General features: G+C 72.3%; 47 protein-coding genes and 1 pseudogene (2 of these 48 running past the window's edge). 31 read left to right on the top strand and 17 right to left on the bottom strand.

Annotation, left to right across the window (positions count from 1 at the left end):
* The 5 genes from FE251_RS09425 to FE251_RS09405 all read left to right on the top strand — a co-directional run.
* Positions 1–831, top strand: the 3' portion of a protein-coding gene (locus FE251_RS09425) for a substrate-binding domain-containing protein (RefSeq protein WP_168202701.1). It extends 213 nt beyond the left edge of the window; 831 of the gene's 1,044 nt are visible here — the last part of the coding sequence; the start codon falls outside the window, past its left edge; it ends in the stop codon at positions 829–831.
* Positions 832–858: 27 nt separating this feature from the next.
* Positions 859–1,866: an ABC transporter permease gene (locus FE251_RS09420; RefSeq protein ID WP_139948591.1), complete on the top strand. Its 1,008-nt coding sequence runs from the start codon at positions 859–861 to the stop codon at positions 1,864–1,866.
* Positions 1,863–2,642: an ATP-binding cassette domain-containing protein gene (locus FE251_RS09415; RefSeq protein ID WP_139948590.1), complete on the top strand. Its 780-nt coding sequence runs from the start codon at positions 1,863–1,865 to the stop codon at positions 2,640–2,642. The genes FE251_RS09420 and FE251_RS09415 overlap by 4 nt, the downstream gene beginning before the upstream one ends.
* Positions 2,643–2,647: 5 nt before the next feature.
* Positions 2,648–3,274 carry a nucleoside/nucleotide kinase family protein gene (locus FE251_RS09410; RefSeq protein WP_456237488.1) on the top strand — a complete coding sequence of 209 codons (627 nt, stop codon included), beginning with the start codon at positions 2,648–2,650 and terminating at the stop codon, positions 3,272–3,274.
* Positions 3,275–3,632: 358 nt separating this feature from the next.
* Positions 3,633–4,790, top strand: coding sequence for an LPXTG cell wall anchor domain-containing protein (locus FE251_RS09405; protein ID WP_179954750.1), 1,158 nt, complete (start codon positions 3,633–3,635; stop codon positions 4,788–4,790).
* A gap of 95 nt (positions 4,791–4,885) precedes the next feature.
* Here the strand turns inward: FE251_RS09405 and FE251_RS09400 are convergent, their stop codons facing one another.
* Together FE251_RS09400 and FE251_RS09395 are read right to left on the bottom strand one after the other, a co-directional pair.
* Positions 4,886–7,651, bottom strand: coding sequence for a PHB depolymerase family esterase (locus tag FE251_RS09400; RefSeq protein WP_139948588.1), 2,766 nt, complete (start codon positions 7,649–7,651; stop codon positions 4,886–4,888).
* A 139-nt stretch (positions 7,652–7,790) separates the two neighbouring features.
* Positions 7,791–8,852 (bottom strand): LacI family DNA-binding transcriptional regulator, encoded by a 1,062-nt coding sequence (locus tag FE251_RS09395; protein WP_179954749.1) that lies wholly within the window; start codon positions 8,850–8,852, stop codon positions 7,791–7,793.
* Positions 8,853–8,996: 144 nt separating this feature from the next.
* Here FE251_RS09395 and FE251_RS09390 point away from each other — a divergent pair, with 144 nt between their 5' ends.
* Genes FE251_RS09390 through gtfA form a run of 5 tightly spaced genes read left to right on the top strand, consistent with a single transcriptional unit; the run spans position 8,997 to position 14,671 of the window.
* Positions 8,997–10,379: an ABC transporter substrate-binding protein gene (locus FE251_RS09390; protein ID WP_139948587.1), complete on the top strand. Its 1,383-nt coding sequence runs from the start codon at positions 8,997–8,999 to the stop codon at positions 10,377–10,379.
* Positions 10,379–11,341, top strand: a complete 963-nt coding sequence (locus tag FE251_RS09385) for a carbohydrate ABC transporter permease (RefSeq protein ID WP_139948586.1) — start codon at positions 10,379–10,381, stop codon at positions 11,339–11,341. The genes FE251_RS09390 and FE251_RS09385 overlap by 1 nt, the downstream gene beginning before the upstream one ends.
* A gap of 50 nt (positions 11,342–11,391) precedes the next feature.
* Positions 11,392–12,162, top strand: coding sequence for a carbohydrate ABC transporter permease (locus FE251_RS09380; RefSeq protein ID WP_139071167.1), 771 nt, complete (start codon positions 11,392–11,394; stop codon positions 12,160–12,162).
* On the top strand, positions 12,159–13,121 hold the full coding sequence (locus FE251_RS09375) for an alpha/beta hydrolase fold domain-containing protein (RefSeq protein ID WP_139948585.1): 963 nt from the start codon (positions 12,159–12,161) through the stop codon (positions 13,119–13,121). Before FE251_RS09380 ends, FE251_RS09375 begins: the two co-directional genes overlap by 4 nt.
* 29 nt (positions 13,122–13,150) lie before the next feature.
* Entirely contained in the window at positions 13,151–14,671 is a 1,521-nt protein-coding gene (gene gtfA / locus FE251_RS09370) for a sucrose phosphorylase (RefSeq protein WP_139948584.1), read from the top strand.
* A gap of 374 nt (positions 14,672–15,045) precedes the next feature.
* Here gtfA and FE251_RS09365 read toward each other — a convergent pair whose 3' ends face one another.
* Positions 15,046–16,839, bottom strand: coding sequence for a glycoside hydrolase family 2 TIM barrel-domain containing protein (locus FE251_RS09365; protein ID WP_139948583.1), 1,794 nt, complete (start codon positions 16,837–16,839; stop codon positions 15,046–15,048).
* Positions 16,836–17,987 (bottom strand): LacI family DNA-binding transcriptional regulator, encoded by a 1,152-nt coding sequence (locus tag FE251_RS09360; RefSeq protein ID WP_139948582.1) that lies wholly within the window; start codon positions 17,985–17,987, stop codon positions 16,836–16,838. The genes FE251_RS09365 and FE251_RS09360 overlap by 4 nt, the downstream gene beginning before the upstream one ends.
* Positions 17,988–18,168: 181 nt before the next feature.
* Between FE251_RS09360 and FE251_RS09355 the strand changes: the two genes are divergently transcribed.
* From FE251_RS09355 to FE251_RS09335, 5 genes are read left to right on the top strand one after another with little or no spacing between them, the layout of a single operon-like run.
* On the top strand, positions 18,169–19,512 hold the full coding sequence (locus FE251_RS09355; RefSeq protein WP_168202700.1) for an ABC transporter substrate-binding protein: 1,344 nt from the start codon (positions 18,169–18,171) through the stop codon (positions 19,510–19,512).
* A 1-nt stretch (position 19,513) separates the two neighbouring features.
* Entirely contained in the window at positions 19,514–20,461 is a 948-nt protein-coding gene (locus FE251_RS09350; protein ID WP_139948580.1) for a carbohydrate ABC transporter permease, read from the top strand.
* Complete coding sequence (locus tag FE251_RS09345) at positions 20,461–21,333, top strand: carbohydrate ABC transporter permease (RefSeq protein ID WP_139071154.1); 873 nt, start codon at positions 20,461–20,463, stop codon at positions 21,331–21,333. Before FE251_RS09350 ends, FE251_RS09345 begins: the two co-directional genes overlap by 1 nt.
* Entirely contained in the window at positions 21,330–22,325 is a 996-nt protein-coding gene (locus tag FE251_RS09340) for a glycoside hydrolase family 43 protein (RefSeq protein ID WP_230976381.1), read from the top strand. Before FE251_RS09345 ends, FE251_RS09340 begins: the two co-directional genes overlap by 4 nt.
* 23 nt (positions 22,326–22,348) lie before the next feature.
* Positions 22,349–24,625: a family 43 glycosylhydrolase gene (locus tag FE251_RS09335; RefSeq protein ID WP_139948579.1), complete on the top strand. Its 2,277-nt coding sequence runs from the start codon at positions 22,349–22,351 to the stop codon at positions 24,623–24,625.
* A gap of 162 nt (positions 24,626–24,787) precedes the next feature.
* On the opposite strand, the gene FE251_RS09330 is transcribed toward FE251_RS09335, so the two are convergent.
* The gene (locus FE251_RS09330; protein WP_139948578.1) at positions 24,788–25,225 is read right to left on the bottom strand and encodes an SRPBCC family protein; all 438 of its coding nucleotides are present in this window, start codon (positions 25,223–25,225) and stop codon (positions 24,788–24,790) included.
* A gap of 80 nt (positions 25,226–25,305) precedes the next feature.
* Between FE251_RS09330 and FE251_RS09325 the strand changes: the two genes are divergently transcribed.
* From FE251_RS09325 to FE251_RS09255, 15 genes are all read left to right on the top strand, one after another.
* Positions 25,306–25,905 carry a TetR/AcrR family transcriptional regulator gene (locus FE251_RS09325; protein ID WP_139948577.1) on the top strand — a complete coding sequence of 200 codons (600 nt, stop codon included), beginning with the start codon at positions 25,306–25,308 and terminating at the stop codon, positions 25,903–25,905.
* Positions 25,906–25,908: 3 nt separating this feature from the next.
* A complete protein-coding gene (locus FE251_RS09320; protein WP_139948576.1) occupies positions 25,909–26,814 on the top strand; it encodes an arginase family protein in 906 nt (301 codons plus the stop codon).
* Between the two features lie 52 nt (positions 26,815–26,866).
* Entirely contained in the window at positions 26,867–27,307 is a 441-nt protein-coding gene (locus FE251_RS09315) for a hypothetical protein (RefSeq protein WP_139948575.1), read from the top strand.
* Positions 27,304–28,116, top strand: a complete 813-nt coding sequence (locus FE251_RS09310) for a hypothetical protein (RefSeq protein WP_139948574.1) — start codon at positions 27,304–27,306, stop codon at positions 28,114–28,116. The genes FE251_RS09315 and FE251_RS09310 overlap by 4 nt, the downstream gene beginning before the upstream one ends.
* A complete protein-coding gene (locus FE251_RS09305) occupies positions 28,113–28,892 on the top strand; it encodes an SDR family oxidoreductase (protein ID WP_139948573.1) in 780 nt (259 codons plus the stop codon). The genes FE251_RS09310 and FE251_RS09305 overlap by 4 nt, the downstream gene beginning before the upstream one ends.
* Before the next feature lie 253 nt (positions 28,893–29,145).
* A complete protein-coding gene (locus tag FE251_RS09300; protein WP_230976380.1) occupies positions 29,146–30,246 on the top strand; it encodes a LacI family DNA-binding transcriptional regulator in 1,101 nt (366 codons plus the stop codon).
* Between the two features lie 131 nt (positions 30,247–30,377).
* On the top strand, positions 30,378–31,643 hold the full coding sequence (locus FE251_RS09295; protein ID WP_139948571.1) for a sugar ABC transporter substrate-binding protein: 1,266 nt from the start codon (positions 30,378–30,380) through the stop codon (positions 31,641–31,643).
* Positions 31,644–31,645: 2 nt separating this feature from the next.
* Positions 31,646–32,656: a carbohydrate ABC transporter permease gene (locus FE251_RS09290; RefSeq protein WP_139071144.1), complete on the top strand. Its 1,011-nt coding sequence runs from the start codon at positions 31,646–31,648 to the stop codon at positions 32,654–32,656.
* The gene (locus FE251_RS09285; protein WP_139071143.1) at positions 32,653–33,531 is read left to right on the top strand and encodes a carbohydrate ABC transporter permease; all 879 of its coding nucleotides are present in this window, start codon (positions 32,653–32,655) and stop codon (positions 33,529–33,531) included. The genes FE251_RS09290 and FE251_RS09285 overlap by 4 nt, the downstream gene beginning before the upstream one ends.
* A complete protein-coding gene (locus FE251_RS09280) occupies positions 33,528–36,869 on the top strand; it encodes a cellobiose phosphorylase (RefSeq protein WP_139948570.1) in 3,342 nt (1,113 codons plus the stop codon). Before FE251_RS09285 ends, FE251_RS09280 begins: the two co-directional genes overlap by 4 nt.
* Positions 36,866–39,055, top strand: coding sequence for a glycoside hydrolase family 3 N-terminal domain-containing protein (locus FE251_RS09275; protein WP_223147513.1), 2,190 nt, complete (start codon positions 36,866–36,868; stop codon positions 39,053–39,055). The genes FE251_RS09280 and FE251_RS09275 overlap by 4 nt, the downstream gene beginning before the upstream one ends.
* Before the next feature lie 28 nt (positions 39,056–39,083).
* Positions 39,084–40,640, top strand: coding sequence for a glucoamylase family protein (locus FE251_RS09270; protein ID WP_139948569.1), 1,557 nt, complete (start codon positions 39,084–39,086; stop codon positions 40,638–40,640).
* A 78-nt stretch (positions 40,641–40,718) separates the two neighbouring features.
* Entirely contained in the window at positions 40,719–41,030 is a 312-nt protein-coding gene (locus tag FE251_RS09265) for an MTH1187 family thiamine-binding protein (RefSeq protein WP_139071140.1), read from the top strand.
* A gap of 86 nt (positions 41,031–41,116) precedes the next feature.
* Positions 41,117–42,151, top strand: a complete 1,035-nt coding sequence (locus FE251_RS09260) for an NAD(P)-dependent alcohol dehydrogenase (RefSeq protein ID WP_139948568.1) — start codon at positions 41,117–41,119, stop codon at positions 42,149–42,151.
* 483 nt (positions 42,152–42,634) lie between these two features.
* On the top strand, positions 42,635–43,387 hold the full coding sequence (locus FE251_RS09255; protein ID WP_139071138.1) for a DinB family protein: 753 nt from the start codon (positions 42,635–42,637) through the stop codon (positions 43,385–43,387).
* A 191-nt stretch (positions 43,388–43,578) separates the two neighbouring features.
* Here the strand turns inward: FE251_RS09255 and FE251_RS09250 are convergent, their stop codons facing one another.
* Complete coding sequence (locus FE251_RS09250) at positions 43,579–44,574, bottom strand: GmrSD restriction endonuclease domain-containing protein (protein ID WP_139948567.1); 996 nt, start codon at positions 44,572–44,574, stop codon at positions 43,579–43,581.
* A gap of 91 nt (positions 44,575–44,665) precedes the next feature.
* On the bottom strand, positions 44,666–46,537 hold the full coding sequence (locus FE251_RS09245; RefSeq protein WP_139948566.1) for an NHL domain-containing thioredoxin family protein: 1,872 nt from the start codon (positions 46,535–46,537) through the stop codon (positions 44,666–44,668).
* A 703-nt stretch (positions 46,538–47,240) separates the two neighbouring features.
* Between FE251_RS09245 and FE251_RS09240 the strand changes: the two genes are divergently transcribed.
* On the top strand, positions 47,241–48,566 hold the full coding sequence (locus tag FE251_RS09240) for a hypothetical protein (RefSeq protein ID WP_139948565.1): 1,326 nt from the start codon (positions 47,241–47,243) through the stop codon (positions 48,564–48,566).
* Positions 48,567–48,760: 194 nt separating this feature from the next.
* Here FE251_RS09240 and FE251_RS09235 read toward each other — a convergent pair whose 3' ends face one another.
* The 10 genes and pseudogenes from FE251_RS09235 to FE251_RS16100 all read right to left on the bottom strand — a co-directional run.
* Positions 48,761–49,558, bottom strand: a complete 798-nt coding sequence (locus FE251_RS09235; protein ID WP_139948564.1) for a phage major capsid protein — start codon at positions 49,556–49,558, stop codon at positions 48,761–48,763.
* 180 nt (positions 49,559–49,738) lie between these two features.
* Positions 49,739–50,242, bottom strand: a complete 504-nt coding sequence (locus tag FE251_RS09230) for a hypothetical protein (RefSeq protein ID WP_139948563.1) — start codon at positions 50,240–50,242, stop codon at positions 49,739–49,741.
* Between the two features lie 44 nt (positions 50,243–50,286).
* Entirely contained in the window at positions 50,287–50,637 is a 351-nt protein-coding gene (locus FE251_RS09225; protein WP_139948562.1) for a hypothetical protein, read from the bottom strand.
* Between the two features lie 323 nt (positions 50,638–50,960).
* A complete protein-coding gene (locus tag FE251_RS09220; protein WP_139948561.1) occupies positions 50,961–52,580 on the bottom strand; it encodes a hypothetical protein in 1,620 nt (539 codons plus the stop codon).
* 389 nt (positions 52,581–52,969) lie between these two features.
* Positions 52,970–53,626: a hypothetical protein gene (locus FE251_RS09215; RefSeq protein WP_139948560.1), complete on the bottom strand. Its 657-nt coding sequence runs from the start codon at positions 53,624–53,626 to the stop codon at positions 52,970–52,972.
* Between the two features lie 219 nt (positions 53,627–53,845).
* Positions 53,846–55,411, bottom strand: coding sequence for a recombinase family protein (locus FE251_RS09210; protein ID WP_139948559.1), 1,566 nt, complete (start codon positions 55,409–55,411; stop codon positions 53,846–53,848).
* Positions 55,408–55,560 (bottom strand): hypothetical protein, encoded by a 153-nt coding sequence (locus tag FE251_RS15515; RefSeq protein WP_168202593.1) that lies wholly within the window; start codon positions 55,558–55,560, stop codon positions 55,408–55,410. Before FE251_RS15515 ends, FE251_RS09210 begins: the two co-directional genes overlap by 4 nt.
* A gap of 107 nt (positions 55,561–55,667) precedes the next feature.
* Entirely contained in the window at positions 55,668–56,684 is a 1,017-nt protein-coding gene (locus tag FE251_RS09205; RefSeq protein WP_139948558.1) for a zinc-dependent alcohol dehydrogenase, read from the bottom strand.
* A 130-nt stretch (positions 56,685–56,814) separates the two neighbouring features.
* Complete coding sequence (locus tag FE251_RS09200) at positions 56,815–57,360, bottom strand: D-alanyl-D-alanine carboxypeptidase family protein (RefSeq protein WP_139948557.1); 546 nt, start codon at positions 57,358–57,360, stop codon at positions 56,815–56,817.
* A gap of 117 nt (positions 57,361–57,477) precedes the next feature.
* Positions 57,478–57,671 (bottom strand): annotated as a pseudogene (locus FE251_RS16100) (ABC transporter ATP-binding protein); it runs 837 nt beyond the window's last position.

Genomic DNA, 57,671 nt, shown 5'->3' with positions numbered 1-57,671 from the left:
GCCGCCGACTACGCCGACGAGCAGGGTGTCGAGCTCACGGCGCTCGCCGGCGCGTTCGACGGGGACAACGAGGGCCAGGTGCAAGCGATGGAGGACCTCATCGCCCAGGGCGTCGACGGCATCATGATCACCCCGAACAACTCCACCGGCGTCCTCAGTGCGATCGAGCAGGCGCGGGCGCAGGGCATCGTCGTCATCGCGCTCGACACCGCCACCGAGCCAGCGGACGCGGTCGACGCGACCTTCGCGACCGACAACCTCGAGGCCGGGCGGCTGCAGGGCGCCTACGTCCGCGCCGCCCTCGGGGAGGAGGAGCCGGCGCTCATCATGCTCGACGGCACCGCCGGGGGCACGGTCGACACCTTCCGCCACGACGGGTTCCTCGAGGGGTTCGGGGTCGAGGAGGGGGACGCGGCGATCCTCGGCGTGGAGAACACCCAGGGCGACCAGAACAACGCCCAGACCGCGATGGAGAACCTGCTCCAGCGCAACCCCGGCGTCAACGCCGTCTACACGATCAACGAGCCCGCCGCCCGCGGCGCCTACGCCGCGCTCGAGGCGCAGGGCCTCACCGACCAGGTGGTCATCGGCTCGATCGACGGCGGCTGCCAGGGCGTGCAGGACGTCGCCGACGGCCGGTACGCGGCGACCGTCATGCAGTTCCCGGCCGAGATGGTCCGCCAGGGCATGGACGCGGTCATCGAGGCCGCGGGCGGTGGCGAGGCGCCGTCCGGGTTCGTCGACACCGGCTCCGTCGTCATCACCGACGACCCTGTCGAGGGCATCGAGTCGGAGACCACGGAGTGGGGCCTGGAGAACTGCTGGGGCTGAGCGGGCCGACCGGAGAGGGGAGGGGCCATGCCACCCAGCAGCGGGACGGTCGAGGAGGCGCCGGCCGCCGTCGTCAGACGTGAGAGGCTCGGGCGCGCGCTGCGCAACCCGGTCATCGGCCCGCTCGGCGCGCTGGTCATCGCGATCGTCGTCTTCACCCTGACGACCGACACCTTCGCCACCGTCGGCAACGCCTCCCTCATCCTCCAGCAGTCCATCGTCATCGGGACGCTGGCGCTGGGGCAGACGCTCATCATCCTCACCGCGGGCATCGACCTCGCCAACGGCGCGATCGCGGTGCTCGGCACGATCGTCATGGCCAAGCACGTCGTCAACGGCGGGGACCCGTGGCTCGCGCTCGTCCTCGGGCTCGCCGTCACCATCCTCCTCGGGGCGGTGAGCGGGGTGCTCGTCACGCGGCTCGGGCTGCCGCCGTTCATCGTCACCCTCGGGATCCTCACCGTCACCTACGCGCTCGCCCGGCTCTACGCCGAGTCGCGCAGCTACCCGGTCGCCGACCGTGTCCTGCGGTTCTGGGGTGAGGGGATGACGGTGGCAGGAGTGCGTGTCACGTGGGGGTCCTTCCTCCTCCTCGGGCTGTTCGCCCTCTTCTGGTTCATGCTCGGCCGAACGGCCTGGGGCCGGCACGTCTACGCCGTGGGGAACGCGCCCGAGGCGGCCCGGCTCACCGGGATCAAGACGCGGCGCACGGTCCTGTCGGTCTACGTCGCCGCCGGCGCGCTCTACGGCATCGCCGCCTGGCAGGCGCTCGGGCGCATCCCCAACGCGGACCCCAACGCCTACCAGACCGGCAACCTCGACAGCATCACCGCCGTCGTCATCGGGGGGACGAGCCTGTTCGGCGGGCGGGGCAGCGTCGTCGGCACGCTCATCGGGACCCTGGTGGTCGGGGTCCTGCGCTCCGGCCTCACCCAGGCGGGCATCGACAACCTCTACCAGGACGTCGCCACCGGCGTGCTCGTCATCGTCGCCGTCTCTCTCGACCAGGTCTCCCGGCGGAGGGCGGCGCGATGAGCGACGACGACGTCCCGGTCCTCGAGGCGCGCGGGCTGAGCAAGTCCTACGGACACGTCCGGGCGATGGTCGACGCCGACTTCGACCTCCGTGCGGGGGAGGTGCTCGCCGTCGTCGGCGACAACGGCGCCGGCAAGTCGACGCTCATCAAGGTGCTGTCCGGTGCCGTCGTGCCGGACGCGGGGGAGATCCGGATGAACGGTGAGCCGGTGGCCTTCCGCTCCCCGCTCGACGCGCGGGAGCGGGGGATCGAGACGGTGTACCAGGACCTCGCCGTCGCCCCCGCGCTCGACATCGCCGCCAACCTCTTCCTCGGCCGAGAGCTCCGCCGCCCGGGTGTGGTGGGCAGGCTGTTCCGCGTGCTCGACGGCGGCGCGATGCGGGCCGAGGCCCGGCGCCAGCTCGAGTCCCTCGGAGTCCGCATCCCCGACGTGCGTCAGCCGGTGGAGACGCTCTCCGGAGGTCAACGGCAGAGCGTCGCGGTGGCGCGGGCGGCCGCCTTCGGCACCCGCCTCGTCATCATGGACGAGCCGACCGCCGCGCTCGGGGTGCGCGAGTCCCGGATGGTCCTCGACCTCATCCGGCGCATCCGTGACCGCGGCCTGCCCGTCGTGCTCATCTCCCACAACATGCCGCAGGTCTTCGAGATCGCGGACCGGATCCACATCCACCGGCTGGGTCGGCGGGCCGCCGTCGTGACGCCGGGAGCGAGCTCGATGCGGGAGGTCGTGGAGATCATGACGGGCGCGGCAGCCCCGGCGGGGGAGAGCACGTGAGCCCACTGCACCCGGGCGCCCTCGCCCCGGCCCTCCTGGAGCGCGCGTGGACCCTCGCCATGCGCCCCGGACGGCGCATCCTCGGCATCACCGGGGCACCCGGTGCCGGGAAGTCCACCCTGGCCCAGGCCCTCATGGAGGCGCTCGGGGACCGGGCCCGCCTCGTCGGGATGGACGGCTTCCACCTCGCCGAGGCTGAGCTCCGGCGGCTCGGACGGCACGACCGGAAGGGGGCGCCGGACACCTTCGACGCGCTCGGCTACGTGGCCCTGCTGCGGCGCCTCCGGGTCGGCGACGAGCGCGTGGTCTACGCGCCGGTCTTCAACCGCGCCCTGGAGGAGCCGATCGCGTGCGCCGTGCCGGTGCCGCGCGAGGTGCAGCTCGTCGTCACCGAGGGAAACTACCTCCTGGTCGACGACGGCGACTGGGCCGGCGTACGTTCGCTGCTCGACGAGTGCTGGTACGTCGACCTGCCGGCGGACGTCCGCGTCGCCCGGCTCATCGCCCGGCACGAGCGCTACGGCCGCTCCCCGGCGGAGGCCCGCGACCGGTCACTCGGCTCCGACCAGCGCAACGCCGAGGTCATCGCCGCGACGCGCGGACGTGCGGACCTCCTCGTTTCGGGGGCGTGAGCCGGTGCCCCCCCAGGGCGGCTCGCCCGGCTGACGGCCGACCCGTCGGGGGTGCCTGACACGGCGGCCCGCAAGTCGTTGTGGTGATCGACGAGTGACGCTATGGTCGGGCTAAATCGGTTCAGCATTCGTCGTCGCATGCGGAACACACGGGGAAGCAGCGCAGGTGGGCTAACCCGCCGCGCCGTCGACAGCCGGCCGGTCAGCTGGCAGGGATCGCACACGGATGTGCTCTGCCCGGCGCCGCCGACGGTGGGGGCCATGCCCTCGCACCTGTGGCCCCGGGCGTCGTCCCGCCAGGAGCACTGTCACAACAACTGGAGGAACCATGTTCGGACGTACTCGCACGAGTCGACGGTTGGCAACCGTCGCCATCGCCGTAGCGGCCCTGGTCGGTACCGGCACCGTGGCTGCCGCCGACACCCACGACGCCCCCGCGATCGACAGCTTCCACCCGGTCGCACGTGAAGCGGCCGCGGGCCTGCCCGACCGTACGGTCTACCGGCCCACCGACCTCGCGCCGGGCGAGCCCGTGCCGGTCCTCATCTGGGGCAACGGCGGCTGCCGGCCCGCGAACCCCTTCTTCATGAGCAGCCTGATGCTCATCGCCGCCCGTGGGTTCGTCGTCGTCGCGGACGGCGCTCCGGAGGCTCCGAGCAACACCCTCACCGGGATGCCGCAGCCCGACCGGATGATCGAGATCATCGACTGGCTAGAGACCAGTCCCCAGGCGCACGAGCAGCTCGGGTCCGCCATCGCGGACTCGCCGGTCGCGGTGTCCGGGAGCTCCTGCGGCGGCATCGAGGCGCTGGTCGCCGGGGCCGACCCGCGCGTGGACACCGTGATCTCCGCGAACAGCGGTCTGTTCGAGACGCCGGAGGGCGGCGAGCCGCCGCTCGGCTACGGTCGCGACAGGCTCGAGGACCTGCACACTCCCACGATGTTCCTCGACGGGGGGCCGTTGGACGGTGCGATGGGGAACACGATCGCCAACTACGAGCTGGCCACCGTGCCGGCCGTCTACGTGACGAACCCGCAGAACGGCCACGGCCAGTTCTTCTACGGTGTCCGCCTCGACGAGTCGGGCGACGTCCTCCCGCTGGACGGCATGGTGGAGAGCCTGGAGGAGCAGGTCGCCGTCTTCGTCAACTGGCTGGACTTCGTGCTCAACGGCAACGCACAGGCCGAGGCGTACTTCCTCGAGCCGTGCGGTCTGTGCGAGGTGCCCGGCTGGAGCGTCGAGTCGAAGGGCTGGGACGCGCTCGAGGAGCCGGTCGAAGAGCCGGCAGAGGAGCCCTCGGCGGAGCCGGCGCCCCCGCCCTCCGACCAGCCGACGGAGGCGCCTGTCGTGGACAGCACCGACGCGGCGCCCGCCCCGACCGGCGCCGGCGCCGGCGCGCTGCCCAGCACCGGCGCGGACGGCGTGATCCTCGGCGCCGTCGCGGCGCTCGTCCTGCTGACGGCCGGTGGTGCACTGGCAGGGGTCGTGCGCAGGCGCCGCTCCACCCTCGGCTGACACGGCAGCCCGGCGCCGCGCCTCAGGTACCCGGCGCAACGCGAAGGCCCCGGCCCTGTGCGAGAACAGGACCGGGGCCTTCGTAGCGGAAGGGCTCAGCCCATACTGCGCCGGCGGACGGCGAGGGTGACCGCGCCGCCGGTGACGAGCAGCAGGAGTGCGGCCAGCATCGGTGCGACCGGCACGCCGGTGGTCGGCAGCGCGCCGCCGGAGCCGGCGGGCACCTCGTCCGTACCGGCGTCGTCCGGGACCGGAGTCTCGACCGGACCGTCGGAACCCTGCTCCTCACCGGGAGCCGCGCCGTCGTCCTCGACCGGGCGCACCTGGGCCAGCAGCCACTGGAGCGTGGCGCTGTCCTCGTAGGTCGGGGCCGAGGCGAGGTGGTAGTCCGGCAGCGAGAACGCCTCGTCGCCGTACTCCGTCCAGAGGGCGAGCTCGGAAATGCGCTCCTCGCTCAGGCCGCGGTCGCGGTAGGCCGCGACGAGCGCGTCGTACGCGCCCTCGGCGTTCTCGACCGGGAGCAGGTGGTCACTGGTGCCGTGCGTGATCCACATCGGTACCTCGCCTGCGGCGATGAGCGCGTACTCGTCCTCGTCGGCGGCGAAGCCGCCGGTGAGCAGGCCGCCGGCGAAGAGCTCGGGCCGGGTGGAGAACATCTCCCACATGAGCTGGGAGCCGTAGGAGACCGACGTGGCGTAGACACGGCGCTCGTCGACGGAGAACCGGCCGGTGAAGTCCTCGAGGAGCTGGAGCACCTGAGCCGCCTCGAGCTCCTTGCCCAGGCGCGCGTTCTGCGGCGCGAGGACGATGACGTCCTCGTCGGTGCCCGTCCACTCCTCCTGGAACCACGCCGTCGCCGGCATGTCCGCGACGAGCTGCACGCGCTCGTTCTGGCCGTCGAAACCCATGCCGTGCCCGGAGAGGGCGACGACGAGCGGGTACTGCCGCGCCGGGTCGTAGCCGTCGGGCAGGCGGTAGTCGTAGCGCACGGTGCGGTCCGGGCCGGTGACGCCCTCGACGTCGGACTCGAACGTCGCGTGGACGAACTGGTCGACCTCACGGTTGATCGCGGGCTCGGTCAGCGGCCACGCCCGGTCGGCGTCGCCCCGGGAGATGACGGCCCCGCTCGGCGCGCGCACGTCACCGACCTGCACGACCTCGGTCGGCTGGTCCGGGTTGATCATCACCGAGCACAGGAACGTCGGGCACAGCGAGACCATGACGGTCCACCCGCCCTCGGGGCTGTCTGCGAGGTCGACGACGACGAAGCGGCCCGGCGCCTCGGGTCGGTCCTGCTCGAGGAGCAGGGCGGGGTCGTCCGTCGTGTAGACGTCGGCGACCTCCCGCTCGACGAGGTTCTCCAGCTCCTCCAGGCCGGTGAACCGGAAGTTGTAGGCGGTGTCGCGCACGGTGAAGTCGGCCGGGCTGAGCGACGCGGGGTCGACGACGTCGGCGTACTCCAGGACGAGCCCGGTGACCTGCTGGCCGAAGGAGGAGACCTCGGTGACCGGGGTGACGCTCTCGATCCGGTTGGGGGAGCGGTCCTGCGCCAGCACCCACCGGAGGATCGAGCTGTCGCTGTAGGTGGGACCGGTGGCGGCGTGGTAGTCGGGGTAGGTGAAGGCGTCGTCCGCGTACTCGGTGAAGCGGACGAGGTCCTCGGCGTCCTCGGCGCCCGCGGCGGTGTAGGCCGTGCGCAGCACCTCGGCCGAGGTGCGCCCGAAGTCCGGTGGGAGCACCGGGTCGCTCGTGGCGTGGGTGATCCACACCGGCGTCCGCGCGGTGGCGATCGACGCGGCCTGCTCCTCGCTCACCGGGAAGCCGGAGACGATGAGCGCGGCGTCGAACAGGTCGGGCCGCTCGGCCACGAGGTTCCAGGCGATGGTGGATCCCCAGGAGAACGTCGTCACGTAGGTGCGGTCCGCGTCGACGGCGTACTCGCCCGTGAACTGCTCGAGGAGGGCGAGGACGGACGTCCACTCGACCTCGTCGTCGCCGCGGACGTTCTGCGGCGCCAGGACGATGACGTCCTCCTCGCTGCCGGTCCACTCGGGCCGCACCCATGAGGTGGCCATGACGTCGACGGCGACGTTGACGCCGTGGTTCACGCCGTCGAAGCCGGAGCCCCAGCCGTGGAGGACGACGACGAGCGGGTAGGAGCGCGAGGGGTCGTAGTCCGCCGGGAGGCGGTAGGAGTACGGCAGGTCGGCACCGGGGAAGGGCATGACGTCGGAGCGGAACTCGTCGACGACGGGGTCGACCGGCGGGGCGGTCATCGGGAGGGCGTCCTCCGACCCGGCGGCGAGGAGTGGCGCGGGCGCCTCGCCCGTGGGGTAGCCGTGCACGTCCCCGAGCTGGACGACCTGGGTCGCCAGCGGGTCGCGCAGCTTCTCCGAGCACAGGAAGCCGTCGCACATGGAGCGGACCACGGTGTTGCCGCCCCGGTCCGCGGGGTCGAGCTCGACGATGACGTAGGTGCCGCGCGTCGAGGTGCCGTCGGCCCGGAGGGCCGGCCGGTCGTTGGTGTAGACGGCGGTGACGGTGCGTGGCTCGAGCGTGTCGAGGTCGGTCTCGTCGTGGGCGCGGAAGTTGTACGGGCTGTCGAGGACGGAGAAGTCGTCGGTCGACAGCGCCGCCGGGTCGACGTCGGCGCCGTACTCGAGGGCGACGGCGACGACCTTCTGTCCGAACGTGAGGACCTCGGTGACGGGGGTGATGCTGAGGATGCCGTCCTCCGCGGGCGGGGTCGTGGCGGCTGCCGCCGGACCCGTCGCGGCCAGGCCACCGAGGAGGAGGACGAGCGTCGAGACGAGCGCGCGGCGCAGGCGCTGCCGTGGTGAACGGGTTGTCGTTGTCTGCATTGGTCTCCTTCGACCGGCTCGATGAGCGGTGCTAAAACGATGTAGCGGGAGGCTACGTGGCACCCGTGGAGAGGTCAAAGGCGACGTCGGGCGCGTGTCGTCTGCACGTGCTGCCTGGGCCGAGGTTGGGCGGGAGGTCTCAGGCGGGGGAGCGGACGGCGACCGAGCCGCGCTCCCGCAGCGGCATCCTCACCCGGTGGACCTGCGCGCCGAGCGGGTGGGCGCCCTCGGCGCGCAGGGCGCCGACGAGCATCTCCACCGCCATGGTCCCCATCGCGCGGTGGGGGATGGCGAAGGTCGTGAGTGTGGGGCGCAGCCAGCCGGCGAGCGGCGCGTCGTCGAAGGAGATGACCGAGGTGTCCTCGGGGATGCGCAGGCCAGCCTCCTGCAGGGCCTGGTAGGCGCCGAAGGCGAGGCGGTCGTTGAAGCACAGGAGCGCCTCGGGGACCTTGCCGCGCTCGAGGAGGTCGTGCACGGCCTCCCACCCGTGGGCCGGGTTCCAGGAGCGGTAGGGGTAGCCGGAGGCCGGCGGGACGCCCGCCTCGGTGAGCGCCTCGAGGATGCCGGCCAGACGCAGGCGACCGGCCTCGGAGGCGGCCGGGGCGTCCTCGAGCGTGGGGCCCGCGCCGATGAGGTGGATGTCGCGGTGGCCGGCGGCGAGCAGCTGCTCGGCAGCGGCCCGGCCCGCGGCCTGCTCGTCCGGGACGATGGCGGCCGGGCCTCCGCCGTCAGGGGGGAGTGAGTTGAGCAGGACGACGGGCAGCGTCTCCAGCTCCACCGCCAGCGCCCCGTGCTGCCGGGTGAACATCGAGGCGAGGATGAGGCCGTCGACCCGGTGGTCGAGCATCGCCTCGATCGCCCGGCGCTCCTGGACCGGGCCGCCGCCGGTCTCGCTCATGAAGAGCATGTAGCCGCTCTCGCGCGCCGCGTCGAGGGCGCCGCGGATCATGCCACCGGCGAGCTGGGAGGAGGCGACCGTGTCGGAGACGAAGCCGATCGTGTTCGTCAGGCCCTTGCGCAGGCCCACGGAGATCGTGTTGCGGCGGTAGCCGAGGGTCTCGGCGGCCTCCCGCACGCGGTCGTGGACGGCGGTGGAGATGCGCAGCTCACGGCCCCGACCGCTCAGCACGAGGGACGCGGTCGACGACGACACCCCCGCCTGGTGCGCGACGTCGGCGAGGGTCACCCGTCTGGTGGGCATGGTCCTCCTCTCGGCGCCGATGGTAACGGTTCGGTGACCCGCCACCCGCCACCTTGACACACCTTGGATGGCGGTGGTCACATGTGCCTGCTAACACGATTTAGCCGAGCGCGCTTCCCGCGCGTTCGCCCCCTCTGAAGGGAGATGAAGGTGTCTCGCACCCTCTCAACACACCGCCGGTCGCGCGTCGTCGCGCTCGGCCTCACCGGGCTGCTGGCGCTGTCCGCCTGCTCCGCCCCGGGGACCAGCTCCGACGACGAGACCGGCGCCGACGCCGGCGCCACTGACAGCGCGACCGCCTCGGGCGAGGCGCCCAGCTGCGGTTCCGGTGACGTCGTCATCGACGCCTACGTCGAGACCGGCTTCCCTCTGTTCCGTGAGCTCGCGGACGAGTTCACCGCGCAGTACCCGAACGTCACGTTCGACATCCGCGAGGACCAGTTCGCCGTCCTCACGCAGAACGCCCCCCGCGTCCTGGCCGACGACCCGCCGGACCTCATGCGCCTGCCGCAGATGAGCGAGCTCGCCTCCGACGGCCTGCTCCTCGACCTCGACCCCTACGCCGAGGCGTTCGGCTGGGACGAGTGGCCCTCCTCCCAACTCGAGCAGATGCGCGTGGACGACGAGGGCCGCCGCGGCTCCGGCCCGCTCTACGCGATGGGCCTCAACTTCTCGATGACCGGCGTCTTCTACAACAAGGCGCTCGCCGAGCAGATCGGCATGACCGAGGCGCCGGCGACGCTCGAGGAGCTGGACGGCTACATGCAGGCCGCCGTCGACGCCGGCATCACGCCGAGCGCCCAGTTCAACGGTGGCGCCACGGGTGGCCTGGCCTTCCCGCTGCAGATGCTCATGGCCTCCTACGGCGAGCCCTCCGAGGTCAACGCCTGGGTCTACCAGCAGGAGGGCGCGACGATCGACACGCCCACCAACCTCCAGGCCGTCGAGCACCTCGAGCGCTGGATCGAGGCGGGCTACTTCGCCGAGGACATCAACTCGCTGGACTACTCGCAGTCGATGGCGCGCTTCCTCGAGGGCGACAACCTCTTCTTCTTCAACGGTGACTGGGAGTCGGGCACCTTCGACTCGCAGGTCCCCGGCGAGGTCGGCTTCTTCCTCATGCCGCCCGTCGAGGAGGGTGGCGAGGTCGGTGCGATGTCCGCGCCGCTGACCTACGGCATCGGGAACGGCGCCGAGAACGCCGACTGCGCCGCCTACTTCCTCAACTGGATCGCGACGGACGAGGCGGCCCGCACCATCGCCGTCGAGGTCGGTGGCTCCCACCCGATGGGCCCCGTCGACGCGTTCATGCCCGAGATCGACGAGAACTCGGTGACCGCGCAGACCCTGGCCGCCGGCGTGACCATCGGTGAGGACAACGGCTCGATGGACTTCATCGCCAACGCCACCGGCGGCATCTACGCCAAGGGCTGGACGCCGAACCTCCAGAAGCTCGTCGCCGGGCAGATCGAGGCCGCCGAGCTGCTTCCCGTCGTCCAGACGGAGTACGAGAACGAGATCGGCTGATGTCCGACCTGACCATCTCCCGGCTCACGCCGGAGGCGGACGCGCGGGGGACGGTTCCCCCCGCGCGTCCGGGTCGGGGAGCAGCGTGGGCCCGCCGCCGCCGTGCGGCGGCGGCCCTCGCCCTCGTCCTCCCCGCCGCGTTCTTCTACGTCGCCTTCGTCCTGCGCCCCATCATCTTCACGTTCCAGTACTCGCTGTACGAGTGGAACGGGGTCACCGAGGCGACCTTCGTCGGGACGGAGAACTACTCCCGGCTGCTGTCGGACCCCGAGCTCTTCGGCCCGATCCTCAACGCCCTCCAGCTCATCGTCTACTTCAGCTTCGTGCCTGTGACTCTCGGGCTCGTCGCCGCCGCGATCATCCGCAAGTTCGCCACGAGCCGGCTCGCGATGGTCGGGCGCACCGTCCTGTTCCTACCCCAGGTCATCCCGCTCGTCGCGGCGGGCATCATGTGGACCTGGATCATGGCCACCGACGGTGTCGTCAACCAGTTCCTCCGGTTCATCGGCCTCGACGGGATCACCCGCGCGTGGCTCGGTGACTTCGACACCGCGCTGCCCGCCGTCGGCGTCATCGGCGCCTGGGTGTCCCTCGGTCTGTGCCTCGTGCTCCTGCTCGCGGGCATGTCGAAGATCGACCCCGCGCTCTACGAGGCCGCCCGCCTCGACGGCGCGGGCCCGATCCGCGAGTTCTGGTCCGTCACCCTGCCGAGCCTGCGTCAGGAGCTCGCCGTGTGCCTCACCGTCACGGTGATCTCGGCCCTCGCGAGCTTCGACATCATCTACATCTCCACCCAGGGCGGCCCGGGCAACAGCACCCTCGTGCCCGGCCTCGAGATCTATTACCTCGCGTTCTTCCAGCGTGAGGTCGGCCAGGCCTCCGCCCTCGCCGTCGCCCTCATGGTGCTCGTCCTCATCATCGTCATCCCGCTTCAGCGGCTCATCCGAGGCAGGGAGCAGTGAAGACCTCCGCAAGCGAGCTCTGGCTCGGCCGGCTCGTCCTGGTGATCCTCATGGTGATCACCCTCGTCCCGTTCGTCACGCTCTTCGTCACCGCGCTGCACCCCACCGGGACCTATCCGGCGGGGCTGTCGTGGCCCGAGGAGCCCCAGTGGGGGAACTTCCTCTCCGCGTTCCAGGCCGCGAACATGCAGAAGCTGCTCGTCTCGAGCGTGCTCATCGAGATCGGCGTCGTGCCGCTCGCGCTGCTCATGGCGACCCTCGCCGGCTTCGCGCTCGGCCACCTGCGTCCCCCGGGCAGCCGGTGGATCTTCGTGGTCTTCATCCTCGGCCTCACGCTGCCCTTCGAGGGCATCATCGTGCCGCTGTACTACCAGATGCGTGACATCGGGCTGCTCAACACCCGGTGGGCGATCATCCTCCCGCTGCTCGGCCTGTTCATGCCGTTCGCGGTCATGTGGATGCGCGCGCACTTCGTCAACATGCCCGAGGACATCTCCGAGGCCGCCCGGATCGACGGCGCGAACAACCTCCAGCTGTTCAGCCGCATCCACGTGCCGCTGTCCATGCCGGCGCTGTCCTCCCTCGCGATCCTCATGTTCCTGTGGACGTGGAACCAGTTCCTCCTCGCGGTCGTCCTCGTCGACGACCCGACGAAGCGGACCATGGCCGGTGCCCTCGGCGCCTTCCAGGGGCAGTGGGGCACTGACATCCCGCTGCTGTGCGCCGGGTCGCTGCTCATCCTCACGCCCACGCTCCTCGTGTTCCTCATCTTCCAGCGGCACTTCGTCGCCGCGCTCCTCCAGGGCGCGGTGAAGGGATGACCTGGACCCCGCCGCCGCTCGACCCGGCGATCGCGGCCGCGCTCGCCGCGGACCCGGACGCCGTCGTCGGGATGGAGCCCGAGGACATCGCGGTGATCCGCGGGCGGGCAGTGCCCGTCCCGCCGGAGCAGGTGACGAGGTACGGCACCTTCGAGCGCACCGACCTCACCTTCCCCTCGGCGGCCGACGGCGCCGACGTGCGGGTCGTGCTCGTGCGCCCGGTGCGCACGAGCGGGCCGCTGCCCGTCATCGTGCACATCCACGGCGGCGGGCTCGTGCTCGGCGGTCCGCTCGACGACCTCCCGGCGACGCTCGAGCTCGCCGCGCACACCGGGTGCGCCGTCGCGTCGGTCGACTACCGGCTCGCACCCGAGCACCCGTACCCCACCCCGGTGCTCGACTGCTACGGCGCGCTCACCGGGTTGCGGGAGGTCGCGCGCGAGTGGAACCTCGATCCCACACGCATGATCCTCAGCGGCGTGAGCGCCGGCGGCGGCCTGGCCGCCGCCGTCGCACTGTGGGGGCGCGACCACCACGGGCCGGACCTGCTCGGCCTGCTCCTCGCCTGCCCCATGCTCGACGACCGCAACGAGACCTTCTCGGCCCAGCAGATGCGGGGGGTGGGCACGTGGGACCTCACCGCCAACGCGACGGGCTGGCGTGCCTACCTCGGGGACGCCGCCGGCGGACCCGACGTGCCGATCTACGCCGCGCCGGGACGGGCGCAGGACCTCAGCGGCCTGCCGCCGACCTTCGTCGACGTCGCCACCGTGGAGACCTTTCGCGACGAGTGCGTCGCCTTCGCCTCCCGGATCTGGCAGGCCGGCGGCTCGGCCGAGCTCCACGTGTGGCCCGGCGGCAACCACGCCTTCGACTTCCTCGCCCCCTGGGCAACGCTCTCGCAGGACGCGCGCGCGGCCCGCCTCGCCTGGCTGCGCCGCCTCCTGCTCGACGCGTGACGCGCCCCCCGATAGATCAAGGACGACCTGTGAACCACCCTGACGGCCCGCAGCTCATCACCTACGCCGACCGGCTCGGCGGCGGGCTCACCGACCTGCGCCGCCTCCTCGACGGCCCGCTCGCCGGCGCCTTCGACGGCGTGCACGTGCTGCCCTACTACCGCCCCTTCGACGGCGCGGACGCCGGGTTCGACCCCGAGGATCACACGATCGTCGACCCGCGCCTGGGCACCTGGGAGGACATCCGCGCGCTGAGCGAGCGCGGCGTCGTCATGAGCGACGTCATCGTCAACCACGTCTCCATCCGGTCCGAGCAGTTCCGTGACGTCGTCGAGCACGGCGACGACTCCCCGTGGGCGCCGATGTTCCTCACCCTGTCCTCCGTCTTCCCCGACGGCGTGACCGAGGCCGACCTCGCGCGCATCTACCGGCCGCGGCCGGGTCTGCCGTTCACGACGATGACGCTCGGCGGGGTGCCGCGGCTCGTGTGGACGACCTTCACCCCCGAGCAGGTCGACATCGACCTGCGCAGCGACCAGGCCTGGGACTACCTCGTCTCCGTGCTCGACGCGCTCACCGGCGCCGGCGTGACGATGATCCGGCTCGACGCGGTCGGCTACGCAGGGAAGGAGGCCGGCACCGACTGCTTCATGACGGCGGCGACGCAGGCCTACGTCGACCGGATCACCGAGCTGGCCCACGAGCGGGGCGCGAGCGTGCTCCTGGAGATCCACGGGCACTACCTCCAGCAGGTGGAGATCGCCCGCACCGTCGACTACGTCTACGACTTCGCGCTTCCGCCGCTCGTCCTGCACGCGCTGCACGGGCGCGACCTCGCGCCGCTCGCGCGCTGGATGGAGGTGCGGCCGACGAACGCCGTCACCGTCCTCGACACCCACGACGGCATCGGCATCGTCGACGTCGGCCCGAACGACCTGCGGCCGGGGGAGCCGGGGCTGCTCGGCCCGGAGCAGATCGACGCGCTCGTCGAGTCGATCCACGACGCGAGCGGGGGCGCGAGCCGCCTGGCGACCGGCGCCGCGGCGTCGAACCTCGACCTCTACCAGGTCAACTGCACGTTCTACGACGCGCTCGGCCGCGACGACCGTCGCTACCTCCTCGCCCGGCTCGTCCAGCTCATGCTCCCCGGCATCCCGCAGGTCTACTACGTCGGCCTGCTCGCGGGGGAGAACGACATGGAGCTCTTCGGGCGGACCGGCGTCGGCCGCGACATCAACCGCGCCTACTTCACGCCGCAGGACGTCCAGGCGCACCTCGAGCGGCCGGTCGTTGCCTGTCAGCTCGAGGCGTTGCGGCTGCGGTCCTCCCACGAGGCCTTCCAGGGTGAGTTCTCCTCGGAGATCGACGGGACGCGCGCCGTCCTCACCTGGACCGCCCCCGAGTCCGCCGTCCAGCTCTGCTTCGACGTCGAGGACGCGTCCTTCGCGCTCGCCGAGCGCCGGGGCGCCGGCCCGTGGCGGGCCGTCGTGTCCGACGGCGACCTGTCGCCGATGGCCGAGGCAGCCCGCCTGGCCGCGACCCGACACTGAGGCAGGCACAGACCGCAACGGCCGGTCGCTCCCCGTGGGAGCGACCGGCCGTTCGCCGTCCCGGCGCCCTCCGCACAACCCCGCTCTCGCGCACAAACCCGCTCTCGCGCAGAACCCCGCTGTCGCGCAGAACCCCGCTGTCGCGCAGAACCCCGCTGTCGCGCAGAACCCGGCTGTCGAGCGAAACTCCGCTGTCGCGGGGGAGGGAGGTGTCCCCAACCTCCCCGCGAGAGCGGAGTTTCGCGTGAGAGCGGAGTTTCGTGCGAGAGCGGAGTTTCGCGTGAGGGCCGACTTGTGCGCGAGAGCGGAGTTTCGTGCGAGAGCCGACTTGTGTGCGAGAGCGGGGTTGTGCGCGAGAGCGGACTTCTGGCGGGTCACTCGCCGGTGATGATGCTCCGCAGGGTCTCGCGGGGGAGCTTGGGGCGGCGGTGCTCGTCGAGCAGGCCGTTGGTCTCCTGGCCGGTGTCGGTGAGCTGGGTGTAGCAGAACCCGGCCAGCGCACTGTCGCGCACGGCGTCGAGGAGGTCGCGCAGGCGGGCCTCGAAGTCAGCCGCGTCCGACGCCGTCGAGTAGCCCCAGTCCCCGTCGTGGCGCGCCGCGAAGCTCACCCCGCCGAACTCGGTGAGCACGACCGGCTTGTCGCCGTCGTCGGCCCGCAGCTGCAGGCGCCGCCCCGCCGCGCCGATCCCGGCGAGCTCGGCCCGGACCGCCTCGGCCGAACCGTAGCGCCGGCGCAGCTCGGCCCCGGTGGGGGAGTAGTCGTGGATCGTGAGGATGTCGGAGTCGGTGTGCTCCCAGCCGTCGTTGGAGACCACCGGTCGGGTGGGGTCCAGCGCACGGGTGAGGTTGGCCAGCCCGACGGCGTAGTGCTGCTGGGCGTCGTCGTGCGCGCCGTGCTGCACGCCCCAGCTCTCGTTGAGCGGGACCCACGTGACGATGCACGGGTGGGACAGGTCGCGGCGCACGAGTGCCACCCACTCGCTCGTCAGCTGCTCCACCGCGCGCGGGGAGAACGCGTAGGCGTTGGCGGTCTCGCCCCACACGGTGATCCCAAGACGGTCGGCCCAGAAGAGGAACCGCGGGTCCTCGGCCTTCTGGTGCACGCGCACGGAGTTGAAGCCGAGCGCCTTGATGAGCTCGACCTCCTCGCGCAGCGCGTCCGCGCTCGGTGCCGCGAGGTGCGTGCCGGGCCAGTAGCCCTGCTCGAGCACCGAGCGGAGGTGGAAGGGCCGGTCGTTGAGGAGCAGCCGGCCGTGCGCGACGCCGATGGACCGCAGCCCGACGTAGGAGGCGACGACGTCGGCCGCCCGGCCCGCGTCGTCGGCGACCGTGACGGTCGTGTCGAGGAGCGTCGGGTGCTCCGGTGACCACAGGAGGTCCTCGTAGGCCTGGCCGTTGGCCTGCCGGGGCAGATGGACGCTCACCCGCACGTCCTGGTCCAGCGCGGCGACCCGGTGCTCGGCGAGCAGCTCGCCGTCGTGCTCCACCCGCACGGTGACGGTGGTCCCCGGCGTCGGCCGCTCCGCGAGGCGAACCGTGGCGACGACCGCGGCGCCCGGCACGTCGGCCTCCCAGGCGAGCTCCGCGACGTGCTGGGCGGGCACCGCCTCGAGCCAGACCGGCTGCCAGATGCCGGTGGTCCGGTGGTACCAGATGACGTGCGGCTCGCGCTGCCAGTCCTGCTTGCCGCGCGGCTGGGCGACGTCGTGGGGGTCGTCGACCGCCCGGACGACGAGCTCCAGCGGTCCGGCCGCCTCCGCCACTGCCCCGGTGACGTCGAACCCGAACGGGGTCTGGCCACCGGTGTGCCGGCCGATGTAGGTGCCTGCGAGCCACACGTCGGCCTGGTAGTCCACGGCACCGAGGCGCAGGACGAGCCGCTCGCCCTGCGTGCCGAGCCCGGCGCGCTCGAGGTCCTCGGCGGTGAGCTCGCGCCGGTACCAGACCTCCCCGAGGTAGCCGGTCTCGCCCACCCCCGAGGCCGGTGACTCCGGCGGGAACGGCACGGTGATGCGCCGGTCGAAGTCGACATCACCGGGGCGCGACGCGCGGGCGACCGCGAAGTCCCACTCCCCGCACAGGTCGGCCCACTCCGTGCGCCGGAGCTGCGGGCGGGGGTAGGTGCCGTCCTGGTGGCTGACGGGCGACGGCGTCGGTGCGGTGGTCATGAGTGCTCCTCGGGGTCGGGGGCTCGTGTGCACGATCCAGCGCTCGGCGGAAGAGGGGGAGACGGGCGGGAAGGGGGAGAGGCGGGAGACGGGGGTGAGGCGGGAGACGGGAGAAGGGGTGGGGGCGTGAGGGGGGTGCGGCCGGCGGTGCTCTCGCGGACGACGAGGGTGTGCGCGACGGTCACCGTCCGGGGCGGGGTGCCGGTGGCGGCCCCGCCGCGCAGGACGAGGTCGATCGCGGCGGTGGCCAGTGCGCGCTTGTCGGGGGAGACGGTCGTGAGCGAGGGCGTGGCGTACCGGCCCTCCTCGACGTCGTCGACGCCGACGACGGCGACGTCCTGCGGCACCCGCACCCCGCGCTCGGCGAGGGTGCGCAGCGCGCCGAGGGCGAGGGCGTCGTTGAAGCAGAAGACGGCGTCGGGTGGCTCGGGCAGGTCGAGCAGCCGTGCCATCGCCGCCGCGCCGTCGGACCGGTGGAACTGGTCGACGGTCGCGACGAGCGCCTCGTCCGGCGCGGCCCCGGCCGCGGCGAGGGCGCGACGGTAGCCGGCGAGCCGGAGCACCGCGGTCTCGTTCGGCCCGGTGAGCTGCGCGCCGATCGCCCCCACCCGCCGTCGCCCGAGGTCCAGCAGGTGCGTCGTGGCCTCGGCGGCCGCGGCACAGTTGTCGATGGTCACGTGGTCGAAGACGCCGTCCCCCGCGTGCTCACCGAGGAGGACGAGCGGGGAGCTGTCGGTCCGGCGGCGCAGGGTCGGGCCGTCGAGGGCGAGGGGGGAGAGCACGAGTCCGTCGAGCACCGGCAGGTCCACCCCCTCGAGGATCGCGCGCTCGGACTCCTCGGCGCCCTCGGTCTGCACGAGGAGCACCATCCGCCCGCGGGCCTTGGCCGCCCGGACGAGCTCGGCGGCCAGCTCGGCGAAGTAGGGCTGGGTGAGCTCGGGCAGGGCGACGGCGATGAGCCCGCTCGACCCCTGGCGCAGGTGCCGGGCGGCGAGGTTGGGGCGGTAGCCGAGGGTGGTGAGGGACTCCTCGACGCGCTCGCGGGTGGCCTCGGTGACCGAGCCGGTGTTGTTGACGACGTTCGACACCGTCTTGATCGAGACGCCCGCGTGGGCCGCCACGTCACGTAGCCCGACACGAGACCTCATGGGTCGCCCCTCCCTCAGATGTGCCTGCAGGCCGCCCACCGCCACTGCGCGGGGCGCGGCCCGACCATCTGACCACAACGAGCACGTCCCGCGCTATACAACGTTTACCGCCTGTGTTACAAAGGCGTTCCGGGCACCTCCAAGGGCCGGAGGTGCGCCTCATCGACGAGGGGGCTTCACGATGACAAGCACACGGACACCGCGGGCTACGGCCCGTAGGGCCTCGGCACTGGTCGCGACGGCCACGACGGCCGTCCTCCTCGCCGCGTGCGGCGGCGGCCAGACGGCCGAGGACGCCGCGGGCGGCGGTGAGCAGAGCGAGGTCCCGGAGTTCACCGGCGAGTACACCGGTCCCGAGGTCGAGCTCGCCTACTGGAACGGCTTCACCGGCGGTGACGGGCCCTTCATGGCCGAGCTCGTCGACCGGTTCAACGCCGAGCACGAGAACATCACGATCGTCCCCAACACCATCGAGTGGGGCGACTTCTACCAGCGGCTGCCCGCCGCGGTCACCCAGGGCGAGGGGCCGGAGGTCGGGGTCATGCACCTGGACCAGCTGGCGACGATGGCCGCCCGCAACGTCATCGTCCCGCTCGACGACCTCGCCGAGTCGCTCGAGCTCACGGCCGACGACTTCACCCCGGAGGTCTGGGAGGCGGCCATCTACGACGGCGCCCGCTACGGCATCCCGCTCGACGTCCACTCCCTGGCGATGTACTACAACACCGAGCACTTCGAGCAGGCCGGCATCACCGAGCCGCCCACCGACGAGGCCTCCTTCATGGAGGCCCTCGACGCGCTCCAGGCGGCCGGCTTCGAGCAGCCGTTCTGGATGCCGCAGGTGTGGCCGAGCCACCTCATGTGGCTGTCCCTCGCCTGGCAGAACGGCGCGGAGATCTACGCCGAGGACGGCTCGGCCGCGATGTACGACTCCCCGGAGGCCGTCGAGGCGCTGGAGTGGCAGCGCGCGATCATCGACGAGGGGTACAGCCCCAACGACGTCGCCCCCGACTCCCAGTACATCGCCTTCAAGAACGGGGAGACCTCGATCACCTGGGACGGCATCTGGCAGATCAACGACCTCGAGGCCGAGGAGGTGCCCTACGGCATCGCCCCGATCCCGACGATCGGTGAGGAGGAGGGAGTCTGGGCCAACTCCCACCACTTCTTCATGACCCGTCAGGCGGCGCAGGACGAGAACAAGGCGGCCGCCGCCCAGGTGTTCATCGCGTGGATGTCGGAGCAGTCGGGGGAGTGGGCCGGGTCCGGTCTCATCCCGGCCCGCCTGTCCGTCCGCGAGAGCGGCGTCATGGACGACCGTCCGCAGCAGGTCATCGCCGAGGTCATCGAGACGATGCGCTTCCTGCCGCCTGTGCCGGGGGTCGGCGGCGTCCAGACCGAGGCGCTCGAGCCCGCGATCGCCGACGCCGTCCTCGGGAACACCGAGCCGGGGAGCGCGCTCGGCACGGCCGCCGAGCAGGCGACCAACCTCATGGAGGAGAACCTCGAGAGCTTCGGGGGCTGAGATGACCACCGCTGTGGCGCCGCCGCGCAGCGAGGAAGGGCTGCGGGAGGGGTCGCGGCGTGGCATCCCGTCCCACGGGAAGGCGACGCCGTGGCTCTTCCTGGCCCCCTACCTCGTCCTGTTCCTCGCCTTCGTCGCGGCACCGGTCGTCCTCGGCGCGTGGATCAGCCTCCACCGCTGGGACTACACGCTGCCCAACAAGCCGTTCGTCGGCCTGGACAACTACGTCCGGCTCTTCGACACCGGCTCGATCACCGCCGCCCAGTTCTGGGACGCGATGCAGGCGACGGGGATCTTCACCGTCTTCTCCGTCCCGTTCCTGCTCACCGTGCCGCTCGGCGTCGCGCTCGTGATGAACATGCGCTTCAAGGGCCGGAACTTCTTCCGGGCGGTGTACTTCGCGCCCTACGTCCTGGGCGTCGCCGTCGTCGCGGTGCTGTGGCGCTACCTGCTCGACAACAACATCGGGCTGGTCAACTACTACCTCGGCCTCCTCGGGCTGCCCGACTCCACCCCCTGGCTCACCTCGAGCCCGGCGGTGTGGGTCAGCCTCGTGGGGGTCACGGTGTGGTGGACGCTCGGGTTCAACGCCGTCATCTACCTCGCCGCGTTGCAGGACATCCCGGGCGAGCTGTACGAGGCCGCGCGGGTGGACGGCGCGAACGCGTGGCAGCAGTTCCGCAACGTCACGTTCCCGGGGCTGCGGCCCGTGCTCGGGTTCATCACGACGATCACGATCATCGCCTCGGCCAACATGTTCGGGCAGTCCTACCTCATGACCCAGGGCGGGCCCGGGCGCCAGACCCGCACGGCGATCTACCAGATCGCCGAGACCGGGCTGCGCAACTACCAGATGGGCACCGCCGCGGCGATGAGCTACATCCTCACCGCTGCGCTCATGGTGCTGAGCATCGTCGTCTTCTGGCTCTTCCGGGAGAGGAAGGGCTGATGGCCACCACGACCACCCGCACGCGGTCGAGCGTGCCGACGCGCCGCAAGCCGGTCGGGCGCACGGTGCTGCGCTACGTCCTGCTCATCGCCCTCGCCGCGCTGTTCATCAGCCCTCTCGTCTACATGGTCCTCACCTCGTTCAAGACCCGCGGCGAGGCGGCCGGTCTGCCACCGACCTGGGTACCCACCCCGCCGACGACGGCGGCCTACGAGTCGATCCTCAACGCGCCGGGGACCCCGGTGCTGCGCTGGTTCGCCAACAGCCTCGTCGCGGCGACGGCGAACGCGGCGCTCGTCGTGGCGACGTCGACCCTCGCCGGGTTCGCGCTGGCCCGGATGCGGTTCCGGGGGCGCGGCGTCGTCTTCGGGATCGTCGTCGCGACGCTCTTCGTCCCGCCGGTCATCCTCATCATCCCCAACTACCTCATCGTCGGGCAGCTGGCGTGGCTCAACACCCTGCTCGCCATCATCGTGCCGACGGCGGCCTCGGCGTTCGGCGTCTTCTTCATGCGGCAGTTCTTCGTCGGCCTGCCGGGGGAGCTGGAGGAGGCGGCCCGGCTGGACGGCGCGAACCAGTGGCAGACCTTCTACAAGGTGGCCCTGCCGCTGGCCCGGCCCGCGCTGGCCACGCTCGCGCTGCTGTCGTTCCTCACCAACTGGAACGACTTCCTGTGGCCGGTGTACGTCCTGTTCAGCCCGGAGATCCAGACGCTGCCGGCCGGCCTGTCGACCCTGCAGACGGCCAACGCCGTGCGTTACGACCTCCTCATGGCGGGGGCGGTCATCGCGAGCATCCCGGTGCTGGCGATGTACGTCTTCCTCCAGCGGTACATCATCGAGGGCGTCTCCCGCTCGGGGCTCAAGGGGTGAGCGGGCGGCGGCTCACGGCGGCGCTGGCCGGCGCCGGCGTGCTCGCCGCGTGCGGGGGCGGGACGGGCGAGGGCGGGGCGGACCCGCCGTCCCCATCCGCCGCGACGTCCGCGGCCGAGGACGTGAACCCGGTGATCGCCGACGACTTCCCCGACCCCGACGTCCTCGAGGTCGACGGCGTCTACTACGCCTACGCGACGAACGGGAACCTGCGCAACGTGCGGGTGGCCCGCTCGACGGACCTCGAGACGTGGGAGCTGCTCGACGACGCCCTGCCGGAGCTGCCGTCGTCGTGGACCATCCCGGGCAAGACGTGGGCGCCGGAGGTCACCGAGCTCGACGACGGCACCTTCGCCCTGTACTTCACCGCGACGAACGCCGACCCCTACCTGCAGTGCGTCGGGGTCGCGACGTCCGCTCGCCCCGAGGGCCCGTTCACCGTCGCGGGGGAGGAGATGGTCGTGTGCCCGGAGGAGGAGGGCGGGGCCATCGACGCCTCGACGTTCCGCGACGAGGACGGCACCCGCTACCTGCTGTGGAAGAACGACGGCAACTGCTGCGGGCTGGACACCTGGCTCCAGCTCGCCCCGCTCACGGCCGACGGCCTCGCCCTCGCGGGGGAGCCGGTGCGGCTGCTCGTCCAGGACCAGCCGTGGGAGGGCAACCTCGTCGAGGCGCCCACCCTCGTCCGGCGGGACGGCACCTACGTCCTGCTCTACTCCGCCAACGACTACGGCGGCGCGGAGTACGCCATCGGGTACGCGACGGCGCCCGCCGTCGAGGGCCCGTACGAGAAGGCCGACGGGCCGCTGCTCACCACCGACGCCACCGGCGGGCGCTTCATCGGGCCCGGCGGGCAGGACGTCGTCACCGGCCCGGACGGCGAGGACCACCTGGTCTTCCACTCCTGGTACGCCGACACCTCCTACCGCGGCCTCAACGTGCTGCCCCTGGAGTGGGACGGCGCGCGGCCGTCCGTCGTCGTGCCCTGACACCGACTCACCGAGGAGACGTGATGACCCACCGCACGACCCGCCCGAGGAGGACCGCCGCGCTCGCCGCGCTCGTCCTCGTCCTCACCGCCGGGGCGCTCGCCCCGGCCCAGGCCGCCGGCCCTCGCCGGCAGGAGGAGACCCCCGCGGCCACCGAGTACACCAACCCGGTGACGGCCGGCTTCTCCGACACCTACGCCGACCCCGCCGTCATTCGCGGCAAGGACGGCTGGTGGTACCTGTACGCGACGTCCGACCCGCTCGTCGAGGGCGGGGAGTTCGGGCTCATGCACGTCTCGCGCTCCCGCGACCTCGTCGACTGGGAGTACGTCGACACGATCTTCGACGAGGACACCCGGCCCGGGTGGGCGACGGCGACGTCGTTCTTCTGGGCGCCCGACATCCGGTACGTCGACGGTCAGTACGTCCTGTACTACACGGTGACCGACACGGTCCTCAACGCCGGTGACGACTCCGCGATCGGGGCGGCGACGGCGCCCACCCCGACCGGCCCGTGGACCCCCACCGAGGAGCCGGTCGTGCCGCCCCGGCCCGACGGCGGCGGCTTCCTCTGGACCTTCGACCCCTCGATGCTCGCCACCGACGACGGCACCCGGTACCTCTACTACGGCAGCTACTACGGCGGCCTGTGGGTGAGCGAGCTCGACGAGACCGGGCTGCGCGCCGTCGGCGAGGCGACCCAGGTGGCGGTCAACGACAAGTTCGAGGGCGCCTACGTCCTCGAGCGCGACGGCTGGTACTACCTCATGGCGTCCTCCGCGAACTGCTGCGCCGGCCCGTCCACCGGGTACAGCGTGTTCGCCGGGCGCTCGCAGAGCCCGCTCGGGCCGTTCGTCGACCACGAGGGCGTCTCGCTGCTCGACACCCGGCCCGGCGGCACCCAGGTGCTCGTCCAGAACGGCAACCGGTGGATCGGCGCCGGGCACCACGCCGTCGTCACCGACCTGTCCGGGCAGGACTGGATCCTCTACCACGCCATCGACCGCGAGGACCCGTGGCTGGCGGAGCCCGGCGGCGTCAACCGCCGCCCCACGCTCATGGACCGGCTCGACTGGGTGGACGGCTGGCCGGTGACCCGCGGCGGCGCCGGGCCGAGCGAGGGTCCGCAGCCCGGTCCGGTGAGCGGCTCGCTCCTGGGGCTGACGGTCACCGACCCGGCCGAGGGGAACGTCCTGCGCGGCTCCTACCGCGCGGACACCGACCCGCAGTCAGGGGGCCACGCCCTGCTCCGCGGCCGGGTGTGGACGCGGGAGGCGGCGCCGCAGGAGGTGCACGTCGAGCTCGACCTGCGCACCCGTCAGCCCGACCCGTTCGTGCTGCGGCTCGGCCGCGGGTCGAACCAGGTCGAGGTGAGCGTGGACCCGGGGCGGCGTGAGCTGCACGTGGAGTACGGGCACGGCCGCTTCCAGGAGGAGGTGACCGCGGCGATCCCGCCCGGGTACGACCTGTCGGTGTGGACGGCGCTGCAGGTGCACCTCGTCGAGGGCGAGGTGCGGGCGAGGCTGTCGGAGTCGCGCCTGGGGGACGTCGTCGCCGAGGTCGCCCTCGACCTGCGGCCCGGGGTCCTGCGCTCCGCCCCGCTGGAGATGGTGGGCCGCGGCGCCCACGTGGACAACCTGTCCGTCAACGCCGCCCACGAGCCGGTGACCACACCGGTGGCCGAGCCGCAGGCCGGTGACGTGCTCCTCGAGGAGGAGTTCACCGACGCCGACCTCGCCGGCTGGGAGTGGGTGCGGCAGGACGCCGGCGCCCGCGTCGAGGGCGGCGCGCTCGTCTGGCCGGTCGGCGCCGGAGACCTCGTCGGGCCCGGGGGCACCGGAGGGGTGCTCCTGCACGAGCCACCGGAGGGCGACTGGATCGTCGAGACGCGGATGACGCTGGACCTCGGGGACACCGAGGTGCGCAACTACCAGCAGGGCGGGCTCATCGTGCACGCCGACGACGACACCTTCCTGCGACTGGGACACGTGGCGATCTGGAACACCCGCCAGGTGGAGTTCGGCAAGGAGGTGCGCCAGGACGGCTTCCTGTCCTGGGGCGGCCACACGAGCGGCCCGCCGGCCGACACGACGTGGCTGCGCATCCACCACACGACGAACGACGCCGGTGAGCACCTGTACCGCTCGGCGCTCTCCACCGACGGGCAGACGTGGCGCTGGGGCGCGACGTGGACCCTGCCCGCCGGCACCGACGCGCGGGTGGGGCTGTACACCGGCGGCGGTGCCAGCCCCGCGACGGAGGCGGTGTTCGACTACGTGAGGTTCCTCAGCGTGACCTGACCCCCGCCGGGCCGCGCCCCGCTCTCGCCGAGGTCGCACGTTCCGTCGGGTCGCCTGAAACATCGGGTGACCCGGGAGGGAGATGTGCGACCTCGGCGGGAGGGCGGGGCGGCAGGAGGACTCGGCGAGCGGCTCGGGCGGCCGGGCGGCGCGTCGCACGGTTCAGGGGGTGGGGGTGCGGGCCTCGGCGGCGGCCTTGAGGCCGCGCGCCTCCATCTCGACGTACCGGCGGGTGCGCGCGCCGAGGAGACGGTGCACGAGCGGGGCGAGGAGCCCGTCGTGATGCAGGTGCAGACGCAGCCGGGTGCGCTCGGGCCCGGCCGGGAGCAGGACGTGGGAGGCGGTGGTGAGGACGCCGGGGGAGCGCGAGGTCCAGGTGAAGGCGCGCCCCTCCTCGAGCTCGGTCACCGTCCACACCGCCGGGCGCAGGCCCGGCTGGACGACGCGCACCCGCGCTCCCGGGCCGAACCGCTCGTCGAGCAGCTCCGCCTCCGTCACCGAGTCGGTCCATGCCGGCCATCGCGTTGGGGAGGTGAGCACCTCCCACACCGCGTCCGCCGGCGCGTCGACCTCCACGGTCGCGGTCACTTCTTCGGTCATGGTGCGGTCCCCTCTCGGTACGCCCGCTCTCGGCACGCCCGTGTGTACCAGATGGTACGCCGACGTGTATCATCTGGTCCATGGCCGGAACCTCAGCGCTGAGCGGACGCGAGCAGCTGCTCGCCGCCGTCGTCGACCACCTCGCCGACCACAGCGTCGACGGGCAGAGCCTGCGGTCGATCGCCGCCGCCGTCGGCACGAGCCACCGGATGCTCATCTACCACTTCGGCTCCCGTGAGGGGCTGCTGGCGGCCGTCGTCGGCGAGGTCGAGCGGCTCCAGCGGGAGGCGTTCACCGTCGTCGCGAGCTCCGACGACGCCGCTACGCCCCGCGAGGTGGCCGAGCGGTTCTGGGCGCACGTCGTCGGCCCGGCGACGAGGTACGGCCCGCTGTTCTTCGAGCTCTCCGCCCACGCGATGCAGGGGCGGGCTCACGCGCAGGCGCTCGCGACAGGGCTCGTCGGGCCGTGGCTCGACGTCCTCGCCGGCGAGATCGCCGCCGGCGGCATCGATGCCGCGCGCGCCCGTACCCAGGCCCGTCTCGGCCTCGCCACCGTCCGCGGGCTGCTGTTCGACCTGCTCGTCACCGGTGACCGGACGGGCGTCGACGACGCCTACCGGCTCCTGCTCGACCTCGTCGGCGCCGCCGCCCGCCCGGACGTGCCGGTCCCCGAGGGCTGAGCGGTGATCGCCCTCGTCTCAGCGCCGTCGAACCTCGGCCTGCGCCCGCCCGAGCCGGGCGCGGCGCCTGGAGCCGCGAAGGCGCCGGAGGCGCTGCGCGAGGCAGGGCTCTTCGCGGGGTTCGCGGCCCTGGGGGCGGTCGAGGCGGGTGTCGTCCTGCCCGGCCGGTACCGCCACGAGGTCCGCCCGGGCCGGGTGCGCAACGAGGAGACACTGGTCGACCACGCGCGCCGGCTCGCCGACCGGATCGGTCAGGTGCTGGACCGCGGGCACGTGCCGCTCGTCCTCGGGGGTGACTGCAGCATCCTGCTCGGTGGCGGACTGGCGCTGCGGCGCCGCGGGCGGTTCGGCCTGGTCCACGTCGACGGCCACACCGACTTCCGCCACCCCGGCAACAGCGACGCCGTGGCGAGCGTCGCCGGTGAGGACCTCGCCGCCGTCGTCGGGCTGCACTGGCCGGCGGTCGCCGACGTCGAGGGACGGTCGCCCTACTTCCGGCCGGGGGACACGGTGCACGTCGGCTGCCGCGTCGATGACGAGGGGCATCGCGAGGCGTCCGAGGTGCTCGCGGACGTCGTCCCCGCCCCGGAGGTGATGGAGGACCTGCCCGGGTCGGTCGCCCGGGTGAGGCGCGGCGTCGCCGCCGCCGGGCGGGGTTACTGGCTGCACGTCGACCTCGACGTCCTCCACCCAGGGGTCATGCCGGCCGTCGACAGCCCCGACGGCGGCGGGCTGAGCCCGGAGCGGCTCGTCGAGCTGCTCACCGCCCTGGCTCCCGGCGCCGTCGGGGCGCAGGTCACCGCGTTCGACCCCGACCTCGACGCCGGCGGCCGGCACGCCCGCCTGGTGACCGAGATCCTCCTCGCCGGTCTGCGCGAGCTCGGCGCGGCCCGCCCGGCGGGCGCCTGAGAGCGTCCTGGGCCCCTTGTGGGGGAGCCGGTCGAGTTGTACCGTCTGGTACATGGCTGGAGTCCGCGTCCCGACTGACCGACGGACGACGCGCAACGGCACGGTCCTCACCGCCGCCGCCGTCGTCGTCGGTGCGGCGGCCTTCCTCGTGCCCGGCGTGTGGGCGTTCCTCCGGCCCCGTTCCTTCCACGAGCACGTCGCGATGTTCGACCCGTTCAACCTCCACCTGCTCCACGACGTCGGCGCGTTCCAGATCGGCGTCGGCGTCGCGCTGCTCGGGGTGCTGGTCTGGCACGACGCCCTGTCGGTCGCACTGCTCGGCGCGACCACCGCCGCCGGGGCCCACGCCGTCTCCCACGTCCTCGACCGCGAGCTCGGCGGTCGGGGGAGCGACCCCTGGGTGCTCAGCCTCCTCGCCGTGCTCCTCGGCGCAGCCCTGGTCCTGCGCCGCCGCCGGTGCCGCGCGGACCAGAGTGAGGTGGACGAGCCATGAGCCCACGACCGGCGGCGACCACGGCCGCACGCACTGCGCGGTGGTCCCACGCCGCCCGGACGACGTCGCCGACACCCGCGGCGCGGCCGCGGTGGACCCGCGCGCCGCTCGTGGCGCCGTCGCGGCACGGGTTCGTCCTGCTCGCCGTGGACAGCGGGACCTGGCGACTGCCCGTCGCGCTGCCCAGCCGCCGCCGCCGGGCGCTGGCGGACCGGGTGGCGGCGACGGCGCGCGTCCTGCGGCGTGACCCGCGCGTCGTCCGCGCCGACGTGTTCACCGCGCTCGTCCGCCCGCCCGGAGGGCCCCGGCGACGTGCGGGCGGACGCCCGGCGCGCTACGACGTCGTCGTGCTCGTGGAGACGACGTCGCCCACCTCCGCCGAGGGCGTCGCCGCGGGAGCTGCCGCGACCGTCCTCACGCGCGTCGTGCGTTCGCAGGGCCACACGACCGCATCGTTCGCCGGCAGCAACGTCCGGCGCATCGCACCCGTCGACCACGAGCGTCCCGGGGTCTTCCTCTTCAACTACTTCTCCGCCCCGGACGTCGCGACGAACCTCGCCGTCTGGGAGCACACCGCCGGCTGGTTCGAGCAGGAGACCGGGCTGGACAACTCCACCGTCCTCGAGCCCGGCCCTGCGGCGCAGGTGCCCTTCACCCTCGTCAACCACTGCCGGTGGGACCATCTCCGCGACGTCCTGCCGTCGCTGGCCCTCAAGCCGAGCTTCCGCCGCTTCGTGCTCCGTGCGTTCGCCGACCGGCGCGTCGTCCCGGAGCCGCTGCTCTACCGACAGGCGAGGGTCGCGCGATGAGGGTCCTCGTCACCGGTGCCTCCGGCGCGCTGGGTCGTGACGTGGTGCCCGTGCTGAGGGGTGCGGGCCACGAGGTGCGCGCGCTCAGCCGGGTCGCCCGTCCGGACCAGGACGGGGTGTCCTGGGTGCGCGGGGACCTCGCGACCGGCGAGGGACTGGTGCCGGCCCTGCACGACGTCGACACCGTGGTCCACCTCGCCTCCGCCCCGTACCGGCGCGGCTACACCCGGGAGGTCGACGTCGAGGGGACGCGCCGGCTCGCCGCCGACGCCCGGGCCGCGGGCGTGCGGCACCTGCTCTACGTCTCCATCGTCGGGGCCGACGTGGTCCCGTGGGGCTACTTCCGGATCAAGGTGCAGGCCGAGCGGATCGTCCGCTCCTCGGGACCGGCCTGGACAGTCCTGCGTGCCACGCAGTTCTACTCGCTCATCGACGCGGTGCTGCGGGCGGCGGCCCGGCTGCCCGTCATCCCCTACGACCCGGGCATCGGGTCGCAGGCCGTGCACACCGGCGACGTCGCCCGCCGGCTCCTCGAGCTCCTCACGGCGGGTCCGAGCCACGACGTCGTGGAGTTCGGCGGCCCGGAGGTGCTCGGCCTGCGGGAGGCCGCCCGGCAGTGGCTCGAGGTCAGCGAACGACGCCGGGTGCTCGTCCCCGTCCGCGTGCCCGGCAGCCTGGGGGCCGCCTTCCGCGCAGGGCCCTTCGTCACCACCGCCGAACCTACGGGCACGCTCACCTGGCGCGAGTACCTCGCCTCGCACCCCGCCGGCGCCTAGCGCTGCGGCACGCCCCTCGCCGAGGTCGAGCGACCCCCGGAGGCCGCGCCGCTCCTCACCTGACCGTGAGGTCCTTCGCGGGCCGGTCCGCGGCCCGGGTGACATGCTGCTCGGCGGGGCCGGCACCTCGGGCCGCCCCGGGACGAGGAACAGGAGCCACTGCAGGACCGCACGACCGGCGCGGCACGTATCGGCCGGGCCCGGCCTCGTGCGGACTGCGGCGGAAGGGGGGAGCGTGCGGAAACGGGCAACGGTGTACGACGTCGCGCAGGCGGCGGGCGTCTCGATCGCCACCGTCTCCTTCACCTTCCGGCGCCCCGAGCGGGTGCGCGAGAGCACGCGCGAGGTCGTGCTCGAGGCGGCCCGCCGGCTCGAGTACGTGCCCAACGCGAGCGCGCGCGGCCTCGCGCACGGCCGCACGGGTGTGCTCGGCCTGTACGCCTTCGACATGTTCCTCGAGGCGGACGGCTCCCGCGGCGCCCGCCGCGTCCGGGTCGAGGCCGCCGACCGGGACGACGGCGAGCGTCGCGCCTTCGCCGACGACGCCGACGCCGAGGACTTCCGGGTCTACCCGCTCTACGTCGACGAGGTGCAGCGAGGCTTCCAGCTCGAGTGCGCACGGCGCGGACGGACCCTCCTGGTCGGGCGCGGACCGGGCGCCGAGGGCGGCCGGATGCTCGACATCGCCAGCCGGGTCGACGGGCTCGCCGTCTTCCCCGGCACCCAGAAGCCCGAGGTCCTCGCCCAGCTCGCGCGACGGCTGCCCGTCGTCGGGTTCGCCATGCCCGACGCACCCGGTGACCTCCACCAGGTCCGGGTCGACAACGCCGGCGGCGCGCGGGCCGTCACGGAGCACCTCGTGCGCGAGCACGGGATCACCCGCCTGGAGTTCGTCGGCGCGCCGGAGATGCCGGACTACGCCGAGCGGTTCGCCGGGATGCAGGCCGCGCTGGGGGACCTCGGCCTCCCCGTGCCGGGCGCCGTGCTCGACCCCACCCCGCTCGCCGCCGCGGACCCCTACCCGGTGGTCCGCCGGCTCGCCGCCCGGCGTGCGGTACCACCCGCCCTCGTCTGCGCGAGCGACCAGCACGCGCTCGAGGTCGTCCAGGTGCTGCGCGACGCCGGCTACTGCGTGCCGCGTGACGTCGCGGTCACCGGCTTCGACGGCGTGGTCGCGGGGCGGGTCGCCAGTCCGTCGCTCACCACGGTCCGCCAGCCCATGGAGGCGATCGGCCGCGCGGCAGTCGAGATCCTCACCGAGTCCCTCGCCGTCCCGGACGCCGGCCCGCTGGTCCGGACGTTCCCGTTGCGGCTGCTCACCCGGGAGTCCTGCGGCTGTCCCGCACCACGCTGAGGCCGCGCTCGCGATCCCGCGCCCGTATGTGTTGCAGGTCACACCGCTTCGCCCTACGGTCGCCGTGGCGCGTGTTAAGCGCATAGATCGCGCCCTGGGCGGAGAACGGACCCCGACGAGGAGGACCAGCCGTGAACAGGAACATCCGAGCGGGCGCCGCGGTGCTCGCCATCACCGCACTCGGCGTCACCGCGTGCGGCCGCAGCGAGGACGGCGGCGGTGGCGGCGCCGGGGACGGTGAGGGCGCCCCCGAGATCACCGAGGGCGAGGCGAGCGGCACCATCGAGGTCTGGGCGATGGGTACCGAGGGCGAGGCGCTCGGCGCGTTCGCCGAGGCGTTCGTCGAGGAGAACCCGGACGTCGAGGTCGACGTCACGGCAGTGCCGTGGGACGCGGCCCACGACAAGATCGCCACCGCGATCGCCGGCCGCCAGACGCCCGACGTGTCGATGATCGGGACGACGTGGATGGGGGAGTTCGCTGCGACCGGCGCGCTCGACCCGACCCCGGACCTCATCGACCCGTCCGTGTTCTTCGAGGGCGCCTGGGACAGCACCGACGTCGGCGGCACGAACTACGGGGTGCCGTGGTACGTCGAGACCCGCGTCCTCTACTACCGCGACGACGTCGTGAGCGAGCCGCCCGCCGACTGGGCAGAGCTCACCGCGATGGCCGAGGAGGCACAGGCGAACGGCGCGGAGTGGGGGATCAACCTCCAGCCCGGCCAGACCGGAGCCTGGCAGACGTTCCTCCCCTTCGCCTGGCAGGCCGGCGCCGTGATCACCAACGAGGACGCCACGGAGTTCACCTTCGACACCCCGGAGTTCGTCGAGGCGCTCACCTACTTCCAGTCCTTCTTCACCGACGGGCTCGCCCCGACCGACCTGCCGCAGGGGGCCCTGGAGCCGGACTTCATGGCCGGGGAGATCGCCTCCTTCGTCTCCGGGCCGTGGCACGTCGGCCTCCTCACCGAGCTCGACGGCGCCGGCATGGAGCAGGTCTCCCTCGCCCCGCTGCCGGAGGGAACCCGGCCCGGCTCGTTCATCGGCGGCGCGAACCTCGCCGTCTTCGAGGACTCCGAGAACCGCGACGCCGCCTGGAAGTTCGTCGAGTGGCTGAGCCGGCCCGAGACCCAGGTCGCGTGGTACGAGACGGTCAACGACCTCCCGTCGGTGAGCGCAGCCTGGGACGACCCGGCGATCGCCGACGACGAGTACCTCGGTGTGTTCGGCGAGCAGCTCGAGACGGCGTCCGCCCCGCCCTCCATCCCCACGTGGGAGGAGGTCGCCAGCGTCATCGACACCCAGCTCGAGCAGCTGGCGAAGGCCGACGCCGACCCCCAGGAGGTCGCCACGGCCATCCAGGAGCAGGCCACCGCCATCGGGACCGGGCTGTAGCCATGTCCTCCCGCACCACCGTTCGGTCCGACGCCCCGGCGCCGGACCGGACGGACGCCACCTACGCGCTTCGTAAGCGTCCCCCGCTCTACCGCCGCCGCACCCGGGCGGCCTGGGGCTTCGCCCTGCCCTTCGCGCTCCTCTTCACCGTCTTCACCGCGGGCCCGGTGATCATGTCGCTGCTCATGGCGGTCACCGACATCCGCAGCCGCGACCTGCGCGACCCGCTCGCGGTCGAGTTCGTGGGCCTGGACAACTTCGTCGCCGTCCTCCAGGACGCGACGTTCCGCAAGGCCGCCCTCAACACGGCCTACTTCGTCCTCGTCGGCGTCCCGCTGACCCTCGCGCTGGCCCTCGCCGTCGCCGTCGTCCTCAACGCCGGGGTCACGCGGCTCACGACGTTCTTCCGGGTCGGCTACTACATGCCCGCCGTCACGAGCATCGTCGCCGTCGCCGTCGTCTGGCGGTTCCTGCTCCACCCGGACCAGGGCATGCTCAACGAGGTGCTCGGCTGGTTCGGCGTCGAGGGGCCCAACTGGCTGGCGAGCACCACGTGGGCGATGCCCTCGATGATCGCGATGGCGACATGGCGGTCGATCGGCACGCTCATCGTCATCTTCCTCGCAGGCCTGCAAGGCGTGCCGGCCTCCCTCCACGAGGCCGCCGCGCTCGACGGCGCCGGGGCGTGGCAGCGCTTCCGGTACATCACCGTGCCGACCCTGCGCCCGACGCTCCTGTTCGGTGCGGTCATCACCGGCATCGGCTACGTCCAGTTCTTCGAGGAGCCCTTCGTCATGACGCAGGGCGGACCGCTGAACTCCACCCTGTCGGTGGCCTTCGAGACGTACAACCAGTTCGGCTTCGGGAACTACGGGTACGCGGCCGCGATGAGCTACGTGCTCTTCGTCGCCGTCGTCCTGCTCGCCCTCGTGCAGTTCTGGCTGCTCGGGGAGCGGGAGGCTCCCCGGCGCCGTCGTCGCGTCGTCGTCGCGAACAAGGAGGTCGGACGATGAGCGCACCCGCGCGTGAGCGCCGGGCACGGTCCCGACGCACCACGGAGTACCGGATCGGCGGGGCCCGTCCCCACCTGCTCGCCTACCTCCTCCTCGGGCTGGGCCTCGTCGTCGTCACGAGCCCGTTCATCTGGATGGCGCTGAGCTCGGTGAAGAGCGAGGGGGAGATCCGGCGGGTCCCGCCCACCTGGTGGCCCGAGGCCCCGACGCTCGACAACTTCCGCGAGCTCTTCCAGCGCCTGGACTTCCCGCAGTTCTTCACGAACTCCGCCCTCGTGGCGGTGGCGGTGACGATCGGCAACCTCGTGTTCTGCTCGATGCTCGGCTACGTCCTGGCCAAGTCCGACTTCGCCGGGAAGAAGGCGCTGTTCCGCATCGTCCTCGGCACGCTGATGATCCCCGGGATGGTCACCCTGGTCCCGCTGTTCGTGCTCGTCGCCAACCTCGGCCTCGTCAACACCTACGCGGGGCTCATCCTGCCGTTCCTCGCGGCGCCCTTCGGGGTGTTCCTCATGCGTCAGTTCTTCCTCGGAATCCCCGACGAGCTCATCGACGCCGCCCGCGTCGACGGCGCGAGCGAGCTGCGGATCTTCGCCCGGATCGTCATGCCGCTGGCCAGGCCGGCGCTCGCGACGCTCGCGATCCTCACCTTCCTCGGTTCGTGGAACAACTTCCTGTGGCCGCTCGTGGTGGCGACGACGGAGGACAAGTACACCCTGCCCGTCGCGCTCGCGCTGTACAGCACCGGGCAGAACAACACCGACTACGGCCTGCTCCTCGCCGGCGCTGTGGTCGTCGTCGTCCCCGTGCTCGTCGTCTTCCTGCTCCTCCAGCGGTACTTCGTCCAGGGAGTCGCGATGACGGGGATCAAGTGACCGGGACGCGGTTCCCCGTCGAGCTGCGCGGGGGCGGGGGGCTGCGGGCGCTGGTCGTCGCCGGCGGAGGACTGGCCTCGCTCACCCACGACGGCCTCGAGCTCGTCCAGCACCCGGCGTCGCCCTTCGAGGCCGGGCTGGTCCAGCTGTGGCTCCGTGACCGGGTGACCGGGGAGCGTCACCCGATGCTCGGCGCCGGCTCGGGGTCCGCGGCCGCCGTGCGGGACGGGACGCTCGTCGTCACCGGCACGACCCGGGACGGACCGGGCGGCGGCGGGCTGCGCTGGCGGGCGGTCCTCACCCTGCACCCGGCCCGAGCGGCATGGGCGTGGCACGTCGTCGTGACCAACGACGGCGGGGCGGCCCGGGACGTCGACCTCGTCCACACCCACGACCCCGCGCTGGCGGGCACCGCGGCGCTGCGCGCCAACGAGCTCTACGTCAGCCAGTACCTCGACCTCACGCCGCTCACCGGCCCCACCGGCACCGCGCTCGCCGTGCGGCAGAACCTCGCGCAGGACCGGCGGCACCCGTGGTGCGTCCTCGCCGCGGACGCCCCCGTCGCCGGGTGGGCGACCGACGCGCTGGACGTCCACGGCTGGGCCGGGCGGACCGGGACCCCCTGCGGCCCCGCCGGCGACCTGCCGGGCCGGCGCCGCCAGCACGAGCACAGCCTCCTCGCGCTGCAGACCTCACGCACCGTGCTCGGGCGGGGCGAGGAGCTGCGCGTCACCTTCGCCGGGCTCCTCCTGCCCGACCACCCCACCGCCACGTCGCCCGACGACGTCGCCCACGCCGAGGTGGCCCTCGCCCTGGCCCGCGACACCCGGCCGCCGGACACCGCCGACCGGGTACCGCCGGGCGAACCGGCCCCGGCCGGCGCGTACGACCGGGGCCGCGAGCTGCGGGCCGTGCCCGCCGACGACGCCGCGCTCGAGGCGCGCTGGCCGGCCCCCTGGCGGGCCGTCGAGCGCGGTGAGGACGGCGCGCTGCTGTCCTTCTTCACCCGCGACGCGCACGTCGTCACGCAGGCCAAGGAGCTCGCCGTGCTGCGCCCGCACGGGACGATCCTGCGCACCGGGGCCACCGCCGCCCCCGACCCCGGCGGGCTCACGGCCACGGCCTGGATGACCGGCTCGCCGCTGTCCTACCTCACCCGCGGCCACGTGACGAACGGCCGCGTGCTCACCACGGTGCGCGGCTACCTCGGCCTGCACCGTGCGCACGGGCTGCGGGTGCTCGTCGAGGACGAGGGCCGGTGGCGGCTGCTCGACCTGCCCACGGCGTTCGCCATGACCCCCGACTCGGCCAGCTGGACCTACCTCCTCGAGGACGGCGACGCCGTCGAGGTGCAGACGCGCGCGCCGGCCGCGGAGCACGAGATCACGCTCCGGGTGACCCTCACGGGGCGGGCGCGGCGGCTGCTCCTCGCCCTGCACCTCGCCACGGACACGGAGCCGCTGCCCGCCCGGCCGGGCGCGGTCCGCGCCGAGAGCGCGCCCGGCGGCGTGGACGTCCACGTCGAGGGGCCGGGCGGTGTCCGGTCGCGGCTGCGGGTGCACTCGTCGGTGCCCCTCGTGCCGGGCGACGACGCGCCCCTGTTCGACGACGGCGTCCCGCGCGTCCACGACGTCCTCACCCTCGGGACCGACGCGGTGACCGCCGCCCGGTGGCGGCTGCGGGTGGAGCGGGACGTGCCTCCCGCCGCCTCCCCGCCACCGTCGGGCGCGGACTGGTGGACCGACGTCACCGCGATCGACGTCGCCGGTGCGCCGGGCGCCGAGGACCTCGCGGTGAGCCTGCCCTGGCTGGTGCGCGACGCGTTCGTCCACTTCCTCTCCCCGCGCGGCCTGGAGCAGTACACGGGCGGCGCGTGGGGCACCCGCGACGTCACGCAGGGGCCGCTCGAGCTGCTCCTTGCCCTCGACCGGCTCGCCGACGCCCGCGCCCTGCTCCTGTCGGTCCTCGCGGCCCAGGACGACGACGGCGGCTGGCCGCAGGCCTTCGGCTTCCTGCCTGGGGACGAGGGGTTCCGGTGGGGACCCGCGCACGGCGACATCGTCCACTGGCCGGTCCTCGCCCTGGGCCGCTACCTCCTCGCCTCCGGCGACGGGTCGGTGCTCGCCGAGACCGTCACGTGGGCCTCCGGGCGGACGCCCACTCCCGTGCGGGACCACGTGATGCGTGCCCTCGACCACGCGCGCGCCGGTTACCTGCCCGGCACGCACCTCGTCGCCTACGGCCACGGCGACTGGAACGACTCCCTCCAGCCCGCCGACCCGACCATGGCGACGAGCCTGGTGAGCACGTGGACGGTCACGCTCCAGCACCAGGCCCTCGACACGCTCGCCGACGGCCTCGCCGCCTCCGGCGCGGCCGAGACCGGCGAGGTCGAAAGGCTGCGGGCCGAGGCGGGCGCCGTCGCCGCGGACCTGCGGCGCCTGCTCCTCGTCGACGGCGAGCTCGCCGGATACGCCCAGCTCGCCGGCGAGCCCGGGACCGTGCGCCGGTACCTCGTCCACCCGCGGGACACCGAGACCGGCCTGCGCCACGGGGCGCTGCAGACGATCCACGCCCTCGCGGCCGACCTCCTCGACCCGGCCGAGGCGCCCCACCACGTCGACCTCGTGCGGGCGCACCTCATGGGCGCCGACGGCGTCCGGCTCTTCGACCGGCCACCGGGCTACCACGGCGGGGAGACCCGCCACTTCCAGCGGGCCGAGACGGCGACGTTCGTCGGCCGCGAGATCGGCCTCATGTACGTCCACGCCCACCTGAGGTGGTGCGAGGCGATGGCGCGCTGGGGCGATGCGGACGCGCTGTGGCTGGGGATCCGCCAGACGCTCGCGCCCGCGGTGCCCGGCCTCGTCCCCGGGGCCCGTCGCCGTCAGGCGAACACCTACGCCTCGAGCTCGGACGCCGCCGTCCTCGACCGCGCGGACTTCGCCGCCCGGTACCCCGAGGTGCTCGACGGCCGCGCGGGGTTCGAGGCCGGGTGGCGCATCTACTCCTCCGGTCCCGGGGTCCTCGTCCGCGTCGTCACCCAGAGCCTGCTCGGAGTACGCCGGCGCGGTGACCGGGTCGAGGTCGACCCGGTGCTGCCGGTCGAGCTCGACGGGCTCACCGCCACCGTGCCGCTGGCCGGTGGGCTGCTGCGGCTGCGCTACCACGTCGGTGCCCGCGGGCACGGCGTCGACCGGCTCGCTCTCGCGGGCCGCGAGCTCCCCGGGGAGCGGACGTCGAACCCCTACCGCGCCGGCGGGCTGGTGGTCGACCTCGCCGAGCTCGCCGCGGCGCTCAGCCCGGGCGGCCCCGAGCTGGAGGTGCACCTGCCGTGAGCGAGACCGGCGTCGCGGACCAGCGGCTCTGGGCCGACCCCGCGCTCCCCGCGGAGGAACGCGCCGCCCTCCTGCTCGACGCCATGACACCCGAGGAGAAGGTCGGCCAGCTCCACCAGGTCGCCAACCCCGACCCGCACCGGGACGCCGCCGCGCTCGCCGCCGCCGAGTTCGGCACGTGCATCGTCGCCAGCGGCGAGCACGCCGGCAACGTCCGCGACGCGGGCACGCAGGCCGCGGCCGTCAACGCCCTCCAGCGGGCCGCCGTGGAGACCTCCCGGCTCGGGGTGCCGCTCCTCGTCGCCCGGGACGTCATCCACGGGCACCGCACCGTCTTCCCGATCCCGCTCGGGCAGGCGGCCGGCTTCGACGCGCAGATCGTCCGCGACTGCGCGCGCGTCGCCGCCCGCGAGGCCACCGCGGACGGCATCCGTTGGACGTTCGCGCCCATGCTCGACGTCGCGCAGGACCCCCGATGGGGCCGGGTCGCGGAGAGCTGGGGCGAGGACGCGTGGCTGGCCTCGCACCTCGGCTCCGCCGCGGTCGCCGGCTTCCAGGACGGCGGGCGGCTCGCCGGCCCGGAGGCGATGGCCGCGTGCGCCAAGCACTACGTCGGTTACGGCCTGGCCCAGGGCGGGCGCGACTACGCCGAGGTCGACGTCGGCCCGGTGACCCTGCACAACCGTCACCTGCGCCCGTTCCGCGCGGCGGTGGACGCCGGGGTCGCGACCGTGATGAGTGCGTTCCACACCCTCGACGGCACGCCGATGACCGCCCACGTCCCGCTCCTGCGCGACCACCTGCGGGGCGAGCTCGGCTTCACCGGGCCCGTGGTGAGCGACTGGGACGCCGTCGGTGAGCTGCGGCAGCACGGCCTGGCCACCGGCACCCGCGACGCCGCGGCCCTCGCGCTGCGGGCGGGCGTGGACATCGACATGGTCACCGGCGCCTACCACGAGCACCTCACCGGGCTGGTCCGTTCCGGCACCGTCCCGGCAGCACTGGTCGACGAGGCGGCCTACCGGGTCCTGCTCCTCAAGCTGCGGCTCGGGCTCTTCGAGGACCCGTACACCGACCCGGGGCGCGCCGCCGCCGTCCACCTCACCCCCGACCACCGCGCGCTCGCCCGGCGGGCCGCGGCAGGCGCCGTCGTCCTCCTCCGCAACGACGGCGTGCTCCCGCTCACCGAGCCACGCCGCCTCCACGTCACCGGCGCCCTCGCGACGGCGAGCGCCGAGCTGCTCGGCACCTGGACGCTCGACGGACGCGCGGAGGACGTCGTCACGATCGCCGACGCCTTCCGGGAGCGGTACGCCGGGGCGGTCGTCACCGTCGACGACGGCCGCTTCCCGGACGAGTCGCTCGTGCGCGCCCGGGAGGCGGACGTCGTCGTCGCGTGCGTCGGGGAGCACCCCGTGCGCAGCGGTGAGGCGAACTCGGTGACCTCCCTCGAGCCGCCCCCGGGACAGGTGGAGCAGCTCACGGCGCTCGCGCGGGTCAGCCGGCGCCTCGTCGTCGTCGTCCTCACCGGCCGACCGCTCGCGCTCGAGCGGCTGGCCGACGTGGGCGAGGCGCTCGTGCTCGTCTTCCACCCGGGCGTCGAGGGCGGGCACGGCGTCGTCGACGTGCTCACCGGCGACGTCCCCCCGAGCGGCCGGCTCCCCGCCTCGCTGCCGTGGACCACGGGACAGGTGCCCCTCCACCACGACCAGCGCCCGACCGGTCGGCCACTCGACCCCGACGGCACCGTCGGCCGGTACCGCGACCACCGCGACACACCGCAGTACCCGTTCGGCCACGGCCTGGGCTACTCGCCGGTGAGCTACGAGGGGGTCCTCCTCTCGGCGGCCGAGCTGGGGCCGGGCGAGACGGTGCGTGCCTCGGCGCGGGTGACGAACACCGGGTCGCGTCCCGTCCTGGAGACCGTCCAGCTCTACGTACGCGCCCACCTCGCCGCGATCTCCCGCCCGGTGGGCGAGCTCGTCGGCGTCCGCCGGGTGCCGCTCGCCCCCGGTGAGAGCGCCGAGGTCGTCTTCGAGCTCGACCGGCGGACGCTGTCCTACCGCGACGCCGCGGGAAGGGAACGGTGCGAGGCCGGACCGTTCACCGTCCGTATCGCCCCGCACGCGGGCGGCGGGGTCACCACGCGGCTCCGGGTGACCGACGAGGCGCCCGGCCCGACCTGACCAACCCCTTCGAGGAGAGGACCGCACGATGAGGGACAGGACACGCAGTCGGCGTGCGCTCGCGACGGCGGCGGTCGCCGTCGCCGGGCTCGTCGCCACGGCCGGCGTCGCGAACGCCGGACCCGGACCGGACCGCAACCCCGGTCGGGACAGGGACACGATGATGACCTACGCCCAGGACACCTGGGCGTCCTTCGAGGCCATGGTCGACCCCGGTACCGGCCTCCCGGCCGACAACATCGAGGGCGACCTCGACCCCGACAGCCGCAGCGGCTACACCTCACCGACGAACATCGGCGCCTACCTGTGGAGCACCGTCGCCGCCCGCGACCTCGGGATCATCACGCGCCGGGAGGCGCACGAGCGGATGGGCCGGACACTCGCGACGGTCGCGACGCTCGAACGGCACGAGCACTCGGGCATGTTCTACAACTGGTACGACGAGGCGACCGGGGAGAAGCTCTACACCTGGCCGACGGACGGGGCCCGGGTCTACCCGTTCCTCTCCAGCGTCGACAACGGGTGGCTGGCCACCGCGCTGCTCATCGTCGAGCGCGCCGAGCCACGCCTGCGCGGCCAGGCGGCGGAGATCCGCTCGACGATGGACTTCGGGTTCTACTACGACCCCGCCGTCCGCCAGCTCCGCGGCGGCTTCTGGGACGAGCCGCCCGCCGACCCCGCCGCCGTCCTGGACAACTACCGTGACCGCGGCCCGGACGTGTGGTTCACCGGGCACCACTACGGCACGCTCAACACCGAGCCGCGGATCGCCAGCTACCTCGGCATCGCCTGGGGCCAGATCCCGCCCGAGCACTACTTCTCGATGTTCCGGACGTTCCCGGACACCTGCGACTGGAGCTGGCCCGAGCAGCGGCCGGTCGGGGAGTGGGAGGAGCACCTCGGCGTCGAGGTCTTCCAGGGCGCCTACCGGTACCGGGACATGCAGCTCGTCCCGACGTGGGGCGGGTCGATGTTCGAGGCGCTCATGGTCGACCTGTTCATCCCCGAGGCGGACTGGGGCCCGCAGAGCTGGGGCGTCAACCACCCGCTCACGGTCCAGGCCCACATCGAGCACGGGCTGGAGGAGGCCGGCTACGGCTACTGGGGCTTCTCGCCGTCGAGCAACCCGGCGGGCGGCTACCGCGAGTACGGGGTGGACCCGATCGGGATGGAGCCGAACGGGTACAGCTCCGACCAGGAGCGCACCACCGTCGACCCGGGGTGGGACGACCCGGCGTGCTTCCGGGAGCCCGCCGAGCCCGCCGAGTACGGCGACGGCGTCGTGACGCCGCACGCCTCGTTCCTCGCCCTGCCCTACGCGAGGCGGGAGGCGCTGGACAACCTCGCCAACCTGCGGCGTGACTTCGACGCCTACGGCCCCGGCGGCTTCTACGACGCCGTCGCCGTCCGCAGCGGCACGGTCGCCCAGCGCTACCTCTCCCTGGACCAGGGCATGATCATGGCCGCGCTGGGCAACGAGCTGCGCAACGACCGGGTGAAGAGATACGTCGTGCGCGGCGACGTCGAGCGCGAGATCCGCCCGCTGCTCGGGATCGAGGAGTTCAACGCCGGGCGGGTCGACTGACCCGGCGGACCGGCGACGGCGCGTGCAGCGGGGCGGACCTCGCGTCGTCGCCGGAACCGCGCGCCTACGATGAGGGCCATGCTCTTCGCCTTCTCCGTCGCACCCACCGTCACCGACTCCGCCGACGGCTCGGTCTCCGAGGCTGTGGCCGCTGCCGTCCGCGTCGTGCGCGAGTCCGGTCTGCCGAACGAGACCACGGCCATGTTCACGACCATCGAGGGCGAGTGGGACGAGGTCATGCCGGTGGTCAAGGCCGCGTGCGACGCCGTCGCCGCCCACAGCCCGCGCGTCAGCCTCGTCCTCAAGGCCGACCTGCGCCCCGGCTACGAGGGCCAGCTCAGCGCCAAGGTCCAGCGCGTCGAGCAGCACCTCGGGGGCGGGCACGCCTGACCCCACCTCCGGGACGGCATGTGACGTCGATGACATGCTGTGGGGGAGGGACGGAACACCGAGCCGCCCCCACGAAGGAGGATCTGATGAAGGCACTGCAGTACCGAACGATCGGCGCCGCCCCCGAGGTCGTCGAGGTCGAGACCCCGGAACCCGGTCCGGGCCAGGTGCGCCTCAAGGTCACCGCCGCGGGCGTGTGCCACTCCGACTCGTTCATCATGAGCCTGCCCGAGGAGCAGTACATCTACGGGCTGCCGCTCACCCTGGGGCACGAGGGCGCCGGCGTCGTCGACAAGCTCGGCGACGGGGTGACCGGGCTCGAGGTCGGCACCTCCGTGGCGGTGTACGGACCGTGGGGCTGCGGCCACTGCTACGCCTGCGCGCAGGGCCACGAGAACTACTGCGAGCGGGCCGGCGAGCTCGGCATCGCACCTCCCGGGCTCGGTGCGCCCGGGGCGATGGCCGAGTACATGATCGTCGACGACCCGCGCCACCTCGTGCCCCTCGGGGACCTCGACCCGGTGCAGAACGTCTCGCTCACCGACGCAGGCCTCACGCCGTACCACGCGATCAAGGGCTCCGTGGCCAAGCTCGTGCCGGGCTCGGTCGCCGTCGTCATCGGCGCGGGCGGCCTCGGGCACGTGGGGATCCAGATCCTCCGCGCGATCAGCCCCGCGACCGTCGTCGCGCTCGACCTCTCGGAGCACAAGCTCGAGCTCGCGACCGACGTCGGCGCACACCACGCGTTCCTCTCCGACGAGAGCGCCGTGGAGAAGGTGCGGGCGCTCACCGGTGGCCGCGGCGCCACCGCCGTCTTCGACTTCGTCGGCATGCAGCCGACGATGGACCTCGGCGCGAAGATGGTGGCCGTGGGCGGTGACCAGGTGATGGTCGGCGTCGGCACGGGCAGCCTGCCGGTCGGCTTCCTCGACCGGCCCTTCGAGTCCCAGGTGCGCGCGCCCTACTGGGGCTACCGCTCCGAGCTGTTCGAGGTGCTCGACCTCGCCCGCACCGGCGCCGTCCACGTCGAGACCGAGGTCTTCTCCCTCGACGACGCCCCCAAGGCCTACGAGAAGCTGCACGACGGCACGCTGCGCGGCCGCGCGGTCATCGTCCCGTAAGGGCTGCTCCGGGCCGGGAGTCGGGTGCCCCGCGCGGGCGCCCGGCTCCCGGCCCTTCGCCGCGCCGCCGCCTCACCCGCGCCGCCTAGCCCTGCCGCCTCGCCCGCGCCGCCGCGCCGAACCTGCCACCAAGTCCGCCCCGCCGCGTGTCGCCGCGCCGCGCGTCAAGGCGGACCCCTTGTCCCGCGCCTCGCGCCGGGTACTTTGTGGCAGATTCCTCAGGCCCCGGGGTGCAGACGGGCACGGCTCGCCGGTGCAGCGCGCCGAAGGGCTCAACGTCTGCCGGGCAGGGCCGCCGGACCGCGCGGACGCGAAGCCTGCCACCATCTCGGGCTCACCGTGTGTCGCCGCGCCGGGAGTCAAGGCACCAGGCTTGCCACAGGCCACGCGCCGGCCACTTCGTGGCAGGATCCGGCAGCCGCCGGCGGCGAGAGGGCAGGCGAAACCGGAGCCAGGGGCAGGGCGCCGTGCCACCCTGACCGCATGGACGCGGAGAGCCTGCAGGGCAGGACGTTTCGCAACCGGAGCCTGCGGGGCTCACGGTTCGTCGTGTGCGACCTCGGCGATGTCGTCGTGCGGGGGAGCGACGTGGCCGGCATGGAGGTCGACTCCCCGTGGCTGCTCGAGGAGGGCACCTTCCTCGTCAACGGGGTCGACGTCGTCCCCCTCGTCGATGCCGAGCTCGACCGTCGCTTCCCGGGGCGCTCGCTACGCAGGGCCTCGACGCCGCAGACCCTGCGTGAGGCGTGGGCCGCCGTGGAGCGCACGTGGTCTGCCACGGTTGACCGCGCGACCCGCATGCCCCCGGGCACCGTGGACGAGTCCGTCGACGGTGAGTGGTCCTTCGCCCAGACGTTGCGTCACCTCGTCATGGCCACCGACACGTGGCTGGGCCGGGCGGTCCTCGGGCAGGAGAGGCCCTACCACCCGGTCGGACTGTCCAACACCGACGGCGAGGAGTCGGCCGCCTTCACCGCCGCGGACTTCTCCGCCACGGACCCGTCGTTCGCCGAGGTGCTGGACGCGCGGGCCTCGCGCCAGGCGATGGTGCGCGACTTCCTCGCATCAGTGACGGCCGAGGACCTCGCGGCGCCGCGGGCGAACCCGCACGCGCCGGAGTACCCGGAGACGGTCCTGTCGTGCCTGCACACGATCCTCGAGGAGGAGTGGGAGCACCACCGCTACGCCGTGCGAGACCTCGACGCGCTCTCGGGCACCGCGGTGAAAATGGTGTGACAACGTTCCGGCGCGGGCGGACAGTGGCGCAGTGCCGCGTACGCGGCCGAGCGTCGAGCAGAGGAGGCCGGGGTGAACCCCGAGCTGTACGCCCACCTGATCCACCGGGTCCTCAAGGAGGGCAAGAACCAGCAGATCCACACCCGTCCGGTCCGGCGCGGGCGGCGGCGCCTGCCGGACTGACCCGGGCGTCACTCGCAGACGGTGCCGTCCCCGTCGCCGTCGCGGTACCAGTCGTACTCGGGGTCGACGCCGCGCACGTAGGGCCCGAAGCCGGCCGCCTTGGCGGCCTTGCACGTCGGGTACTGCGGGTCGGTGCCACCGCCGGCGGGCGCCTGCGGTGCCGGGGCGGGAGGCGCGGGCTGGGCGGGCGCGCTCCCCTCGAGCTCGGGCATGAGCGGGGCGGGCTCCGCCTCGGGGAGCGGCTCGCCCGGGCAGTCGGACAGCACCCGGACCATGGCGTCCTTCTCCGCCTGGGTGACCCACAGGGAGTAGGCGTGCTTCACGGCGACCTGCCGGGCGACGTAGGCGCACCGGTAGGAGGTGTTGGGCGGCAGCCAGGTGGCGGTGTCGCCGTCGCCCTTGGCCCCGTTGAGGGGACCGTCGACGGCGAGGAGGTTGAGCGGGTCGTTGCCGAAGCGCTGCATCGTGGCGGAGTCCCAGGACTGCGCGCCCTTCTGCCACGCGTCGGACAGGGCGACGACGTGGTCGATCTGGACCTCACCCGAGGTGTCGCTGCCCCGGACGAAGTCGATCGTGCGCCCGGAGTAGGGATCGTCGAGGACGCCGGTCTCCACCACGCACCCGTTGGTGCCCGGCCTGACGGTGATGTCGCGCAGGTCCCGCCGCAGGATGTCGTTGCGGACGTCGCACCCGTTCCGGTCCAGGTCGAACTCGCGGTAGGCGAAGGCGTCGCGGTCGTACCCGGTCCTCGGCGCGCGGCCCTTGACCTCGAGGAGGTCGACCGTCGCCAGGGCGGACCCGGCGGGCGCCGGTGTGGCGTCAGGCGTCGGCTCGACCTCCGCCGGCGTCGTCGGCGTCGGGGCCGGGGTCGGCGTCGAGGAATGGGTGACTGCCGGCGTGGCGGCACCCGTCGTCTCGACGGCGGTGCCGCACCCGGCGAGGGCGATGACCACGGCTGCGGTCACCGCGATGATGCGGGCCGGCCGGCGGGCCTGAACGTGCACTGTGTCCTCCTCCCGGTGAGCATGCCTGGCCGTGCGCGCGCGATCCAGCAGCCACTCCGGCAGGTCCCGGAGCGACTGACAGGGACCCGGCTCAGCCGTGGAGGTTGAGCACGAGCTCGGCGGGCCCGCCCTCGACCACCCGCACCGGGATGCCCCAGTCCTGGGAGGCGAGGTGGCACGCGGGGAACTCCACGGCCGGGTCCGCGTCGCAGGAGGCGGCCTTGGCCGTCACGGAGAGCACGGTGTGCCCACCCGCGTCCGCGGTCGGGGCGAGGGAGACCTGCCGCTCGAGGTCGGTGCCCGTTCCGCCGCCGTCCACGAGCGTCTCGGCGGCGACCGACAGCTGGGTCGAGGGACCGAAGCGGTCGTCGAGCTTCTTGCCGGCGGGCGGGGTGAAGACGACCCGGAGGGTGAAGTCCGGGGCCACCTCGGTGACGGGACGCTGCGTGCGGTGGGCGGCGCCGTCGTGGCGGGCGACCGTGCCGTCGGGCAGCGGGATGCGGGTGAGGCGGTGGGCCGCGGACTCGACGACAAGGAGGTGCGCGCCGTCGACGAGGAGGCCGGACGGCTCGGCGAGCCCGGTGGCGAGGGTGCTCATCTCCTCGGTGGCCGGGTCGTAGAGGCGCACGGCCCCGTTGTAGGTGTCGGCGACGGCGACCTGGCCGCCGGGCAGCGCGGCGACGCCGAGCGGGTGCTGGAGCAGCGCCTGGTCGGCCGGTCCGTCGCGGTGCCCGAAGTCGAACAGCCCTTGCCCGACGGCGGTGCGCACCTCACCGGCGGCCACGTCGACGGCGCGCAGGGCCGAGGTCTCGGAGTCGGCGAGCCAGAGCCGGCCGTCGTCGGCCACGGCGAGCCCGGACGGCTGGGCGAACCACGCCTGGCGCAGCGCGCCGTCGACCAGACCCTCGTTCATCGTCCCGCCGAGCCGCGCGACGTAGCCGGCGAGGGGGTCGAAGGTCCACAGCGTGTGGTGCCCGGCCATGGCGACGACGACCGCGCCGGCCTGCGCCGACCACGTGACGTCCCACGGGGAGGACAGCCGGACCCGGCGGGCCGGGCCGTAGTCCTCGGTGGCGGGCTCGTCACCCGGCGCGACGTTGTCCGGGGCGCCGACCATGAACTGCTCACCGGTCCCGGCGAGGGTGGTCACGTGCCCGTCGGCCAGCCGCACGCCGCGCAGCAGGTGGTTGACCGTGTCGGCGACGACGACGTCGTAGTCCACCTGGTCGGCGACGTCGCTTGGGAGCAGGCACAGCCCGTTGGGCTCGTTGAGCTCGGCGTCGTCGGGGCCGCCGTCGGCGCGCCCGCGGGAGCCGGAGCCGATGGTGCGCACGAGGGTCTCGCCGTCGGGGGCGAGCTCGACGAGGCGGTGGTGCCCGGCGTCGGCGACGAGGAGGTTGCCGCCCGGCAGGGCGAGCGCCTTGGCGGGGAACCTGAGCAGGCCCGCCGTGGGCTCGGGCGGCACGTAGGGACCGGAGCCGCGGTGGAGGGTGCCCTTGGCCTCGTGCTCGGCGACGAGCTGGTCGATGGCGGCGGCGAGGTTCGGGGTGTGCCCCTCGCCGGCCATGTGCCCGACGATGTAGCCCTCGGGGTCGATGAGGACGAGCGTGGGCCACGCGCGGGCGGTGTAGGCCTTCCACGTCGTGAGCTCGGGGTCGTCGAGAACGGGGTGGGCGACGTCGTAGCGCTCGACGGCGGCGGCGAGCGCGTCCGGGTCGGCCTCGTGGACGAACTTGGGGGAGTGGACGCCGACGGTCACGAGGACGTCGTGGTACCGCTCCTCGAGCTCGCGCAGCTCGTCGATGACGTGCAGGCAGTTGATGCAGCAGAAGGTCCAGAAGTCGAGCAACAAGACACGACCCCGAAAGTCGCTGATGCTGTACGACTTACCGCCAGTGTTGAGCCAGCTGCGTCCGTGCAGCTCTGACGCTCGGATTCGGGACTTTTGTGGTCGGGTTGTCATGGCTCCATTGTCCCCCGGATATGAGCATCCCGGAGACGTCAAAGTGCCACCTCGGACCGCCTACAGGTGGTAGACGTAGAAGGGCTGCCTCTGGTGTCCGGAGTTTGATCAACGGGGCCATGGTCGGCACGGGTCACGGGAGGCACTCATGGCGGGTAGTGTCTGGGCGTCCATCGCCTAGGCGGGCTAGCGGCGAAGCATGCCCAGCGTACGGGCGACAGAGCTGGCGTAGAGCTCGCGCAGACGGACTCAGTGAATACTGCACTAGTCCCGCTCGCGTCGGTCGGTAACCGTGACCTTTTCGGCAAGTGCTAAGAAATGGGGCGTAGCAATCGTGGGTTAGGAGGCAAGTCTTGCATGCAGAGAATCTTAAGACGGTGTGGTCGTAAGCAGATAGTCAGCTAGCGGAAGCGGTTTGGAGCTCATTGTGTTGACCAGGAATAATCTTGAGGCCTTCAAGGGCGCCCTATCTGCGGCGTCTAGGACTACGACGGAAGCCGACAGTATCCTTAGTGATCGGTTCGTTGAGCTAAAGCCTGGAATTGTCGCAACTCTCGGGGCCCCTGTCAATCACCTCGTCACCGGGCGGCGTGGGGTCGGCAAGTCCACGACCCTCGCTGTTCTTCAGCGGAGGGCGCAGGAGCGAGGGGACTGGGTCATCTTTGTCGACGTCGAGACGCACAAGGACCGTTCCTACCCTGACGTGCTCATCGAATTGGTCCTCGAGATCCTAAGGGAAGTGAAACCTGGAGCGCTGGCAGTAAAGCACGTGCGAGTTCGCCGGCGTATCGGCCAGTTGCAGAAGGTCCTTCGTGCACTCCGCGATTCTCCCGCTGAGGTGGTCGAAAGTACCGAGACGGCGTCGAAATCAAATAGCGAGCTTGTGGTTCGCCTGACTGGGAATGTTGCTCGGCGTTACCTTTCGCTCAGTGGGGGTGTCGGGCGCGCCCTGTCGACCAACTCGACTGTCTCGCGTACATCGACGACAAGGCGAAGGAAAGAGAGCTACTTGCGCGACCTTGCCCCAGCGCTGGCCAATGCGCTGGAGAAGGCGACCGCAGCGAGACAAAAGGGCGCTCTGTTGGTCGTGTTGGACGACTTCTACTTCATCGCCAAAGAGACTCAGCCCATGGTCCTGGATCACCTGCACGGCATTACGAAGCGTAGCAAGGTATGGCTAAAGATCGGAAGCGTGCATTCTCGGACCCGCTCGTATGTGGAGGGTGACCCGCCGCTAGGAATGCAGCCGCCAAACGATCTCCAGCACGTTTCGCTGGACGTTGGACTTTCCGAGTTTTTGACCGCGAAGGCCTTCTTGGAAGATGTTGCTGACGGTGTCCTGCAGCCGCATGGACTCAAAGTGCGTGACGTCCTCACTTCCACCGCGCGCGAGCGGGCGGTGTTGGTAGCGGGTGGCGCTGTTGCGAGAGACTACTTTGACCTCCTGATTGCATCAGCAGATGCAGAGTGGGAAAATGCTCAGTCTGGAGGGTCTGCCTCTAGTAAGGCTCAATCTGGCGGATTTCGAATCGGCGCCGAGAGCGTTCAGGCTGCTGCTGGGCGAATGCTTGAGAGGAAGCAGACTGATCTTCGGAACGATGCTGGCCGGGATGCGCCGGGTCTAGAGTTGCGCTTCGCGGATCTTGTGGCATTCGCTCGCGACCGTGACACCTATTTCTTCCTGGTCAAACGGAGTGATATCGATTCCGAGTGGGGCCGAGAGATTGTCGAACTCGAGGACTTGCGCTTCGTCCATCGCATTATGGTCACGCGCCCGAACACGGGATCGATGAGGCGGGTGGACACAATTGTGTTTATGGTGGATATTCCTGCGCTGGTTGACAAGCGTATGCAGAAGATTCCCGTCGAGTTCTGGAAGCCGCGCAAGTCAGATGAGTTGCGGAAGGCGAGCTGGGTGTACGAGCCAGAATGGGTTTCCTTGAACAAGGCGCGCCGCAGTGGCTCAGCGGGCGATACTGACATGCAGCTGGTGCTTGAGTCGATAGACGCCGAGGAGGGCCGTCTTTGATCGCAAACGACGTGTCGTCGTCCATAACACTGGACCGGTTAGGCGCTCACGGGGGGATATTTCAGCAATGCTGTTCCTGCCGAGGGATGGAGAGGGAGGGGGATGCCCCCCACGGGTAGGCCGGGCGCGGGCCAGTGGTGGAGAGGGAAGCCGCCGCGTTAGCGAACGAAGCTGCTCCCCTCTCCTCCTGCCAGTTAGGCGACAGTCACGCGCTGCACGCGCGCCGGGTCGGCGACGGTCCACCCGAGGCGGAACAGGACCCTGACGAGGACGCTGTCGTGGGTGAACAGGGCCTCCTCGGAGCGGGCGACCTCGACCTGTCCGGTGGCGACCGGAACGGCGTCACGGTCGACGACGGCGAGGGTCCCCGCCGGGACGGCGGAGTTCGTCACGACGGGCAGGCCCAGGACGCGTCGCTCAACGGACTCGTGTCCGAGGTCGAGATCCTTGGCGACGGTGGCCCAGGAGCGGGGGTTGGCGAGGATGACGCTCGCCCGTCCGCCGTCGTCCTCGACGCTTGCGGCGGCGTCAATCAGCGAGCCGAGCCCGTCATAGGCGAGCGGCGCGGGCAGGTCCTTGCCAGCGAGGATGCCGGTCAGGGTCGTGTCAGTCTCGTCGGCGTGGTTGAGGAACGCCTCGTCGGCGGACCGCACAACCGAGGCGGTCAGGCTCGCCAGCGCTAGGCGCAGGGTGTTGGCCTGGCCCGCCTGCTCGCGGGAGAAGCGGCCGAGGACGGCGATCTTCCGCGTGCCGACGGTGACCTCGTCGAGCGCAGCTCCGCTGTCGGGGATGAGCGTCCCCTCGGGCACGAATCCCGGCTCGGCGGTCGAGGTCACGCGCGGGATGCGTACCGTGGGCGCGTCACCCTCGATGTTGGCAACGACGTTGCCAGCGACGAGGGCGAGGGCGCTGGGGATGACCTCCTCGGACGGGTAGACGACGACGTCCGGACGCCAGGACGGAGCGGAGGTGAGAGTGGTGTGAGTAGCCACAGTGGGCTCCCTTCGATGAAGAAGCGGTGAAGGAAGCCGCGAGCCACAGGCTCAGACGGGTACGGCCACGGGCCGTAGACGGTGACGCCGGGGAGCCCCACGGGGGCTCGATCCGCCGTCGAGGACCGAGAAGTCCAGCGCCGCCCTCCCCGACCGGCAGGGAGGACGACGCAAGGCCGCTCAGACGCCGAAGGAGAGGGATTCGGCCATGCGGTCGAAGACGTTGCCGGACGCGGGTCGGTCGTACGTGTCAGGACGGCCGGACTGGTCGAGAATGAAGCCGATGCGCGGAATCTTGGGCTTTCGCTGCTGGATCCCGTACTTCTCGCCGAGGGTGGCGACGTGGGCGGCGATCCTCTCGGCGTCGATGTTGCCGTCCCCGTCGAGGAAGGCGTCGAATTCCGCGCCGATCCAGACAGCTTCGGGGTGCTCCAGGTTGGCCGTCCGCTCGACCTCGGCCCGCTGCATGGTCTCCAGCCGCTCGCGCAGGGCGTCCCGCTCAGCCTCGGCCTCGCGGAGCCGGAGCCGGTAGCGCTTGGCCTCTTCCGAGCGCGGCTCGGGCTCCTCGGTGGCCCTCTCCGGCGCGGCCGGGACCTGGGTGGCGGCGGACGCCTCTGCCGTCTCGGGTGCCGTAGCGGCATCCTGCTGTCGCTTGGTGAGGTCGCCGGGGGTGGGCTTGGTCATGGTGTCTCCTTCGGGCTGGTGTAGTGGGTGAGGAGCGAGGTTCGTCATGCCGACGTCCTCTGAGTCGTGCCAGGCTCGGTCACGCCGTCTCGATGAGCCGGGATCAGGTGGGCGGGGTCCTTGGCGTACTCGCGCGCCAGGTGGGCCGCTACCAGGGCGTAGCGGGCGCGGGCTGAGAGTGCCAGCCACTCCCCGCGAGCGAGCGGCGCGCGCATCGCCACCGGAACGGCGGCGAGGTCTTCCGGTGATCCGTCGATGAAGCGGCGCAGGCCGTCTGTGCCGGACCTGACGCGGATGAGCGCGGCGGTCGTCAGGCCAAGCGAAGTGATCTCGTCGAAGGCGCGTGCTGTGAGTGCCTCGTCGTCGGCGACGGCGTCCAGTAGGTCGGTGGTCATGGTGATCCTTCGGGTTCTTGATGTTTGATCAGCGGCGCGGCGAGAGCGCCGAGGATGGTGGCGCAGGGACGGCAGGGACGGCAGGGACGGTCGCGCGGCGACCTTGTGCGCGCGACTTGTGCTCCCCTCCTGTTCTCTTCTTTCAGAACAGAACAGATGCGAGGCCCTCCCGCGAGAGCGTCCCTGTCGTCCCTGTTTCGGACGTTTACCCGACTTCCTGCGACTTCCGCAGGGTCGGTCCCAGGGTCAGTCGGTCGGCGAGCGTCCCTGACGACGGTCAGTCGGGGGCGCGACCGTCCCTGTGGGCGCGCGCCCGGATGACGTCAGAGGACATCGTCGAGGTCCGCGACGCCCGTCGGCGGGATGAGGAAGGCCGGCTCGTGCTTCGGCGCTGGCGGTGTCGTAGTCACCAGATCCTGTTCGGAAGCCGGCTCTACGTCGGACGCGACCGCAAGCCGCTCCAGAAGGATGAACCGTTCGCCGTTGGACTTCCCCCGCGTGACGGATAGGCCAGCAGCTCGTAGGGTCTCAGCGTTCTTCGTCAGGGCCGAGGACAGGGACAGCGCCGAGGTCGGCCATCCCGCGCGCGGGTCGCTGGGCCGCGCGTTGTCGATGGCGTTGTGCAGGGCTTCGGCGGTCCCCTTCCAGCGGCCCGCCCGTCGCTTGACGAGATCGATGAGCGCCGCCGTGAGCGGGTCAGATTGCGCCCGCTCTGACATAGTCGCGCCCAAGTGCCTCATGTAGGCGTCGGCGTGACCGGCGTCGGCGTCCAGACCGTGATGCCGGTCCAGGGCGTGCAGAACGAGGGCATAGTCGGCCATGCGCGGCAGGCCACGGACCTCGGCGCGGACGGCTGACAGGTGCGCAAGCGCTCCGGCTACGTCGGCGTACAGCGCGCCGAGGATGCCGGGGCGGAGCTTGCGGTACTCGCCCCATAGCGCCGACTCGGGGCGGCGGTCGTCCTCGTTGACACGCTCGAACTCGACGAGGACGAGGCGCTCCAGGGCGTCCGGCCCGAGACCGAACGGCAGGACGATGCTCGTCGCCACGCCGGTGCGCTTGATCGTGGAGACGTGGAGGTCGCCGTCCGTGTAGAGCGCCCGCCGCGAGACCTCAACGCCGGTCACGAGGCGGCAGATCCAGTCGGACGTCGCGGCGGAGACGTTGCCAATGTTGTCCCACGAAGGAACGAATCTCGCGGCGGCGCTTGCCGTATCGTCGCGCTCGTTCTTGCCGGGCTCCTTGCCCAACTCCTCGGCGGGGTCGACGAGGTTGAGCATCATCTTCGCGCGGGTGGACTTTCCGGAGCCTTGCGGCCCGAGCGCCCACAGGATCGGGCGGGGGATGTCGGCGAAGAACGAGCCCACGGCCCAGCCCCATAGCAGCCGCCACCGCGGATCGTCCTCGGCGAGCCCGAGGAGGTTCCGCAGGTCGTCGCGGGAGCCGCCAGCCACCGGGACGGGGAGTGCCTGCGTGGCGCGGGACCGCTTCCACGCCGCCCGCGAGTCGGTCGACATTTCGCCCTCGTCTCGAGGGTTGCGGACTTCGTAGCCGTGAGCGCTGATCTCGACGTAGCGTCCCTCGGTGTCACCGAGGTCGACCTCGATGGCGGCGGGCTTGCGTGCGACGCGCAGCGCCAGGGACGTCGGGGCGTGGTCGTGCGCCGCAGCCTCGGCGATGTCCAGAGCGTTGGTCATGGTCTCGCGTGAGACGGCAACGCGCTCCTTGTCACGGAGCATCTTTCGCAGCGACCCGGCCAGGGACCGGATGGGCACGGCGATGCGGGCATCGTGCGGGCCGTTCGGGATGGCGACGGTCGCTCCTTCATCGGTAACGCCGAGGGTGTAGTGGTCCTCGATGAAGTCGGCGAGCCGCAGGGCGTCCCAGCGGTCGGGCTTGTCCTCGGTGTCCTTCCTCGGTGTCGTCTCTGTCGTGGGGTACATGAGTTGGAGCCTTCTGTGTTGGGGACGGAGACCGGCGTGGTCATGCCGGTCGGAACTGTGAGTGGCCGTGGTCATCGGCAGGGGCGGGAGACAGGTATGCCGAGAGCCCCTCCCGTCGGGCTCGGTCCCGGTGACCAGCCGGAGACGTCGTCGCGCTGATGAGAGGGGCCTGGCCCCGTCCCGTTCGAGGTCCGCAACAGGTGCGGGAAGCTGTTGGGCCGCCCCTCCGCGCCGAGGAGACTCGACGGGAGGGACAGCCAGGACGCCACCAGGAGGGACTGGCGTCTGGTGAGATCTGCCTCGACGCCTCCCGCGCGCTCACGCATGGCGCCGGCCGGAGGCAGCATTCCCGCCCTCGTACTACTCGCCGGGGAAGTTGCGGCGTAACGTCAGGCGGCGTGGTCCTCATTGTCGAGCTCCTCAGCGAGCCTCTCGGCGGCACGTTCGTCGGGATCACTGATCTCGGAGATGAGCCCCACCCGGTAGTGCGGATCGTTCTCCTTGAGCCACGTGGCGGCCTCGTCGTCCGACGTCGTCTGCCGCTCCGCCCAACGGGCCGGGACGGTGCCGGGGATGCGGCCCTTGAGTACCGGCCCACTCCCGCCGTCGTCGCCGTCCACGTCAGACAGGGCGGCGGACCGGGCCTCCATCCGGGCCTGTTCCGGCGGAATGATCGAGCCGCTCAGCGTGATCGGGTCCTCGACGACGCGCCGCCCCGGAGGGACGTAGCGGAAGATGTGCCGGTTGGCCTTGCGGATCTCGGCGTAGTACCGGCGGGCACGGTACTCGTCGGCCATCGTTGTGTTGGAGCAGACCGGCCCGCAGAACGTCGGTCGGCGTCCCTTGCCGGAGTACGTCACCGGCAGCCCACAGACCGGGCACTCGCGAACGCCAAAGGCGCGGGCGCGCTCCTGGCGGCGGATCTCGGTCTCGGCTTTCCGTTTGCACGCCGGGGAGCAGTAGACGGGGCGGCGACCCCGGCCGGAGTAGGTCACCGGGCCGGAGCAGAGCGGGCAGGGATCGGGAAGCGTGAGGGGGTACGTCATGGTTGATGAGTCCTTCGTGAGATGGCGGAGTTGGCGGACTTCGCCGACGAGGGCACGTAGCCGGGCGAGCTCCTCGGTCTGGCGGCGCCGGTAGGTCGCCTTGGCCGACGTTGAGAGAGGAGAGGGCCAGTCAGCGCGTATCTGCTCGCGCGATCCTGGTTGCGGGCAGACGAAAGGCCCCCGGATCACTCCAGGGGCCTTGGCGTTGGATGCGTGTTGTCAGGCGTGCCAGATGATCTCCACGCGCTCATCCGGACGGAAGCGGACGCCGCGCCCAGAAGCACGCAGGACGCGGATCTCGTGGATGGCCAGCGGGAGGAGTGAGCGGCGCTCGTCGACGGGCAGGCCTTCCCATGCCTCGCGGGACTGTACGAGGTCGAGGAGGGGCGAGACATCGATCGCAGGTGTGGGCAGCGCCGCGAGGCGGTCGACTGCCTCGACGCGGAGACGGCGGAGGCGGCTCATCTCCTCAGCGGCCTCCTCCTCGGTCAGCACGCCTGAGACGGCCAGGCGACGAGCGCGCGCGAGGTCGGCGTCGAGGGCAGCCACAGCGTCTTCGGCCTCCTGGCGGTCGGCGAGCGCTCCGGGCTCGACGCGAGCCACCCACCGGGCGGCGACCTCGACGAGAAGATCGTCGGAGGGCTCCAAGGTCGAGAGCGTCGTCAGGAAGCGCTCACCGACGTAACTTTCGAGGGCGTCACGCGGCGCGGTGAAAGGTGCGGCGCACTCCCGGCCAGTTGCCAGAGCCGCGCAGCGGTAGGACTTGCGAGCCCCGCTACCGGACACCGACGTTCGACCACCGCAGGAGGCACACCTGAGGACGTCACCCAGAAGTGATCGGACCTCTCGCTTGCCCCGGCGGACGTCGCGCGCGTCCTCGCGGGTGCGGCTCTCCAACGCTGCCAAAATGCGTGACCGTTCGGCGGGTGTGATGACACCGACGCCGACCGAGACGGGCCGACGGGTTTCCTCGTCGAGATAGACGTCAGCGATAGCTGGCCAGCCTCCGGACGGCTTGCGCTCACGGACGGACTGGAGACCGGCGAAGGCGGGGGCGCGGAGGATCTGTGACAGGCTGTTTACACGCCAGCCCTTGACGACACCGGACGGGCTGGGGATCTCCTCGGCGTTGAGGTCGGCGGCGATGCTCCACAGGGAGCGTCCGCTGAGGACTTCGTCGGCGATTCGGCGGGCGACAGGAGCGGTGTCGGGATCGGGCTCGACGCGCCCCTCGACTACACGGAGCCCGAAGGGCGGGCGTCCGCCGAGCCACCGGCCATCAGCGCGCCGCGTGCGCTTGGTCCGGGTAACACGCTTGGCGATGTTCTCGGCCTCCTCGCGGGCGATCTCGCCCCGGATGATCGTGGCGAGGCGTTGACGTTCGTCGCTCGTATCGGTGCCGTCCACGCCGAGGATGCGCCGCCCGGTCGCGGCGTGCCTTGTTAGGAGCCCGGCGAGCACGTCAGCGCCACGCCGGTCGGCACGGTCCAGCGCCCACACGATGACCGTGCGGAAGCGGTCACCAGCGTCGAGGTCAGCGAGGGCCTGCTCCCACTTGGGACGGCGCTTGCGTGACCGCATCGATGCGCCAGTGCCTTCTTGCTCTTCATAGACCTCGACTACGTCGAGACCGAGGCGCGCGGCCAGCGCACGGCACTCGGTCTCCTGTTCGCGCAGAGAGCGGTTCGCGCCGAGATCCTTGCGCGACGAACGGCGGAGATAGAGGGCGGCCGAGGTCTCCGGCGACGATGCCGGAGTGGAGCGGCGACGCGTAGACGAGGTCATGCCTCGATGCTAGGCGTCCAGAAGTCGAGGAGCACGATCTTGCCGCGCAGGTCCTGCAGGGTGAGCGAGCGGCCACCGGTGTTGAGCCAGCCGCGCCCGACGAGCTCGGAGGCGCGGACGCGGGGCGTGGGTGTCGGTGTCGCGGTCACCGGGCGATTCTCGCTCACCTCGACGGCTGGTGGCGTCGGCGTCCGAGGACGCCGGCGTCCGAGGACGCCGGCGCCGAGGACGTGTCCGGACGGGAGCCGTCGCCCGGTCACTCCATGACGATGACGACCTTGTCGGCGGCACCCGGCGTGGCGGCGAGCGTGATGCCCTCGAGCGCCCGGTCGTAGGGGACGACGTCGCTGACGATCTGCCGGTACTTGTCGACGTTCGCGATGATGTCGTCGGTGACCTCGAAGATCTCGGTCGGGTAGCCCATGGCGAGGCGGATGTCGACCTCGGTCATGAGGATCCGCCCGAGGTCCACCGGCACCGGCTCCTTGTGCACCGCCGGGACGGAGACCACGGCCCGGTGCTTGACCATCCCGAGGATCGTCTCGATGACGCTGGGCACGCCGGCGGCGTCGACGTAGCCGTCCGTGTCGGGCCGGGCGTCCCGCAGGAAGCTGGGCCCCGCGGTCCCGTGCAGCTCGATGAGGCGGGCCTTGACGTCCTCCTCGGCGGAGTTGACGACGGCGTCCGCGCCGACCTTCAGGGCGGTCTCGAGCCGGTTGGGCTGGATGTCGACGACGACGACGTGCTCGGCCCCGAGGGCCTTGGCGGACAGCACCGCGCCGAGCCCGATCGGGCCGGCGCCGAAGACGACGACCTTGGCGCCGGGTGCCAGCTCGAGCCGGTTGACGGCGTGACGGGCCACGGCCATCGGCTCGTTGAGCGCGGCGACCTCCCACGGGACGTCACTCGGGATGACCCGGACCTGGCGGCCCGGCTGGGCGTCGTGGACGACGACGTACTCCGAGAGACCGCCCTGGGCACCGCCGCTGCCGAGCAGCCCGTCGGTGAACGCCATCGTGTCGAACACGACGTGGTCCCCGACGGCGAGACCGGTCACCTCGTCACCGACCTCGCAGATCTCACCGGCCGGCTCGTGACCGAGGCGTGTGGCGCCCTGGTGCGGCGGGATCCCGCCGACCGCGATGTACATCGCGTCCGAGCCGCAGATGCCGCTCGCGCGCATCCTGACCAGCACGTCCTTGGGGCCGATGGTCGGGGTGTCGACCTCCAGCATCTCGACCTTTCCGGGACCGGTGACGACGACACTGCGCATGTCGGCTCCTTCTCGTGCTGACTGGACCGCTCTGGTCCTCCCGAACGTACTCGCCCGGTGCGCGGGCCCCGGGGACCAAGGACCCCGCGCCCCGGCCACGTGGTCACCGTCCTGAGCGGCCGGCTCCGCGCTACCCGCCGACCGTGTGCGACGCGTCGGGCTCGAGCCCCGGGCAGGTGCCGCCCGGTTCGACGAGGGGCTCGAAGTGCCACGGCTCGTTCTCGTAGACCTGGCACAGCCCCTGCTCCGCGCCGTGCTCGCCGAGCCACCGCCACCCCTCGGCGGGGCCGACGTCGACCGCCTTGCCGAGGACGTGGGCCGACCTGTCCGGGGGGAGCACCCAGCGCGAGGCCGCCTCGGCCGAGCCGTGCTCGGCCACCCCCTCGTCGAAGAGCCGCTGCTGTTCGGCGACGCTGCGGGCTCCGGAGGTGATCGCCAACGGGACGCCGGCGGCCGCGGCGGCCTCGTGGGCGGCGGAGACGCGATCGGCGAACGTGGCGTCCACGCCGACGAGCGCCGCCTCCAGGGCGGCCGGCGACTGCACCTCGCCGGCCGAGGCCGCACCGAGCCCGAGCCGGTCGGCGCCGACCAGCGTGAGGACGGCGAGGGTGAGCACGGCTGCCACGACGAGGGCGGTGAGTCGGCGGGCGAGGGTCGCGCGGGAGGTCGGGGCCATGGGACGAGCGTGGCGCCGGCGCCGTGGCCGCCGCGTCGCCCTCGCGGCGGACCACCCGAGAGCACCATCAGACCGGGGGAGGACCCGGGCGTCCGACCGGCGGGCGGGACCGGCCGGTCAGGCGCCCGGTGCGTGGGCCGCGGCGCCGCTTAGCGCCTCCTCGGCGACGTGGCACGCCGCGAGCGCGTGGGTGTCCGGGCTGTCCGGTCGTCGCAGGAGTGGAACCTCGGTCGCACACCGCTCGTGGGCGAGCCAGCACCGCGTGCGGAAGGTGCACCCGGACGGTGGGTCGATGGGTGAGGGCGGCTCTC

The organism is Georgenia wutianyii (assembly GCF_006349365.1).
Taxonomy (GTDB): Bacteria; Actinomycetota; Actinomycetes; order Actinomycetales; family Actinomycetaceae; genus Oceanitalea; species Oceanitalea wutianyii.
This window is presented reverse-complemented; position numbering and strand designations above follow the sequence as displayed.

Bases quoted from the DNA above. Each gene is read 5' to 3' on its own strand.
- FE251_RS09420 (WP_139948591.1), top strand. From the start codon at position 859: ATGCCACCCAGCAGCGGGACGGTCGAGGAGGCGCCGGCCGCCGTCGTC.
- FE251_RS09415 (WP_139948590.1), top strand. From the start codon at position 1,863: ATGAGCGACGACGACGTCCCGGTCCTCGAGGCGCGCGGGCTGAGCAAG.
- FE251_RS09400 (WP_139948588.1), bottom strand. From the start codon at position 7,651: ATGCAGACAACGACAACCCGTTCACCACGGCAGCGCCTGCGCCGCGCG.
- FE251_RS09395 (WP_179954749.1), bottom strand. From the start codon at position 8,852: ATGCCCACCAGACGGGTGACCCTCGCCGACGTCGCGCACCAGGCGGGG.
- FE251_RS09390 (WP_139948587.1), top strand. From the start codon at position 8,997: ATGAAGGTGTCTCGCACCCTCTCAACACACCGCCGGTCGCGCGTCGTC.
- FE251_RS09385 (WP_139948586.1), top strand. From the start codon at position 10,379: ATGTCCGACCTGACCATCTCCCGGCTCACGCCGGAGGCGGACGCGCGG.
- FE251_RS09380 (WP_139071167.1), top strand. From the start codon at position 11,392: ATGGTGATCACCCTCGTCCCGTTCGTCACGCTCTTCGTCACCGCGCTG.
- FE251_RS09375 (WP_139948585.1), top strand. From the start codon at position 12,159: ATGACCTGGACCCCGCCGCCGCTCGACCCGGCGATCGCGGCCGCGCTC.
- FE251_RS09365 (WP_139948583.1), bottom strand. From the start codon at position 16,839: ATGACCACCGCACCGACGCCGTCGCCCGTCAGCCACCAGGACGGCACC.
- FE251_RS09360 (WP_139948582.1), bottom strand. From the start codon at position 17,987: ATGAGGTCTCGTGTCGGGCTACGTGACGTGGCGGCCCACGCGGGCGTC.
- FE251_RS09355 (WP_168202700.1), top strand. From the start codon at position 18,169: ATGACAAGCACACGGACACCGCGGGCTACGGCCCGTAGGGCCTCGGCA.
- FE251_RS09350 (WP_139948580.1), top strand. From the start codon at position 19,514: ATGACCACCGCTGTGGCGCCGCCGCGCAGCGAGGAAGGGCTGCGGGAG.
- FE251_RS09345 (WP_139071154.1), top strand. From the start codon at position 20,461: ATGGCCACCACGACCACCCGCACGCGGTCGAGCGTGCCGACGCGCCGC.
- FE251_RS09335 (WP_139948579.1), top strand. From the start codon at position 22,349: ATGACCCACCGCACGACCCGCCCGAGGAGGACCGCCGCGCTCGCCGCG.
- FE251_RS09330 (WP_139948578.1), bottom strand. From the start codon at position 25,225: ATGACCGAAGAAGTGACCGCGACCGTGGAGGTCGACGCGCCGGCGGAC.
- FE251_RS09325 (WP_139948577.1), top strand. From the start codon at position 25,306: ATGGCCGGAACCTCAGCGCTGAGCGGACGCGAGCAGCTGCTCGCCGCC.
- FE251_RS09315 (WP_139948575.1), top strand. From the start codon at position 26,867: ATGGCTGGAGTCCGCGTCCCGACTGACCGACGGACGACGCGCAACGGC.
- FE251_RS09310 (WP_139948574.1), top strand. From the start codon at position 27,304: ATGAGCCCACGACCGGCGGCGACCACGGCCGCACGCACTGCGCGGTGG.
- FE251_RS09305 (WP_139948573.1), top strand. From the start codon at position 28,113: ATGAGGGTCCTCGTCACCGGTGCCTCCGGCGCGCTGGGTCGTGACGTG.
- FE251_RS09290 (WP_139071144.1), top strand. From the start codon at position 31,646: ATGTCCTCCCGCACCACCGTTCGGTCCGACGCCCCGGCGCCGGACCGG.
- FE251_RS09285 (WP_139071143.1), top strand. From the start codon at position 32,653: ATGAGCGCACCCGCGCGTGAGCGCCGGGCACGGTCCCGACGCACCACG.
- FE251_RS09270 (WP_139948569.1), top strand. From the start codon at position 39,084: ATGAGGGACAGGACACGCAGTCGGCGTGCGCTCGCGACGGCGGCGGTC.
- FE251_RS09265 (WP_139071140.1), top strand. From the start codon at position 40,719: ATGCTCTTCGCCTTCTCCGTCGCACCCACCGTCACCGACTCCGCCGAC.
- FE251_RS09260 (WP_139948568.1), top strand. From the start codon at position 41,117: ATGAAGGCACTGCAGTACCGAACGATCGGCGCCGCCCCCGAGGTCGTC.
- FE251_RS09255 (WP_139071138.1), top strand. From the start codon at position 42,635: ATGGACGCGGAGAGCCTGCAGGGCAGGACGTTTCGCAACCGGAGCCTG.
- FE251_RS09245 (WP_139948566.1), bottom strand. From the start codon at position 46,537: ATGACAACCCGACCACAAAAGTCCCGAATCCGAGCGTCAGAGCTGCAC.
- FE251_RS09230 (WP_139948563.1), bottom strand. From the start codon at position 50,242: ATGACCAAGCCCACCCCCGGCGACCTCACCAAGCGACAGCAGGATGCC.
- FE251_RS09225 (WP_139948562.1), bottom strand. From the start codon at position 50,637: ATGACCACCGACCTACTGGACGCCGTCGCCGACGACGAGGCACTCACA.
- FE251_RS09220 (WP_139948561.1), bottom strand. From the start codon at position 52,580: ATGTACCCCACGACAGAGACGACACCGAGGAAGGACACCGAGGACAAG.
- FE251_RS09215 (WP_139948560.1), bottom strand. From the start codon at position 53,626: ATGACGTACCCCCTCACGCTTCCCGATCCCTGCCCGCTCTGCTCCGGC.
- FE251_RS09210 (WP_139948559.1), bottom strand. From the start codon at position 55,411: ATGACCTCGTCTACGCGTCGCCGCTCCACTCCGGCATCGTCGCCGGAG.
- FE251_RS09205 (WP_139948558.1), bottom strand. From the start codon at position 56,684: ATGCGCAGTGTCGTCGTCACCGGTCCCGGAAAGGTCGAGATGCTGGAG.
- FE251_RS09200 (WP_139948557.1), bottom strand. From the start codon at position 57,360: ATGGCCCCGACCTCCCGCGCGACCCTCGCCCGCCGACTCACCGCCCTC.